Here is a 57,671-nt window from a genome sequence, read left to right as displayed (position 1 = left end):
GTAGTTGATATTGCAATTGACCAAGGTGGTATTTTCGAAACGACAGATCGCATTACAACTCATGATTTCCCAACATATGAGAAACACGGAGTAGTACACTATGCTGTAGCAAATATGCCTGGTGCTGTACCTCGTACTTCAACTATGGCGTTAACAAATGTTACTGTTCCTTATGCAGTGCAAATTGCTAATAAAGGCTACCAAAAAGCTTGCTTAGATAACTCTGCTTTATTCAAAGGTATTAATACTCTTGATGGGTATGTAACTTACGAAGCAGTAGCTGAAGCACATGGTTTAGAATATAAAGAAGCAACTACTTTATTACAAGGTACGTCTGTTTCTACAAACTAATAAATCGTTAAATCCCTTTATCAATTTTGGTAAAGGGATTTTTTAATGAGCAAAAGAGGTAAAGAAAACCCCATTTTCAATAAAATGAAGATGGGGTTTTCTGATTGTATTTATTCTGTACAAGAATTAAATTCTTCCTTCAAAATGCTATATTGATACATATCACGATGAGCACCTTTAAAATACTCATGCTTACGCAATATACCATCTAAATGAAAGCCTAATTTTGTAAGGAAGTTTTGTGAAGCAATATTAAAGTCATATACTTCACCATATACTTTTACGAGTTTTAGTTCATTAAAAGAATAATGTAGTAGGTAATTTAAAGCGAATGATCCAAGTCCTTTTTTATGCATTGATTGATCTCCAATTACAATTCCAAAAGCAGCGTGATTATTCTCTTGATCTAGATTCCCTAACTCAATTCTTCCAACGCAAATCCCATTGTATTCAATCGTAAACAAATGAAGATTTGGTTTAAGTCCGTTAAAGTACTTTTCATAACCTTGTACTACTTCCTCTAAAGAACGAGGTTTTTCGATACCTACAAGCTTACCAAGCTCATCATCGCATTCCCACTTATGCATAATAGGAACGTCAGAAGGAAGGACTTGCCGAATTTTTATTAATTGGTTTTGATTCATATTATAGAATGATTAATTCTTTAGGGAACTTCGTTAACGTAATTGCACCTGTTTCTGTAATAACGATATCATCCTCAATACGTACTCCACCAACATTTGGAACATAAATTCCTGGTTCAATTGTATAAGACATGCCAGGTTTAATAATATCAGTATTTGAGTCATTTACTGATGGATAATCGTGGATACCAATTCCTAAACCATGTCCAATTCGGTGCACGAAATATTCACCATAACCAGCGTCAGAGATGATTTGGCGAGCAGCACGGTCAACATTACCTAATACTTCGCCTGGTTTACTTGCTTCAATTGCAGCAAGTTGACCTTTTAATACAGTCTCATAAATTTCACGTTGTTGCTCATTTGGTTGACCAAACATTACTGTACGAGTAATATCAGAGCAATATCCATCAACGATAAAGCCTAAGTCCATTAGTACGAAATCACCTTTTTTAATAGGGTTAGTACCAGGATTTCCGTGAGGTAGCGCTGAGTTTGCACCAGTTAAAATTAACGTACTAAATGAAGTTTTAGAAATACCATTTTTCTTCATTTCGTATTCCATTTCAGCAATTAGATCCATTTCTGTTTTGCCTTCAGCAATACGATCAACAATAATTTGGCAAGCCATGTCAGCTGCTTCAGCTGCAACTTGCATACGACGAATTTCTTCACTATCTTTAATTAATCGTAAGTCATGTAATTTTTCTTCAGCCGCAAGGAATTGTACACCAGGGAAAAGTTGTACTAATCTTTCATAGCGACCAACAAGAAGATGTTCTTTTTCGATTGCCATACGATTTACTGTAATGTTACGGTTTGCTAATGATTCTTGAATCATAGCCCAAGGATCTTGGCTGTCATTAAAGCCGATTACATCATATTTCCAACCAGCATTTTGTACATGTCCAACTTCCATTTGTGGACAAACAAGGATAGGCTCATGATTTGGAAATACTAGACAAGCTAAAAGACGCTCATGTGGATTACAATGGAAATTTGTTAAATAAAATACGTTCTCAGTAGATGTAATAAATCCTAGTTGAATATCTTGCTCTTTTAACCAAGTTGATAGATTTTGTATACGGTGTTCCATTTGTAACATCCTTTCTTAAAAAAACAAAAATTACTGCAATAAACAAAAAAAGTCTTTACAGTTCTTATCAGTAGTATTTTACCATTTTTTATCGAATTTCGTAAAATAGTTAACTTTTTTCTTATTTTTGTAATGGAAAATAATCTGTTAAAATGTGGTAGAGACTAATTTTTTATAAAGGAGCGACTTAATTTGAAAATTACATATTTTGGGCACAGTGTTATTTTAGTAGAGCATGGTCAAGATTCAATTATTATTGACCCATTTATTAACGGAAATCCACATACTAATGTGAAAGTAAACGAGCTTAAAGTGAATTATATCTATGTAACACATGGTCACGGTGATCATTTAGGTGATACGGTTGAACTCGCTAAACAAAATGATGCGACTGTTATTGCTCCAGTTGAATTAGCAACTTGGATCTCTTGGCAAGGAGTGAAAGTTGTTCCTATGCATATTGGTGGAGAAAAAGAATTTTCTTTTGGAAAATTAAAATTAGTTGAAGCAATTCATGGTTCAAGCATAGTTGATGAAGAAAATAAACAAATCATTAATGTTGGTCCGCCATCTGGCGTTTTACTAAAAATTGCTGGAAAAACGATTTATCATGCAGGAGATACTGCGCTTTATAGAGGTATGAAAACTTTAGGTGAATATGAAAAGATTGATCTAGCATATCTACCAATAGGAAATCATTTTACAATGGGAATCGACGATGCAGTAATTGCTGCAGAGTGGATTAACGCAGAGCAAGTAATTCCAATGCATTATAATACGTTCCCACCAATCCAAGTAGATCCAAATGAATTCCTAGAAAAATTACCGAAGAAAAATGGTTTCATTCACGAGGCAAATACAACAATTTCAATAGTGTAATACAAATTATATAGAAATTTATAGTACAGTTTTTAAAGCACGTTGAAACGTGCTTTTTTTCATGGTATGAATTGTTATATAATAGTTAATAAAAATATTAATACAACCATTGAAAGCTTGGTGAGGTAATTGACTACAAAGCACGATCAAATACTAGAACATATTGAACAACTACCAGTCGGTCATAAAATATCGGTAAGGCAAATTGCGAAAGATTTAAGTGTAAGCGAAGGTACTGCGTATAGAGCAATTAAAGATGCGGAAAACAAAGGATTTGTTAGTACGATTGAACGCGTAGGTACGATTCGAATTGAAACGAAACGAAAAGAAAATATTGAAAAATTAACTTTTGCCGAAGTTGTTAATATTGTTGATGGACAAGTTTTAGGTGGTAAAGAAGGCTTACATAAAACACTGAATAAGTTTGTTATTGGTGCTATGCAACTTGATGCAATGATGCGATATATTAGTGCAAATAATTTATTGATCGTCGGAAACCGAGTGAAAGCGCATGAACTAGCACTAAAAGAAGGGTCAGCGGTTTTAGTGACAGGTGGATTTGATACGGATGAAAGTGTTAAGCGTCTGGCAGATGAAATGAAAATGCCAATCATTTCTTCAAGTTATGACACTTTTACTGTCGCGACATTAATAAATAGAGCAATTTATGATCAATTAATTAAAAAGGATATAGTATTAGTAGAGGATATTTTGATTCCAACTGAAAAAACAGCTACATTATCTCCAACAGATGAAGTAGAAAAATGGTATGAGCATAATAGAGATACTGGGCATGGAAGATATCCTGTAGTCGATGATCGAGGTAAATTAATTGGAATCGTAACCTCAAAAGATATCATTAACGAACAACGTACCCAAAGAATTGATAAAGTAATGACTAGACAACCGATTAGTGTTAACGAAAAGATGTCAGTAGCAGCAGCTGCTAGAATGATGGTTTGGGAAGGAATCGAGCTTCTGCCAGTTGTCAATTCATCGAATAACTTAATCGGTATTATAAGTCGTCAAGATGTACTTGAAGCACTTCAACAATTACAACGTCAGCCTCAAGTTGGCGAAACAATTGATGATATTGTTACTAGTCAATTCCATAATAATAAAGAACAAAAAAATGACGACTTCACTATAAGATGTAATGTAACTCCGCAAATGACAAATGTAATCGGAACACTGTCACATGGCGTATTTACGACGATTGTAACCGAGGCGGGCAAACGTGCTGTTCGCGATATGAAAAAAGGGGACTTAATCGTTGAAAATATTACAATTTACTTCGTTCAGCCAGTTCAAATTGATGACGTAATTGAAATAAAACCAAAAGTTCTAGAACTAGGTCGTAAATTTGGAAAGGTAGACGTTGAAGTATTTCAACAAGGAATATTAGTAGGCAAAGCATTAATGATGATGCAATTATTAGATCGATAATATCGAGGCTGTTTTAAATAGATTTGAAAAACACTAGGAAGTAAGGTTTCCTAGTGTTTTTTTTGGGGAAATCCTCCTTTTATGAACGAAACCACAATACGCACGATAAAACTGAGCATATGAACATAGCAACGCACACACAATACGCATGAAAGTCGGAGTATATGAACAAAACCAGGGAAAATACGCACAAAAGTCTGAGCTTTATGCACAAAACCCGTCCCTTTATGAACAAAGTTCACGACTCTATAAACAAAGTACACATTTTGTTCGTATTTCTAAACTAGAAAAAGGCAGGGAACTAACTGGCCCCTGCCTAATCATCTTTTATTTTAAGTTTGAAAGTAGTTTGTTAACTCTATTAACAAATTCATTGTTTTCGTTTCTAGTATCAAAATCCTTCGCTAGGTCATAGACAATTTTTTCTAGCTTTTCTAAATCATAAATAAAATCTTGCTCATTTAATTTTAATTTTTTCGCTATATATAATGCTGCAAGCCAAAATTCAAATTTATATGCTAGATTTGAAAGATTGTCACATAAATCTACATGTTTATAGAACATTTCGATCGCTCTGTCAGGATCACAATGAGTTAAAAAGATAATTTGCTCACTTAATTCAGGGATGTACTTTGAACGATTATAGGTTACAAAATAAGCTTTTTGTTGAATGAGTAGTGCTTCTTCTTTTTTGTTTACTTCTAATAATGGCAGAAGTAATTTTGAGTAGGATTTATGAATTGCTTCGTCACAATCAACTGTGCTATTCATTATTTGATTTTGGATCGTTAACGCTTCTTGAAGATTTTTAGTTTTTAGAAAATAAATCATATCACCATACAATTCACATTTTTCACAATTACTTAAATCATCTCTTGGAGATTTTTTAAATAGTTGATAGTTTTGCTCTGCAAGATCAATTTTATTTAAATATAAGTTCATTACATATAAAGCCTGAAAATAAGGTCTTAAAGAATAGTTTGCAATCATTAAACGATTCTTAAAGTCCTCGAAATACTGTTGAATATCTTCTAAAGAGAATCTGAGAGAATGTGGTAAAATTTCTAATAGCCATTTGTAATACCATAAGATTTGTTCTTGCTCTATGCGTTCTTCATTTTGATCATATAAATCTAAGCACCACAAAAAGGTATCAATAAACAAATCTATTTCACCGATAGAGAAAGCGGTTTCTGCTAATTCCATATTGACATAATATAGATAGCCCCATTCCTCTTGGTTTTCTAATTCTTCCGCAAAAGAAAGTAGCTTTTGAAGCTTGGTACTAGAATGTGATAATTCTACAAGTTCATCAAATTTCGATGAAAATAGTTCTTCTGTCATCATGTTGTTTTCGCACCTTCTAGATTTCTTTTATTATCTTAAATTCTTTGTATTTCTTGTGATCCCCCGTGTAATTGTTTACACTCTTGGTCGTTTGATTGCACTTAATTTTAAGCAGTTTGTTTATTTTCAATTGCTTTATAGTGCTTATTTTGTAAATATCCACGATATAGATTTGCCGCACCAAATATGATGAACACAATTCCAATGCAAATTGTTAATAACTCAAGCTTGTTAACCATTTGATTTACACCATAAAGTAATAGGAATAAACCAAAAGTAATTCTTGCACGCGAGCCAGCAATTTTTTTTGTAAGTAGTTCGCTTGTAAAGAAAAATTTGGTAACGTAAAATAAGAAGAATAGAAAAGATATAATTAAGACTGTTGCGATGCTATCCACTTAGCTTCCACCTTTCAATAACTAATACATAATTCTATTTTACAGTCATAGAAACTATATTTCAAAAGTTTTCATATAAAGGAGAGTTTAACATTGAAAGAACAAATATTAAAAGATATACATTCATTTGATACGATCATTATCCATCGTCATGTTCGTCCAGACCCAGATGCAATTGGTTCACAGTGCGGTTTAGCAGAGATGATTAAAGCAAGTTATCCTGCAAAAAAAGTATATGTAGTAGGAGAATTACCACAATCGCTAGAGTATTTACATAAAATGGATGTAATTGCAGACGAAGTATATGATGATGCTCTTGTTATTGTGTGCGACACAGCGAATACTGAGCGAGTAGATGATGCTAGGTATACTAATGGAAAGAAACTTATTAAAATTGATCATCATCCGAATGTGGATTCATATGGTGATATTATGCATGTTGATACAACTGCTAGCTCAACAAGTGAGTTGATATTTGAACTTGCTGAGAGTAGTAATGAGCAATTAGTCATTACAGACCAAGTTGCAAGATTAATTTATGCAGGAATCATTGGAGATACAGGCAGATTTCTATTTCCAAGTACGACCGAAAGAACTTTTCATGCCGCTAGCAATTTAATTAAGAAGGATTTCTCAATAAACGAAATTTATGACAATATGTACGAAACATCAATTGAGATGGCTCATTTAAATGGATATGTTCTTCAAAATTTCAAACTTACAGAAGAAGGTGTCGGTCATATAAATATGACGAAGGCTCTAATGGAAGAATATAATGTAACCTCTGAGCAAGCTTCATTAGCAGTAAGTTCGCTTGGCCATATAAAGGGCGTAAAAGCTTGGGTAATATTTTTAGAGGAAGATGATTTAATTCGAGTACGTCTTCGTTCTAAAGGTCCAGTTATAAATGGAGTAGCTGCTATGTTTAATGGTGGTGGGCACCCGCTTGCATCTGGAGCAAAAGTCTTCTCGTGGGAAGAAACAGAAAAAGTTGTTGAAGAACTTAAAAAGGTTTGTAAAGAAGAGAAGTAAGATTAAAAAATAAAATGAGAGGCTTATCGTAATGAATAGCCTCTCATTTATTTTGTACTTTTTATTTTTAATGTAATTTCTAACACAGTATCAAAGTATATCGTATCGATTTCAAGTTTAAATCGCCGATCGTCTTTAATATAAACTTTGTTTTCGATTGCTCGCCTTAATAATTCTCGATTTTGAGAAACACTTTTTATGTCTTGTGTGAGTAAATGACTTAGGTCATTTTTTACATCACTAATAATCTGATTTTGTGTGAATAAATTTAAATTGTATTGTTTGGAATTTAATATTGTAACTTTGATTTCTTGTACTGTTAAATTTCGTTTGTTTTCTTTGTTCAACCGTTCCGTATTTTCAATTAATATATTTTTATCTCTTAAATATTCATTATTGAGCATTTTCAATTCAGATATTTGTTTAACCTGCTCTTCTTCTGTAACACCATACATATAGATAAAGACAAGCCAACTAATAATAAATCCGAAAAATATGCCTACAAAAAATTTTGCCCAAGCATGTGAGAGTCGTTCTGGAGGAGCTTTCATTAAACATGTTCTCCCGTAAACCATTGGATAAGGATTGTACCGGTATGAGTGCCTCCCATAGCAGCGATAATCATGAAAATTTGTTTAATAAATTCAATTGTTTCACCTTCAAATAAACCTTTTTCAAAACTATAAAAAGTGTCAAATGTTCCACCAATCGCCCCAACAATTGCCCAAATTCGTAGTTTCATTGATAAGTCATACATGCTACTAAGCGGTGGCTGACCGATCACATAGTATCCAATTGAACCAATTATGGATCCACCGATTATTATTCCTAGTGAAATAAAGTACATTGAAATTAACGCCGGTATAAAAGGCAACTTAAGCTCCACTTGTCCTCACTCCTTCAATAATATATATGGACAAAGTGTGATGTGTATGATGAGTATTAAAGTAAGTTTATTAAGAAAAGATTTGTTTTAATTTTTACGAACGAAAATAGAATGTAAGTTCGCATTTTGTGATAGAATAGATTATATTAAACTGTTGGTTTCGAATAAATCGTTGCTAAATAAGTATAAGTAAGAATCTAACTAAAGATGGTAAGGAGGATGTAGATGAGTTTTGTTCATTTGCAAGTTCAAAGTTCTTATAGCTTATTACAAAGCGCATGTAAAATAGATGAATTAATAAACGCTGCTGTAAAAGAAGGACATCCTGCGCTTGCAATTGCAGATGAAAATGTCATGTACGGTGTAATTCCTTTTTATCATGCGTGTCAAAAAGCAGGAATTAAACCTATTGTTGGGGTGAAGCTTTCGATTTTAATGGATGAACAGCAGTCTTATCCGTTGATTTTACTAGCTAAAGATTTGACTGGTTATCAAAATCTTTTAAAACTGACAAGTATTATCGGAACAAAATCACCACAAGGAATTCCTAAAAAATGGTTATCAGCATATAGTAGCGGAGTAATCGCAATTACCCCAGGTTTAGAAGGCGAAATTGAAAACTTACTTTTAAATGGTGATATTGAAAGAGCTACCTTGCATCTAAAAGAGTATCAAACAATTTTCAATCACTTTTACGTAAGTATTCAGGATCACGGATTACCTGAAAATCGAGCTCTGTACCCATTAATAAAGCAACTCCAAAAAGAGACAAATATAAAGCTAGTGATTACAAATGATGTTCGATATATTGAAAAAGATGATGCACTTATTCAAGATGCATTATTTTCTGTTAAAAACGGTACTAAGTTATCGGATGAATCAAGGCCAAGACTATATTCGAGTGAATATTATTATAAAACTAAAACTGAATTGTTAAGTTTGTTTGCGGATGAAGAGGAATCCTTTCAAAACACTTTACATATTGCAGATTTATGCGATTTAACAATTCCATTTCATCAACCTCTATTGCCTAAATATCCAGTCCCTGAGGAATATTCAACAGTTGAATATTTAAAAATTGTTTGTGAAAAAGGGCTAATTGAGCGTTACGGGGAAATGAATGATGAACTTAAGCATAGATTAGAATTTGAATTAAACACGATTAATAAGATGGGATTCAATGATTATTTCCTCATTGTGTGGGATTTTATTAAATATGCACATGAACAAGGAATTGCGGTTGGACCAGGACGTGGTTCTGCAGCTGGATCATTAGTAGCATACGTTTTAAAGATCACTAATGTCGATCCAATTCATTATAATTTACTTTTCGAACGATTTTTAAATGAAGAAAGAATTACGATGCCCGATATTGATATTGACTTCCCAGATCATCGACGTGATGAAATGATTGATTATGTAGCATCAAAATATGGTGAGGTTCATGTTGCACAAATTATTACGTTTGGAACTTTAGGTGCAAAAGCGGCAATTAGAGATATTGCAAGGGTAATGGGACTGGCGCCATCAGAGATTGACCGGTATTCTAAACTAATTCCTTCAACGTTAGGGATTTCATTAATAGATGTTTACGAACAATCAAAAGCATTTAATAGCCACGTAGAACATTCCGGTATTCATAAACGAATTTTCGAAGTAGCATGTCGTGTTGAAGGTCTTCCACGACATACAAGTATTCATGCAGCAGGTGTCATTATTTCTGAGCTTCCGTTAACAAATGTTGTCCCGCTACAAGAGGGGAATCACGGGGTGTTTTTAACTCAATATCCTGCTGAAATACTTGAAGAGCTAGGATTAGTAAAGATGGACTTCCTTGGACTTCGAAACTTAAGTTTATTAGAAGAGGTCTGTCGGTTAATTTACGAAACAAAGGGCGAATTAATTAAATTGGAAGAGATTCCGTTAGAGGATCAAAAAACATTTGAAATCCTAAGTAAAGGAGATACTTCAGGTGTTTTTCAGTTAGAATCATCAGGGATGAGAAGAGTATTACAGCAATTACAGCCAAATCAGTTTGAAGATATAGTTGCTGTTAACGCACTTTATCGTCCAGGTCCAATGGAACAAATTCCAAAATTTATACAATATAAGCATGGATTGGAGAAGGTGACATACCCTCATACAGTTTTAGAAAAAATATTAGAACCAACTTATGGAGTAATCGTTTATCAAGAGCAAATCATGCAAATTGCTTCTACTCTTTCAGGATTTACTTTAAGTGAAGCTGATTTACTTCGCAGAGCAGTTAGTAAAAAGAAGAAGGAAGTTTTAGATGAAGAAAGAATTCATTTTGTAGAAGGTGCAATTTCTAAAGGTTATGATGAGCAAGTTGCAAATGAAGTATACGATTTAATTGTTCAATTTGCTAATTATGGTTTTAACAGAAGTCACGCTGTAGCTTATAGTATGATTGCCTATCAATTAGCCTATTTAAAGGCGAATTTTCCACTTCAATTTTATGCTGCACTTTTATCAAGCTTTATAGGAAGTGAAGAAAAAGTTTCGAATTATATTGGAGAAGCGAAATTAAAAGGGATTCCTATTTACCCGCCTTCCATTAATAAAAGTCAGTATGCATTTGTCGTTGAAGGGAATGGGATTCGATTTAGTTTGTTGGCAATTAAAAATATTGGTATGGCTACTGTAAGAGAAATTCTACAGAAACGCCCGTATAAAGATTTTTTTGATGTATGTATTAAAATATCTCCAAAAGCATTAAACCGAAAGAGTATTGAAAATTTGATTTTTGCAGGATGCTTTGATGAGTTTAATCTTGATCGCGCAACTTTATTAGCTAATATCGATATTATTTTTGATTATGTGGATATCGTAAGACCTGAAAATGAAGATCAATTTGACTTATTTCTGGATGAAGATTTTGTTCCGAAACCTGAAATTATTAGAGTAGATCCAATGAAAATTTCAATCAAGCTTGAATTGGAAAAACAAGCATTAGGTACGTATTTAACAGGTCATCCAATTAGCCAATATGAGAAATTGCATATTGAAAGTGGGACTTCCACCATTTCGTCAATTTTGATGAAAAAAGATACGGAGCATTTATTGTTTGTCTATATTAAGGATTTACGGATTACAAAAACAAAAAAACAACAGCATATGGCTTTTTTACAAGTAGAAGATTTAAGTACTTCAATCGATGCAGTCGTGTTTCCAACTACCTTTGAAAAGTACCGCCACAAATTAAAAGAAAAAGAAGTAGTAGTCGTAAAAGCAAAAATCGATGAACGGGATGAAAGAAAGCAATTAATCATAAATGAAGTACTTACAATTGAAGAAATGGAAGAAAGAAATGAGCAGAAAGAGTATACTTTATTTATTAAAATAACGGGACATACTAATAAAAATATTTCTTACACAATACAACAAACAATCGCTAAATATAAAGGACATACGAAGGTAGTTCTTTATTACGATGAAGAAAAAAAGGCAGTTCAATTATCTGAGCAATATTATGTAAATCCTTCAGTAGGATGTCTTTCAGCGCTAAAAAATATTGTTGGAGACGGTAATGTTGTATTAAAGAAATAGACATTCTTCTTCAAAATCATTTATTATAAACATATGTATTTTCAAAAAAAAATTACATTGCTTTTTAAAGAGAAATAACTGAGAAGTATACAGTTGAAAAGTCAACTCGTCGACATTAGGGAGAGTGAATAGTTTGTCATTATTAAGTGAAGAAGCATTACATATGCATAGAGTACACCAAGGTAAATTAGAAACGGTTTCTAAGGTACCAGTTACGAATGCTAAAGAACTAAGTTTAGCGTACTCACCAGGTGTTGCCGAGCCATGTAAAGAAATTTACGAAGAAAAAAGCAGAGTGTATGAATACACGATGAAAGGTAATATGGTTGGTGTCGTTTCTGATGGTTCTGCCGTTCTTGGATTAGGCAATATCGGTCCAGAGGCTGCATTACCTGTTATGGAAGGGAAAGCTGCGCTATTTAAAAGCTTTGCTGGTGTTGATGCATTTCCAATCTGTTTAAATACGCAAGATGTAGAGCAAATCATTCAAACAGTTAAATTATTAGAGCCTACATTTGGTGGAATAAATTTAGAAGATATTGCAGCTCCAAACTGCTTTATTATAGAGGAACGCTTAAAGCGTGAAACAAATATTCCAATCTTCCATGATGATCAACATGGAACAGCAATCGTTACACTTGCAGGTTTAGTTAACGCTCTAAAAATAGTTAATAAAAATATGGCGGATATTAAAGTTGTTCTTAATGGAGCAGGTGCTGCAGGTATTGCTATCTTAAAATTATTGTACCGATTTGGTGTACGCCAAATTATCATGTGTGATACTAAAGGAGCGATTTACGAAGGTCGTCCAAGTGGTATGAATAGTGTTAAAAATGAAGTTGCAAAATATACTAATAAAGATAAAATTCAAGGTAGTCTTAAAGAGGCAATTGAAGGAGCGGACGTATTTATTGGTGTTTCTGTAAAAGGTGCGGTAACACAAGAGATGGTTCGTTCAATGAATGAAAACCCAATTATTTTTGCAATGGCTAACCCAGATCCAGAAATTATGCCTGAAGATGCAAAAGAAGCTGGAGCTTTAGTCATTGGTACTGGTCGAAGTGATTATCCTAACCAAGTAAATAATGTCCTTGCATTCCCAGGGATTTTCCGTGGAGCGTTGGATGTTCGTGCTACACATATTAATGAAGAAATGAAAATTGCTGCAGTACATGCAATTGCAAGCTTAGTAAGTGAATCTGAACTATCACCTGATTTTATTATCCCAGCTCCATTTGATGCACGCGTAGCGCCAAAAGTAGCTGCTAGTGTTGCAAAAGCTGCAATGGAAACAGGGGTTGCTCGTATGAATGTTGACCCAAAGGAAATTGAAGAAAAAACAAAAAAACTTGCTTTAATTAAATAACATTTATTACCAGATAACAATAATAAAGGGGATAGTATTACAGTACTAAAATTAAGTAATGTAGTACTATCCTTTTTTATCTGATATAATATTTAGTTGTGGTAAAAAAAGCGCAAAGTTTGTTGAAATTAAAGGGTTTTTAAAAAAATTGTATAATATATTTTTTGAAGACATTTTATAATTTTTAAGTTGAATAAATAATAGGAATGACGAAATTAAGCTGAATATTATCGACAAATGTTAACAAAAAGTGTATAACATTTATAGTATCCTATTAGTATTTAGTACTAAAAAAGTTAGGAGGAATTAGGTTGCAAATCAAAGACTTATTTTCCAAAAAGAAAAAATATGCATCTATACCTTCAGAAGTAATGAGACAAGATTTACCTGATGGTGTTATGACAAAATGTCCTAAATGTAAAAAAATAAGCATTACAAAAGAATTAATAAAAAACCTAAAAGTTTGTAATAGTTGTGGTTATCACCATCAAATGACAGCATATGAGCGAATTGAAAGCTTAATTGATGCTGACACATTTGAAGAATTTGATAAAAATATGATTTCTGCGAATCCTTTAAACTTTCCGGATTATATCGAAAAGCTTGAAGGGGATCGTAAAAAAACAGAGCTTAATGAGGCTATTGTTACAGGAAAAGGAAACATCGACGGAATTCCTGTTGTTATAGCAGTTATGGATGCAAGATTCCGTATGGGTAGCATGGGATCTGTTGTAGGAGAGAAAATAACTCGTGCGGTTGAACGCGCTTCTGCTGATGGATGTACGTTTATTATCTTTACTGCATCTGGTGGAGCTCGAATGCAAGAGGGTATCTTAAGCTTAATGCAAATGGCAAAAACAAGTGCGGCACTTAAAAAGCATAGCGAGTTAGGCTATTTAGCAATTTCAATAATGACAAATCCGACAACTGGTGGAGTATCTGCTAGCTTTGCATCATTAGGCGATTTTAACTTTGCTGAGCCTGGTGCGTTAATTGGGTTTGCTGGTAGACGCATTATCGAGCAAACAATTCGTGAAGAATTACCTGAGGATTTCCAAACAGCTGAATTCCTGTTAAATCATGGTCAGCTTGATGCAGTAATTTCACGTTTAGAATTACGATCAAAATTATTTACAATCCTTAATTTACATCAAGGGGGTGTCTTGCAATAGTGGTTATGTTAGAATTCGAAAAACCGATTCATGAACTTAAGACGAAAATAGACGAATTAAAAGTTTATACAAGTCAACATGATGTTGATTTTTCTGAGGAAATCAAACGTTTAGAAGAACGTTTAAAAACTTTAGAAAACGAAATTTATGGTAACATGGGTGTTTGGGATCGTGTACAAGTTGCTAGACATCCAGAACGACCAACTACATTAGATTATATAGATAGACTATTTAATGATTTCTTTGAGTGCCATGGGGATCGATTATTTGGTGATGATGCAGCAATCGTATCTGGTATTGCGTCATATCGCGGATTACCAGTTACTGTTATTGGACATCAACGTGGTAAAGATACAAAAGAGAATATTAAACGTAATTTTGGTATGCCCCATCCTGAAGGATACCGAAAAGCACTTCGTTTAATGAAGCAAGCAGAGAAATTTAATAGACCGATTATTGCATTTATTGATACAAAAGGTGCTTATCCAGGGAAAGCAGCCGAAGAGCGAGGGCAAAGCGAAGCAATTGCTCGAAATATTTTTGAAATGGCAGGTTTAAAAGTACCTACTATTTGTATTGTAATTGGTGAAGGCGGTAGTGGAGGTGCTCTAGCACTAGGTATCGGTAATAAATTACTGATGTTAGAAAACTCGACTTACTCTGTTATTTCACCTGAGGGTGCAGCAGCACTTCTATGGAAGGATGCTTCGCAAGCACGTAGAGCTGCAGAAACAATGAAAATTACAGCTCCAGACTTATTAGAATTAGGGGTAGTGGACCAAATTATTCCTGAGGTAAAAGGCGGAGCGCAAAATGATGTTGAACAACAGGCAAAATATATCGATAAGTATTTATATGAGACATTAAAGTCTTTACTAACTATGGATAAAGAAGAATTAGTTCAACAACGATATGAAAAACACGCAAAGTTAGGACAAATTTCTTTTTAACAATATTATTTAGTTTAACTTCTAGAGTGTGTGAAACAATATGTTAGCATGCTCTTTTTTGTATTTTTTTTAGAAATTAGTAAAAAATAGCAATATGTATAAAGGCTATCGTCATACTTTTTACAAGTGTTACATTCATTAAAAAAAGTTTATGAAAAAGTTCACATTATTTCTATTGTTTAAAAATGTATTACATGGTAACTTATTTAAATGAATAAAAGCATAAGGTAAAATCATTGAGGTGAATACATAATGAAAAGAATTGGCGTATTAACTAGTGGAGGAGACTCTCCAGGAATGAACGCTGCAGTTCGTGCAGTTGTAAGGAAAGCGATTTTCCATGGCTTAGAAGTGTATGGTGTATATCAAGGTTATTCTGGTCTTATTAATGGAAATATTGAAAAGCTTGAATTAGGTTCTGTAGGTGATATTATTCACCGTGGAGGGACTAAATTACTAAGTGCACGTTGTCCAGAGTTTAAAACAGTAGAGGGACAAATGAAAGGAATCGAACAGCTGAAAAAGTTTGGAATTGAAGGTTTAGTTGTTATCGGTGGCGATGGTTCATATCAAGGTGCAAAAAAACTGACTGAACATGGTTATCCTTGTGTTGGTGTTCCAGGTACGATTGATAATGATATTCCAGGCACTGATTTTACAATTGGTTTCGATACAGCTTTAAATACTGTTATTGATGCGATTGATAAAATTCGTGATACAGCAACATCACATGAACGTACATATGTAATTGAAGTAATGGGACGTAATGCAGGGGATATTGCTTTATGGGCAGGTTTAGCTGATGGAGCAGAAACGATTTTAATACCTGAATGTGATTATGATATGGATGATATTATCAGTAAATTAAACCGCGGTAGTGAGCGTGGTAAAAAACATAGTATCATTGTAGTTGCAGAAGGCGTTGGAAGTGCAATTGAGATTGGTAAAGTAATACAAGATCGAACTAACTTTGATACGCGTGTAACAGTTTTAGGACATGTTCAACGTGGTGGTTCACCAAGCGCTGCCGATCGAGTTCTAGCAAGTCGTTTAGGAGCAAAGGCCGTAGAACTTCTTATGGAAGGCAAAGGTGGCCGTTGTGTCGGTATCCAAAATAATAAGTTAGTTGATCATGATATTATCGAAGCATTATCTAAAAAGCATGAGCTTGATCAAGATATGTATCAATTATCTCAAGAGCTTTCAATTTAATTAGATTTGATTGAGCAATCGATTTCATAAAATAGTTTTGAGAGTTTTATATAAATTTGGAGGGTAAAAAATGCGTAAAACAAAAATAGTTTGTACGATTGGTCCTGCTAGTGAATCGGTAGAAAAATTAGTAGAGTTAATTAATGCCGGGATGAACGTAGCACGTTTAAATTTCTCACATGGTTCTCATGAAGAGCATGCAGCAAGAATTACAAGTATTCGCGAAGCTTCAGAGAAAACTGGAAGAACTGTAGCGATTCTTTTAGATACAAAAGGTCCTGAAATTCGTACTTTAGATTTTGAGGGTGGCCAAGCTGAATTAAAAACTGGAAATGAAGTAATCATTACGACTGACCCAGTAGTAGGTACAGCAGAAAAATTTGCAGTATCTTATGAAGGATTAATTGACGACGTACGTATTGGATCAAGAATTTTAATCGATGATGGCTTAATAGGATTAGAAGTAGTCGGTATTGAAGGAAAAGATATTCGTACAAAAATTTTAAATAGCGGTTTAGTAAAAAATAAAAAAGGTGTAAACGTACCAAATGTACGTGTTAACCTACCAGGTATTACGGAAAAAGATATTAGTGATATTGAATTCGGTATTGAGCAAAAAGTTGATTTTATTGCAGCATCATTTGTACGAAAAGCTTCTGATGTACTTGAAATTCGTGAGCTTTTAGGAAAACATAACGCTGATTATATTCAAATTATCCCAAAAATTGAAAACCAAGAAGGTATTGATAATATCGATGAAATTCTTGATGTATCTGATGGCTTAATGGTTGCACGTGGTGATATGGGCGTAGAGATTCCACCAGAAGAAGTACCGATCGTTCAAAAGCTATTAATTAAAAAATGTAATAATTTAGGCAAACCAGTTATTACTGCTACTCAAATGTTAGATTCAATGCAACGTAATCCACGTCCTACACGTGCGGAAGCAAGTGACGTAGCGAATGCAATTCTTGATGGAACTGATGCAATTATGTTATCAGGTGAAACTGCTGCAGGTACGTACCCAGTTGAGTCAGTTTCAATGATGAACTCTATTGCACTTCGAATTGAAAAAAGCTTGCAATACGAAGAATTATTTAAAAAGCGTCAAAGAGAAAATAAAGGAACAATCACAGATGCAATTGGCCAATCTGTTGCTGCAACGGCATTAAACTTAAAAGTTGCTGCAATTATTGCTCCAACAGAGAGCGGACATACTGCGAAAATGATTTCGAAATATCGTCCAAAGGCTCCAATCTTAGCAATTACTTCTGATATTCGTATTTGCCGTCGCTTAACTTTAGTTTGGGGTGTTCAAACTGAATATAGAGAAAGAGCAAATTCTACTGACGAAATGTTACAACATGCAATGGAAGCAGCTCAAGACGCTAAATTCGTTTCGAACGGTGACACTGTCATCATTACTGCTGGATTACCAGTTGGTGAAACAGGAATGACAAATATGATGAAAATTCATGTAGTGGGAGCTGTAATTGCTCAAGGTCAAGGAATTGGGCGTAAAACTGCTGCAGGAAAAGTTGTTATCGCAAAATCAGGTGAAGAAGCTGTTTCTAAAGTTACACCAGGAAGTATCCTTGTAACAAATAGCACAGATAAAGACATGATGCCAGCAATTGAAAGAGCGGCAGCGATCATTACTGAAGAAGGCGGATTAACTAGTCATGCTGCAGTAGTTGGTGTAAGCTTAGGAATTCCAGTAATTGTTGGTGTTGATAATGCAACAAACATCTTAGTAAACGGTCAAGCTGTTACAGTAGATGCTTCAAGAGGAATTGTTAGTACAGGACATAAGAGCATATTTTAATATATAATAAAGAGAAGGACGAAGTTACCTTCTCTTTATTTTTTGATTTTGTTTAAAAAAGCGTGTAGTTTTAACATAATTTAGTTAAACGGTTTATTTATATTCTTAGTAAGAGGTGAACTATCATGAAGAAATTGGTTGGATGGCTATTGTTAATCCCAATTATAGATTTATTCTTTTTAACAATACTTGGGAGATTTATTGGTTCCTTAACAGTATTCCTATGGTTGATCGGTACATTTTTAATTGGTATTTATATCATGCGAAGCGTTTGGGTTACAGTGAAACAACAAGCCGAGGAACAGCTTCGGGCAGGCAAAATGCCAGATTTACTCATGATAGAAGGATTATCCTTTTTTCTCATCGGTCTCTTATTTTTCATTCCGGGACCAATTACGGATTTATTGGCATTAATATTGTTAATTAAACCAATTAGAATTATATTGGTTCAACGACTTCTTTATTTTGTAATGAAGAAGTTTAAAGGTAATGTTGTTTGGACGGGATTTATAAAAAAATAGTTACTTTAATTAAATACAAAATGAATTAAAAAACCGAGAAATTGCTTTCTCGGTTTTTTTTGCAAAAAATTTCAGAGTGAATTTTGTTTATTCTTTTAAATGTGAACCTTTTACATATTTCCAAAGCTCATGGAAGACTTTTGCACGATATAACGTTGATAGTACTACTAGTGTAACAGGTCCGGCAATTAAACCTAGAAAACCAAAAAATTTAAAACCAACGAATAACGAGATTAAAGTAGGAAGTGGATCTAGGCCTATATTTGAAGATAGAACTTTTGGCTCAGCAAGTTGACGTTGAACGATTACAACACCATATAAAATTGCGAGACCAATCGTTAATTTATAGTCGCTAGAAAGGAAAGTATATAAAATCCATGGTACAAAAATTAAGCCTGTTCCTAAGTATGGTAGTAAGTCAATGAAGCCAATTAAAATAGCTATAGTGATTGCGAAAGGGATTCTAAGGATTAATAAACCGATTAAGACTAGCACTGTTGTCATAGATATAAGAGTGATATGTGCTTTGATGAAACCAAACAAAGCTTTTCGTAGGTCAATAAAGATTGTTTTGCTGTAGTGTTGGATGCGATTTGGAGTATATTTTGCGAATAAATTTTTAATTTTGTACCAATCTTTACTAATAAAGAATGTAGCTAAGAAAGAAACGAAAATTACTGTAGCTGTGTTTGGGAGTAGTGCGATTACTAATTTAATCCCGGAAATAATCCCATTTAATCCATCTTTCCCTAGGTTAATTGCAGAATCACCAATCGATTGAATATTAGTTCGAATTGTCTGTTGCTGTCCAGCACCGAGCTGGCTATATTTGCTCATAATTAAGTCGTATAAAGGAATAACTTTATCTGAGACAATATTTTCAGCAAAATATATTAATCGTTCAAAGCTATCTGGAACAACTTGAATTAAATACGTTGACCCTGAAATAATTTCAGTAATTAATAGTGTAAACAATCCTGCAACTACTGCTAAAAGTAAAATAATTGATAAAAATGCAGCTATTCCTCTTGGAATACGTGCTTTTTCGTTTAATAAATTAACTAGTGGATTTAAAATATATGCGACGATGATTGCGATAATAAAAGGATATGTAAGTTTAGATATGAATAAAGCAACGTAAAGGCCTAAAATAATGCATGCGATCACAAATAAAAAACGAATGATTTGAAAAACTAAAGTTCTACTCAAATTTTTACCTCCTTCCAATGTAAAATAGTCCTCTAGTTTATTTTATCAAGAATTATTTTTTTATAATAGTAAATTTTGGTAGTATTTATTAATAAAATATTCATTAAGGGGATACTAACAAATGAGTGAATCAACAATTTTTCTTTTGGTTTTATTATTAATTGGTGTGATTGCTAAAAATAACTCTTTAATTATTTCAATTATAGTATTGTTAGTACTAAAATATACTCCTTTAGGGGCACGAGTATTTCCTTATATGCAATCAAAAGGTATTAATTTAGGAGTAACGATTATTACGATTGCTGTTTTAGTGCCGATTGCAACTGGTGAAATCGGTTTTAAACAATTGATCGAAGCATTAAAAACTCCTGTTGCATGGATTGCCTTGCTTTCTGGTATCGCTGTCGCATTACTTGCAAAAGGAGGAGTTCATTTACTAGCAACTAGTCCACAAATAACAGCTGCGCTAGTGCTAGGTACTGTATTGTCTGTAGCCGTGTTTAAAGGGGTTGCAGTAGGCCCGTTAATAGGCGCTGGAATCGCATATCTATTCATTTGGATTGTAGAATTAGTTAAGTAATTGCATAATAATTATATTTTAGTAAATTGTTTTCATTCACAAAAGTCAGATTATTGTTTATAATAAATGATAGTAGGGTTCCTTTCTATGTATACTCGGTATTATAAAAGAGTTATACCAGTATATATATGTTAATAAATACTAGGGGAAATTTTTGCGTAAAGGAGAGAGGGCAATATGACAGTTAAAAGTGGTTTAGAGGGTGTTGTAGCAGCTACGACTTCTATAAGTTCTATTATTGATGATACATTAACGTATGTAGGTATTGGGATTGATGAATTAGCAGAATATGCGAGTTTTGAAGAAGTAGTATATTTATTATGGCAACGCAAATTACCAAATAAGGATCAACTTAAAGAACTATCTTCACAATTAGCAGAAAATGCTGAATTACCAGAAGAAGTTATTACTTACTTAAAATCAACTAATTTAAAAGATGTACATCCTATGACGGTCCTTCGCACAGTTATTTCAATGCTTGCAATGTATGATAAAAATGCGGAATCAATGGACTCTGATTCAAATTATTTAAAAGCAATCCAGCTTCAAGCTAAAATTTCAACTTTTGTGGCAGCGTTTTCTCGAATTCGTCAGGGGCTTGAGCCAGTTGCTCCTAATAAAGATTTATCATTCTCAGCTAACTTCTTATACATGCTGACAGGTGATAAACCGAATGCAATTGCAGAAGAAGCAATTAATAAGGCTTTAGTACTACATGCTGACCATGAATTAAATGCTTCAACTTTTACTGCACGCGTTTGCGTAGCTACATTATCTGATATTTACTCAGGAATTACAGCTGCAATCGGTGCTTTAAAAGGTCCGTTACATGGTGGCGCAAATGAAAGCGTTATGAAAATGTTAGCTGAAATCGGTGAGGTTGAAAATGTTGAAACATTCATTCAAGAGAAGATGGATGCTAAAGCTAAAATTATGGGATTCGGACATCGCGTATACCGTGGTGGGGACCCACGTGCGAAACATTTAAAAGAAATGTCTCGTCAATTAGGTGCAATTACTGGAGAATTAAAATGGTACACAATGTCTGAAAAAATTGAAGAGATTGTTACAACTCAAAAAAATATTCCGCCAAATGTTGATTTCTACTCTGCATCTGTATATCACAGCTTAGGAATTGAACATGATTTATTTACACCAATCTTTGCTATTAGCCGTATGTCTGGTTGGACTGCGCACATTTTAGAGCAATACGAAAATAATCGTATTATTCGTCCACGCGCAGATTATACAGGACCAGAGAAAAACTCTTACATTCCAATTGAAGAGCGTGCATAAGTAAGAGATTGAATACTTAAAATAGTATTTAATATCCGAATAATAGTGGTATAGTAAAGAGAGGAAGAGCCATCTTCCTCTCAAAAGCATGTATTTAAATGTATTTAATTATTTATACAAGGGGGAGCATGTAATGCAAGCTGAAAAAATTACTTTATTAGACGGCAAATTAAACGTGCCAAACAATCCAATCATTCCTTTTATTGAAGGCGACGGAACAGGTCCAGATATTTGGGCAGCATCTTCACGTGTATTAGATGCAGCTGTAGAAAAAGCATATAATGGTACTCGTAAAATTGAATGGAAAGAAGTTCTTGCTGGAGAAAAAGCATTCAACGCAACTGGTGAGTGGTTACCTCAAGAAACTTTAAATGTAATTGAAGAATACATGATCGCAATCAAAGGACCTTTAACAACACCAGTTGGTGGCGGAATTCGTTCTTTAAACGTAGCATTACGTCAAGAATTAGATCTATTCGTATGCTTACGTCCAGTACGTTACTTTGAAGGTGTACCTTCACCAGTTAAACGTCCAGAAGATACAGATATGGTAATCTTCCGTGAAAACACTGAAGATATCTATGCTGGTATCGAGTATGAAAAAGGTTCTGAAGCAGTACAAAAAGTATTAGAATTCTTACAAAAAGAAATGGGTGTTAATAAAATCCGCTTCCCAGAAACATCTGGTATCGGTATTAAACCAATTTCTGAAGAAGGTACAAAACGTCTTGTGCGCGCTGCTATTAATTATGCAATCCAAGAAAACCGTAAATCATTAACTTTAGTTCATAAAGGTAACATCATGAAATTCACTGAAGGTGCATTTAAGAACTGGGGATATGAAGTTGCTGAACAAGAGTTCGGTGATAAAGTATTTACTTGGTCAGAATACGATCGCATTGTAGAAACAAGCGGTAAAGATGCTGCTGATAAAGCAATGGATGATGCTGAAAAAGCTGGCAAAATCTTAGTAAAAGACAGCATTGCTGATATCTTCTTACAACAAATCTTAACTAGACCACGTGAGTTTGATGTAGTAGCTACAATGAACTTAAATGGTGACTATATTTCTGATGCACTTGCTGCTCAAGTTGGTGGAATTGGTATCGCTCCTGGAGCAAATATCAACTACGAAACTGGACATGCTATTTTTGAAGCTACTCATGGTACAGCACCTAAATATGCTGGATTAGATAAAGTTAACCCATCTTCAGTTGTTCTTTCTGGAGTATTAATGCTTGAGCATATGGGCTGGAATGAAGCAGCTTCTATGATTTTAACTTCAATGGAAAAAACAATTGCTTCAAAAGTTGTTACTTATGACTTTGCTCGTCTAATGGACGGGGCTACTGAAGTAAAATGTTCTGAATTTGCAAGCGAATTAATTTCTAATATGGAATCAGTTCTTGTATAATTAAATTGTGTTTGTAAACAAAAGGGAGGTATTTGTATGTCAATTCGTAGACGTAAAATTTCCGTAGTAGGTGCTGGATTTACTGGTGCTACAACAGCTTTCTTGCTTGCACAAAAGGAATTAGGGGATGTTGTTATAGTTGATATTCCGCAACTAGAGAACCCTACAAAAGGTAAAGCCTTAGATATGCTTGAAGCAAGTCCTGTCCAAGGATTTGATGCGAACATTATTGGTACTAGTGATTATGCTGACACTGCTGATTCAGATGTAGTAGTCATCACAGCAGGAATTGCCCGTAAACCGGGTATGAGTCGTGATGATCTAGTATCAACTAACTCAAACATCATGAAAGCAGTTACTCGTGAAATCGTAAAATACTCTCCTAACTGTACAATCGTAGTTTTAACGAACCCGGTTGACGCAATGACTTATACAGTATACAAAGAAGCAGGATTTCCAAAACACCGTGTCATCGGACAATCTGGAGTACTTGATACAGCTCGTTTTAGAACGTTTGTTGCTCAAGAACTAAACTTATCTGTTAAAGATATAACTGGATTTGTTTTAGGTGGTCACGGAGATGATATGGTACCATTAGTGCGTTATTCATATGCAGGTGGTATCCCATTAGAAAAACTAATTCCAAAAGATCGTTTAGATGCTATTGTTGAGCGTACTCGTAAGGGTGGCGGAGAAATCGTTAATCTACTAGGTAACGGCAGTGCGTATTATGCACCAGCTGCTTCTTTAGTAGAAATGGTTGAAGCTATTCTTAAAGATCAACGTCGTGTGTTACCTACAATCGCGTACTTAGAAGGCGAATACGGTTACAGCGGAATATACTTAGGAGTACCTACAATTATTGGCGGTAACGGTATTGAACAAATTATTGAATTAGATTTAACTGCTGATGAAAAAACAGCATTAGATCGTTCAGTTGTAGCTGTTAAAAACGTTATGAATGTATTAGCTTAAATAAAAAAGTTTGAAGAAGGGGCCGCCTAGATGTCAATTACTGACACCTAGGCGGCCCCTATTTTAATTAGAGAAATTTTGGGCTAAGTCCTTCTTGGAGCAAAGTAGGGGTATTTTAGTGGTGTTTTGCAATTAGTGCTGATTTTGTGATCCCCATTTTCGGAAATTTAGTTTAATTCTTCACTTTTTTTAGTCGGTCGAGCAAGAAATAGAGTAAATTTGGTTTTTGTTCAATTAATTTTGATCATTTTCAGGAAGAATACCCTAACCGGTATAGGTAATATCTTATCTGAAAAAGGATATTAGCTAATTTAATTGCAGTTTTGCTGATTTTAATTACAGATTCTCCATTCTTAATTGCACTTTGACATTTAATTGCAGTTTCCGGATTTTTATTAGCAAGTTTCACGATCTTATTTGCATCGACTTATAGTTCGACTACTCTTCTTTTTAATTTAGCCTATAAATGTAAAATGAGGATGCCCATAAAAGTTAACTCTTAGGACATCCTCATTTAAAATCTCCTAAGTCGGTTCAATGTTAAAATGACTACTCTTTTGCTAGTTTAATATTCGCCTTTAATAACAAAATATGAGCCACGAATAGTTCCTGCTAGCTTAGACTTCTGTCTAGCGAACTTAAATTTCTCTACTAATTCCAATGGTACTTCCATACCATCAGATAGCTTAAAGCCAACTGCTCGCTTCTTAGGATCATCAACCGTATACATAACATTTATCGAAAGACCATCTTCATAAAATACGTAAGTAAATTTAATATTTTCTACTTGAAAACTCGACGTTTCTAATGGTTTGGCTGCAAATTCAATATCTCGCTCTTCTTTCAAAATACGATTTGCATAATCAAGAGCATCTTGACTTTCGCTTGCTGGTACTACTGTAAATACATGTTTATATTTGTTCATAAAGTAGCGTGCTTCATTTGCACGTAAACCTGCAAGAGCTTCAGCAACAGGTGAAGACTCTAAACCGACTGTAGACACATTTTTAAAATCAACGATATAAGACATTCCCAACTCTCCTTTTCTCTTCCTTGGCTAAATTTCAGTTAATATCTAAATAATTCGGTATGGTATTTCAAGATATAAGTATGTACAAGTTAACTCTTCAGCAAACCCTAGATTCTTTAATACATGGGATGAAGGGATTGGATTGAATTATGACCTTTTAGACTTTCTCAATAATTTATCTTTTTCCGACAGAAGACTCCTTCCTCCAGGAACGTGAAGGACAAAGTCCAGTGAGTAGGTGGAAGATGAGTGTCGGTTGGCTTTAGCCTAAATATTTTGTAAAATATAGAATATAACAAGAAAAAAACGAGGTGAGAACAATGATGATAAACAAAGCCTATAAGTTTCGGATCTATCCTAATAAGGAACAAGAAACTTTAATTGCGAAGACTATTGGCTGTTGTCGATTTGTTTTTAACCGTTTCTTAGAAAAATGGAACGATGCATACAAGGAAACTGGTCAAGGATTAACTTACAATACTTGTTCTGCCGAGCTGACTCAACTAAAAAAAGAACTAGTCTGGCTGAAAGAAGTGGACAGCATATCCTTGCAGTCCTCTCTCAAAAATCTTGCTGACGCGTTTAGTCGTTTTTTCAACAAGCAAAATCATGCTCCATGTTTCAAGTCCAAAAAGAACAATGTACAATCCTATACAACCAAGCATACAAATGAAAATATTGCCATTGTGGGTAACAAGATAAAATTGCCCAAACTTGATCTTGTTCGCTTTGCCAAAAGTCGTGAAGTGGATGGACGGATTCTTAATGCTACCGTTAGACGAAACCCAAGTGGTAAATACTTTGTATCCATTCTTGCTGAAGTAGAAGTACAACCCCTAGAGAAAACTGAATCATCTATTGGTATAGACTTAGGCATCACTGATTTTGCCATTTTTTCTGATGGTCGCAAGATTGATAATAATAAATTTACTTCCAAAATGGGAAAGAAACTAAAACGTGAACAACGAAAACTTTCAAGACGTACGTTAATGGCTAAAAAAAATGGGTTTAACCTTCTTGATGCAAAAAACTATCAGAAACAAAAACGAAAAATTGCTAGATTACACGAAAGAGTAATGAATCAACGTGACGATTTTCTTAACAAGTTGAGTACAGAAATTATCAAAAACCACGATATTATCTGTATCGAAAACCTGAATACGAAAGGAATGTTACGTAATCATAAATTAGCCAGATCAATCTCTGATGTATCATGGTCTGCTTTTGTAACGAAATTAGAATACAAAGCTACATGGTACGGTAAAACAATCATAAAAGTAAGTAAATGGTTTCCATCCAGTCAAATTTGTTCCGATTGTGGGCACCAAAGTGGCAAGAAACCTCTTGAGATCAGAAGTTGGACATGTCCTATTTGTCATGAACATCACGATAGAGACATAAATGCCAGTAAAAACATTCTAGCTGAAGGCTTACGAACATTAGCTCTGGCATAAACAATCTTAGAACCGTAGGAATCTACGGGGGTAGCTTGGTAAATAAGAGAAACCTCTGCTGGAAAAAATACACTAGCAAGTATGCTCTGTTCCCAAGAATCTCCCACTTCAAACAACCTGTAGGGGTGTTAAGTGGTGAGTAGTTCAATGATTAGAATAAAAACTGCGATTAATATAATCAAGATAAATCATGGAAAAATGATATTATTCAAAGTTGCCTCTTCCTTTCGTAAGCTCTTATTATATTTTCGATATGATTGTTTCAATTTCCTTTGGTTTATTTTGAATAAGCAAAATGGAGGGGGAGAAATTAAATGTGGAGCAAAGAATTTTATCTACTATATAGGGAGAAAATACAAATAGATTAAATTGACAATTTTTATTATTTTTTTTGATAAAAAATTTGCCGATTAAGAAGGAATTTTGCTGTTGTTTATCGAATTTTTAAAATATTAAGATAAACAGGGGGTTTAATATGTTAACTAAAAAAGCAAAGATCGGACGAAAACTTGAAGACATTTCAATTGGAGAAAAATTAATTGTAACAGAACATATTGAAGAAAAACATATTTACTTATACCTGGCATTAACAGGCGATACAAATCCTTTATATACTCAATATAACTATGCTTCACAAACAAAATATAATAAACCAATCGTACCAAGCTTTATTATTAGCGGATTAGTTTCTGCAGCAGTTACAAAGCACTTACCTGGACCGGGAAGTCACGTTGTAAAAAAAGAACTTCAATTTGATCAACATATATACCACAATGAAACAATCTCAATTCATTTTGAAGTAGTTGATATTAATATAGAAAAAAATGAAGTGGAAATTAATGTAAGCGTTTTAAACAAGACGCAAACTGAAATTGCAACTGGAAAACTTACCGTTATTCCACCTACAGTAAATCAATCAAATGCACTACTATATGAAAACTTTTAAAAAGAATGTCAAAAGACATTCTTTTTTTATGAAGGTAGCTTTATTACCACTACAGCCTTATGAGTTAAAAAAATTCAAAATTCCACTCATTTATTAACTCATGGCCCCCTTATGAGTTAAAAAAATTCAAAATCCCACTCATTTATTAACTCATGACCCTCTTATGAGTTAAAAAAATTCAAAATTCCATTCAATTATTAACTCATGACCCCCTTATGAGTTAAAAAAGCTCAAAATCCCACTCACTTATTAACTCATGACCCCTTTATGAGTTAAAAAAGCTCATATTCCTACTCATTTATTAACTCATGAATCCTCTATGATTATGCTAACATCGTCTCCATGCTCATTAGCTTACTTATTAGTATCTAATTTTAATATCCGCAGTTTTTACTACTAAGCATTAAACAGCCCGACCTGCTTTTAAAGTTTTACGTCTGAATAAATTTCTAGTATGATTAAAAATAGATAAATAAAAATAAAATAAGATACAAAATGGATGAGGGTTTAACATTAACCTGGAGGAATATAAAAAAATGAACAATAAAATTCTTGTAGTAGACGATGAAGAGCATATCTTAACCTTAATCAAATTCAACTTAGAACAAGCAGGATTTCAAGTCGTTACGGCAACTGATGGTGATGCAGGTTTACAAAAAGCGATTGAAGAGAAGCCAGAATTAATTGTTCTAGATTTAATGCTACCAAAAAAAGATGGCATGGAAGTATGTAAAGAATTACGATTACAAAGAAATACGACTCCTATTTTAATGGTAACCGCAAAAGATGATGAATTCGATAAAGTTTTAGGACTTGAGCTTGGTGCAGATGATTATATGACTAAACCATTTAGCCCAAGAGAAGTTGTAGCACGCGTAAAAGCTATTTTAAGAAGAAGTAAAATTACTGAAACACCAGTACAGTCTAATGATGATACTGATACGCTTATAATTGGGGATTTAAAAATTTTACCTGAGTACTATGAAGCATATTTCCAAGGTGAAAAACTGGAGTTAACGCCTAAAGAATTCGAGTTATTATTATATTTAACAAAAAATAAAGGTAGAGTATTAACTCGAGATCAATTATTAAGCGCAGTTTGGAATTATGATTTTGCAGGTGATACTAGAATTGTCGACGTTCATATTAGTCATTTAAGAGAAAAAATAGAACTAGACTCTAAAAAACCAGTTTATATTAAAACGATTCGTGGATTAGGTTATAAATTAGAGGAACCTAGACTGAATGAGTAAACTAAATCGAAAATTGCTCTATGGATTTTCCGCAATTATTATTGTGATCCTTGCGATATTAGGAATCATATTAGGGCAGATATTTAAATCGTTTTATTTAACAAACTTTGATCAAAGGATTGCGCGCGAAACAAACTTAATTGCTTCGATAATGGAGTCAAATACACCTTTAACTAGTAATATTTCTGATCAAATGTTAAAGAAAATATCAAAGGACTTAAATATAGATGTTTTGTTATTTGATGACAAGCACAATCTCATTGCTAAATCTAGCAATGCAGACTTAACTATTGCATCAAAAAGTTTAAATTCTTATTTAGATCAACTTGATCAAGTAAAGAAAGCCGCTAAATTTAGCGAAAAAGAATCTGGCGCTAAGTTTTATGGAAAGAGAATTACAGATCAAAATGGGAATAAGGAATTTTTAATAGTTGATTATTCAACTAAGTCAATCAAAGAAGTATATAGTAGTATTTGGGTGCTGCTATTTTCTTTATTAGGTTTTGTGTTATTTGCAATTATTATCTTATTAATACGATATTCACATCAATTTTCAAAACCGATTGAGGATATCACCCAAGTTGCCATTGAATTATCTAAAGGTAATTATAAAGCTAGAACATTGACTGAAAGCAATGAATCAACAACTGTTCTAAGTCAGGCAATGAATGTCCTAGCAAAGAATCTTCAGGAAATGACAATGCAACAAGAAATGCAGCAAGATCGATTAAACACACTAATCCATAATATTGGTAGTGGTGTCGTTTTAATTAATAGTAGAGGCCATGTTAATTTAATTAATAAAACGTATCGAGAGACATTTAAAGTGGACTCGAGAAGTATTTTAGGTGAACTTTATTATGATGCATTTAAACATAAAGAAGTAATTGAAATCGTAGAAGAAATCTTCTTAAAAGAAATAAAAGTTAGGAAGCAAATTATTCTGCCGTTATCAATTGAAAGAAAACATTTTGAAATTTATGGTGCGCCAATTATTGGGATTAATCATGAATGGAAAGGTATTGTTCTTGTTTTTCATGATATAAGTGAATTAAAGAAACTAGAGCAAGTTCGTAAAGATTTCTTTGCAAATGTTTCTCATGAACTGAAAACACCGATTACGTCTATTAAAGGTTTTACTGAAACTCTTCTAGATGGTGCAATGGAAAGTGAGGAGTTATGTAAAAACTTCTTATCGATTATATTAACGGAAAGTGACCGTATGCAAACACTGATCCAAGATTTATTAGACTTATCTAAAATAGAGCAGCAAAATTTTAAATTAGACCTTGCAGAAGTCTCGGTAAAACAAGTCATTGAAGATGTCCACCAAATGATGAATCAAAAGGCATTAGAGAAAAATATAGAATTCAAATTATATTTGAATAGTCCATTAGTGGTGAATGCTGATGCGTTAAGGTTAAAACAAGTATTTATCAATTTAGTGGATAATGCGATTCATTATACACCAACTGGTGGCAAAGTATTTGTTACTGCTGTTGAGGCGGATGATCATATTGTAATAAAAGTAAATGACACAGGGGTAGGAATAGGGAAAGAAGATATTTCTCGTATTTTCGAACGTTTTTACCGAGTAGATAAAGCAAGAAGCAGAAACTCAGGTGGAACTGGTTTAGGGCTAGCTATTGTGAAGCATCTCGTTGAAGCTCATAAAGGTAAAGTAGAAGTAGAAAGTAAACTAGGTCATGGGACATCATTTATTGTAACGTTAAATAAAAATACTTCAATTTGATAATTTACACATATTTTACAGTAGATTTAATAATCGTTAATAAAAAATTGTTATAGTAATGATGAAAACCCCTTCATCCAAGGTGTTGTCTTCAAACCGGAAGTATTGATACTTCCGGGATTTTTTATTTGAAAAGAAAAATCAAAATAAGTGTAATTGCAAATACCCTCAATATTCTTCTAATGGCTAGTCAGTCAGCGGATTTTCTTTGGTAGTTCAGTTTTATATTTTTATCAACCTGTCCATACTAGAGGATACCTTTTTTTATTGCATATTCAGAAAGTATAAATTGGATCGTACTCGATGTGGTAGCCAATTTTAAGAATAAAGTATCAGTACAACTAAGCCTCTACCTTCGCAAAAAAAGGCTTGTCAGTCGACAAAGTTTCTTTATTAGATTATGTTACTTTTATAATTTTTGGGGAAATTATGGGTAGTAGAATCATACATCGGAGGTTGATTATTGATGTACGAATATGAATTTGTAAAAGTAAACACTAAGTCTTCAAATCGTCATTATTATGATGTAGTTGGAAATTATGCTAAAAGTGGTTGGCGTCTTCATCAAGTTGTCGATAGCCAACAAGCGATTGAAGGAGCTAGTGTTGAATTGATTTTTGAAAGAGAAATACTCGATTTCGAATAAATACAGAGGTAGTCTTTTGATTCATTCTAAAAGTCATATATTATTCAACTTTCATCTGAGTGAATAAATACTTTTAAATGGTAAATCAAAGACGACCTCTTTTTCTTTTATGAGTAGTTCATGTTAAAATAGTAGGGCAGGGCTTTGGGAAGGAAATAAATTCCAAGCTCAATTTAAAATAAGTTATTTGTTTTCGTTTTTAGATTAAAGATTTCATGAAAAAGAATTTACATAAAAAGTTGAATTTTTATTAAGAGCTGGATAAGGGAATTGAGGCAAGGTTGGTATTAATAACATATCAAAAGCTGGGATGATTACCCTGAAGTTAAGAAAGGGGATTTATTTTTGAAGAATAAGTTGGTTTTGATTGATGGGAATAGTATTGCCTATAGGGCTTTTTTTGCATTGCCTTTATTGAGTAATGATAAGGGTGTTCATACGAATGCGATTTATGGTTTTACAATGATGCTGTTGAAAATTCTTGAGGACGAAAAACCGAGTCATATGCTTGTTGCATTTGATGCTGGGAAAACTACATTTAGACATAGCACATTTAAAGAGTATAAAGGTGGAAGACAGAAGACTCCACCAGAGTTAAGTGAACAGTTTCCACTTGTTCGTCAACTATTAGATACTTATGGAATTGCGCGTTATGAATTAGATAATTACGAAGCGGATGATATTATTGGAACACTTGCAGGACAAGCGTCAAAAGATGAATATGAAGTAAAAGTCATCTCTGGAGATCGAGATTTATTACAGTTAGTTGATGACCGTATTACAGTAAGTATGACTAAAAAGGGAATTACTGAGGTAGAGGAATATAATCCGGCAGCTATACTTGAAAAGTATGAGATTTCACCTGAGCAAATTATTGATATGAAAGGTTTAATGGGTGATAAATCAGATAATATACCTGGTGTTCCGGGGATTGGTGAAAAGACTGCAATTAAGCTCTTAAAACAGTTTCAAACTGTAGAGGGCCTTTATGATCATTTAGATGAAGTAAGTGGGGCTAAGCTTCTTCAAAATTTAAGTGAAAATAAAGAACAAGCTCTAATGAGCAAACAATTAGCAACAATCGATACAAACTCGCCAATCGAACTGACTGTAAATGATACTATGCTTCCTGAAGCAGATGTGAATAAGGTAGCAGAATTTTTTAAATCTCTCGGTTTTACTTCTTTATTAGCTAAATTGGATCTAACGGAATCAGTCGAAGAACTAGAAGAGATAAAGTTTGATGAACTTGATTCAATCGAAGAGAAACACTTAGCAAATCATTCAAGCTTAATCGTGGAAATGATTGGTGAAAATTATCACTCGGAAGAAATTCAAGGCTTTGGACTTTCAAATGAAAAGGGCCATTTCTTCATTCCAACATCTGTTGGATTAGAATCAGATTTGTTTAAAAAGTGGCTTGAGGATGAGCGTGTTAAAAAGAATGTATATGACGCGAAAGGTGCATATGTTGCACTGAAGTGGAGAGGAATTGATTTAAAAGGAGTTAATTTCGATCCGTTACTTGCTTCATATATATATGATCCAGCACAGTCTAATAAAGAATTTGCTGATCTCGTAAATGGTAAAATTGATTTTTCAATTCAAACTGCAGAGTCAATTTACGGTAAAGGGGCAAAACAAGCGCAGCCATCTCAAGAAGTTTTAGCAGAGTATATCGTTCGCAAATCGATTGCTATTAGTAAGTTAGAAGAAACACTTGAAGAGTCATTACGACAAAATAGTCAATATGAACTATTAACTGAGTTAGAATTACCATTAACGTTTATTTTAGGTGATATGGAATTTGAAGGAGTAACAGTTAGAGAAGAGACTCTTCGTACGATGGGTTCAGAGCTAGCTAATACATTAAAAGTACTTGAAGAAAATATTTATGAGCTAGCTGGTGAGAAATTCAATATTAATTCGCCTAAACAATTAGGTGTTATCTTATTTGAGAAATTAAATTTGCCGTCTGGTAAAAAAACAAAAACAGGTTATTCGACTTCTGCTGATGTCCTTGAAAAATTAGAATCAGAGCATGAAATTATTCGATTAATTCTTCATTATCGACAAGTTGGAAAATTGAATTCCACATACGTCGAGGGATTATTAAAAGTAATCAATCAGACAGATTCAAAGGTTCATACTCGCTTTAATCAAGTATTGGCACAAACAGGTCGTTTAAGCTCAATTGATCCTAACCTTCAAAACATCCCGATTCGATTAGAAGAAGGTAGAAAAATTAGGAAAGCTTTTGTAGCTTCAAAAAAAGATTGGGTTATTTTTGCAGCCGATTATTCACAAATTGAGTTAAGAGTATTGGCTCATATAGCGCAAGATGATAATTTAATGGAAGCATTTAAAAACGATTTTGATGTTCATACAAAAACTGCAATGGATGTTTTCCATGTTAATGCAGATGAAGTGACAAGTAATATGAGAAGACAAGCAAAAGCTGTTAACTTCGGGATTGTGTACGGAATTAGTGATTATGGTTTATCACAAAGCTTAGGTATTACAAGAAAAGAAGCAGCTATATTTATTGAAAAATACTTTGCTAGTTTTCCAAAAGTAAAAGATTATATGTCAGATATCGTTCAAAAAGCTAAGTTAGATGGATTTGTAAGTACAATCTTAAATAGACGTCGTTACATTCCTGAAATTACAAGCTCTAATTTTAATATTCGTGGATTTGCTGAAAGAACAGCGATGAATACGCCTATTCAAGGGAGTGCTGCGGATATTATTAAAAAGGCAATGATTTTACTAGATGAACGACTTAAAGCAGAAAAGCTTCAAGCAAAATTAATTTTACAAGTACACGATGAATTAATTTTAGAAGCACCTCAAGAAGAATTAGCAACTTTAGAAAAATTAGTTCCAGAAGTAATGGAGCATGCAGTCGAATTATTAGTACCGCTAAAGGTTGACTATAATTCTGGAGAATCTTGGTTTGAAGCTAAATAATATCGAGCGTGTTTACGATCTAGACTAGAAAATGCAGGGATAGAAAAGTAAGTGCAATTCTTGTAACGATAATGAATTCAATGCCAATAGTACTTATACAGTTAAATTAATAGATAGGATGAAAATTGTATGCCTGAGTTACCGGAAGTCGAAACGGTTAGACGAACTTTATTGGACTTAGTAGTAGGAAGAACAATCTCGACAGTAATCGTTTCATGGGGAAAGATCATTAAGAAACCTAGTGAAGTTGAAGAGTTTCAGATTTTACTCAAAGGTCAAACTGTAGAAAATATTAATCGTCGAGGTAAATTTCTTCTATTTCAATTAAGTGATTTCACACTTGTTTCTCATTTAAGAATGGAAGGGAAATTTCGAGTTTTCCCGACCGAAGAACCTGTAGCACCTCATACTCATGTGCGTTTTCTATTTGATGATGGCACAGAACTTCGATATCAAGATGTTCGCAAATTCGGGACGATGCATTTGTTTAATAAAGGTGAGGAAAGTGAAGGGCCTCCACTTGCTAAGTTAGGGCCAGAGCCATTTTCGGATGAGTTTACTCCGGAGTACTTGAAAGAAAAACTTAAAAATACAAATCGAAAAATTAAAGTCGTGTTATTAGACCAGGAATTGGTGGTTGGTTTAGGCAATATTTATGTTGATGAGGTTTTATTTAGGGCTATGATTCATCCGGAAACACCTGCATCATCTTTAAAGCCAAAACAAATAAAATTACTTGCCGAAACTATAACAGAAACATTAAAAGAAGCTGTAGATTTAGGTGGAAGTACGATTCGTTCTTATGTAAACTCGCAAGGGAAAATAGGAACCTTTCAAGATATTATTAAAGTGTATGGCCGAAAAGGATTGGAATGTCATAATTGTGGACAACCAATCGAGAAGATAACAGTGGGTGGCAGGGGTACTTCTTTTTGTCCGGTTTGTCAGCCTAAAAAAAATTAACATAAGGTTCCTTTCTTTCATACTATAACAAGAGTACGAAAGAGAGGAGCCTATTTTTATGGTAAATATGCTATCATTAATACTACTAGCATGCGCGCTAAGCTTAGATAGCTGCAGTGTTGGATTTACTTATGGACTTCGAAAAGTAAAAATTCCTTTAAAATCAATTATTACAATTGCATCTTGTTCAGGGATTATACTAATGACATCAATGGGCATTGGGCATGCAATTACAGACTTATTCTCACCAGTAATCGCTAAAAGAATCGGAGGAATTGTACTTGTAGGTATAGGTTTGTGGGTACTTTTTCAATTTTACCGATCGAATAAAAACGCTAAATCAGCAGCGGAAGAAAAAAATGAGATTGAAGATAAAGGGATTGACTGGGAATTTGAAATTTTAGGTGTGGTCGTAAAAATATTAAAGAAGCCTACAACTGCAGATATAGATCGTTCTGGAAGTATTAATGGATTGGAAGCTTTGTTACTTGGTTTTGCACTTTCACTTGATGCATTTGGTGCTGGGATCGGTGCATCATTACTTGGATTTTCTCCATTATTGACAGCATTTGTAACATCAACTGCTAGTGCATTATTTTTAATATTTGGTATGAAATTAGGAAATGTGTTATCGAAAACATTATGGCTTCAAAAATTAACTTTTTTACCAGGCATTTTTTTAATATTAATTGGATTATTGAAGATGTAATAAATAGACTGAAAGAGTGTTTCCGAATGGATTTTTTCCATTTGGGCCTCTTTATTTAGTGAGGAGAATCATAAGATGGGTAAAATTTTTGGACTAACTGGCAGTATTGCAAGTGGCAAAAGTACTGTTTCTAATTTTTTAAAAGAATTAAATGTTCCCATTGTAGATGCAGATGTAATTGCTAAAGAAGTAGTAGAAATTGGACAACCTGCATATGAAATGATTAAAGAAGCTTTCGGAAGTGAGATTCTATTGGAGTCTGGAGAAATTAACAGGCCACTTCTTGGAAGTATTATTTTTAATAATAAAGAAAAGCGCTTACAACTTAATGGGATTGTACATCCCGAAGTCAGACGAGAAATGAAAGAACAAGCAGACAAGTACATAAATCAAGGTGAGCCACTTGTTATTTTAGATATACCACTTTTATATGAAGGTAACTCAATTGAATTGGTGGAGAAGGTAATCGTGGTAACAGTGTCTGAAGAAAACCAACTAAAACGGTTGATGGATCGTAATGGATTATCGAAAGAGGATGCACGATTACGTATAGCATCTCAAATACCTGTAAAGGAAAAAGCGGCAAGAGCTGACTATGTAATTGATAATAATGGTGACCTTGAGGATACAAAAAGACAAGTAAAAGACCTATTAAATAAAATTATTTAAGAAAATAATGTAAATAGTTTAACCAAAATCCGACTTATGTGTTATACTAATTGCAGGGAGATAATAAACAGTATAACTTAATTGGGGGTTTACTTATGGTAAATGTAGCAATAAATGGATTTGGTCGAATCGGACGCATGGTTTTCCGTCAAGCAATTAAAAATGGTGATTATAATATAGTAGCAATTAATGCAAGCTATCCTTCTGAAACTTTAGCGCACTTAATTAAGTATGACACAGTTCACGGTAAATTTGATGGTGAAGTTATTGCAAACGCAGATCATTTAATCGTTGATGGAAAGCGTGTGGAACTAATTAGCGAAAGAAATCCTGAGTTACTTCCATGGAACGAGCTAAATGTTGATATAGTTATTGAAGCAACAGGTAAATTTAATGATGCTGAAAAAGCAAAAATGCACATTACTGCTGGAGCACAAAAAGTAATTTTAACTGCACCTGGTAAAAATGAAGATATTACAGTAGTAATTGGAGTAAATGATGATCAATTAGATTTAGAAAAACATCACATCATTTCAAATGCATCATGTACTACAAACTGTTTAGCGCCAGTTGTAAAAGTACTTGATGAGCAATTCGGTATTGTAAACGGCTTAATGACAACAGTTCATTCATTTACAAATGATCAAAAAAATATCGATAATCCGCATAAGGATTTACGTCGTGCACGTGCTTGTAGCCAGTCAATAATTCCAACAACTACAGGTGCAGCTAAAGCATTATCAAAAGTACTTCCACACTTAAATGGAAAATTACATGGTATGGCTTTACGTGTTCCTACTCCAAACGTTTCTCTTGTTGACTTAGTTGTTGATTTAAAGAGAGAAGTAACAGTTGAGGATATCAATGAAGTATTTGAAACAGCATCAAAAGGTTCAATGAGCGGAATTGTTGAATACTGCAATGAGCCATTAGTATCAATTGATTTTAATACAAATACACATTCTGCGATTATTGATGCTCTTTCTACTATGGTAATCGATGGTACAAAAGTAAAAGTATTAGCTTGGTACGATAATGAGTGGGGCTATTCAAGACGAGTAGTTGACTTAGTGTCAATCGTTGCATCAAAAATAAAAAAGCTTGAAACGGTTTAAAAATTAAAAGATAGTATTGAACATATAAAATTATGTAAACGAATACAAAAGGCTAACTAGTTAATCTGGTTAGTCTTTTTGAAGTTGTATGATATTTAAAAGTGTCATACTAATGTTCTGTTTTACAGAATATATTTGTGACTTGATATGTAAGTAAGAACGTTTGCGGGGTATTTAGGCTTCCTGCATTTCTTTGGGGAATCGAGTGCCTTTCGTTCCAATCAACAAGTCTTATTTTAAACACTTTTTATCCATATTTTGACTAAAGATTAGTACGACATAATATATTTAAAAAAGGAGTCTATAAATAAGATTGAAGTTTTAAGAATGCACCAATCTTTTACACTTAAACCCTTTATGGTTTCCTTTTTGTTGCTTTGAAATAATAGTAGCGCCAATGGATCTTCTATATTTTCCTGACCCAATTTCTTCACAATTAATCCAGTAAATAACAAAAAAATAAAATTTATCTTGCAATTCAAATTTAAAGAAAGTATACTAACTTTCGTGAACTTCTAAAAGTATAACTAATTACTTAAAGGGTTAGGACCTCTTTGGACTAACTTTCCCCCGTGGTAGTTGATCATACTTTCGCAATAGAAGTCATGACAAATTATTTAAGGGGGAAATGAATATGGATACTATGGGTCGTCACGTCATTTCAGAATTATGGGGATGCAATACAGAAAAATTAAATGATATGAAATTTATTGAGGAAACTTTTGTTGATGCTGCGTTACGCTCTGGTGCAGAAGTTCGTGAAGTTGCTTTTCACAAGTTCGCTCCTCATGGCGTTAGTGGTGTCGTAATCATTTCAGAATCACACTTAACTATTCACAGTTTTCCTGAGCATGGTTATGCAAGTATTGATGTTTACACTTGCGGTGATAGAATTGATCCAAATGTAGCTGCAAACTTTATCGCTGAAGCTTTAGAAGCTGATACTCGCGAAAACGTTGAGCTACCAAGAGGAATGGGTCCCATTCAAGTTAATAATGTAAAAGTTGTAAACGGTAACTAAAAAGAATTGAGAGAGGTGATTTTTCATCTCTCTTTTTTGTTTTCTTTTTAACTAATTTAATTAATATTGTATTTACATAGACGTTTATGGAATGAACTAGCTTTGCATAGTAAAAAATATTTGCAAGAACTAGGTCTTTGTGACATTTTAGAAATAAACTTTAGTTTATTTTGAATTTGTTATAGTATAGAGTTATAATAATACGTTTAAACAATTTAGTGTTTGGAGTTGAACTATAACGATGAGATGTCCAACGTGTAACTTTAATGGGACAAGAGTACTTGATAGTAGACCAGTTGATGAAGGTCGTTCAATTAGAAGAAGGCGTGAATGTGAAGAATGTCAGCATCGTTTTACAACTTTTGAGCGAGTTGAAGATAATCCTATTTTAGTTGTAAAAAAAGAGGGAGCTCGTGAAGAATTTAGTAAAGATAAGATGTTAAGGGGACTGATTAAAGCATGTGAGAAACGCCCTGTCTCTTTATCTCAGCTAGAGGACATTATTCATAGCATTGAAAAAGAACTGAAAAATAGTGGAACATCTGAAGTTCCAAGTGAAGTTCTAGGAGAAATGGTCATGGAGCATTTATCAAAGGTTGATGAAGTTGCGTACGTACGATTCGCGTCTGTTTATCGTCAATTTAAAGATATTAATGTATTCATTGATGAATTAAAAGATTTAATTAGCAAAGAGCGAGGTAAAGACGAATAATACTTCGCTCTTTTGATACAAGAAAGGAAGGTTTGAATGTCTATTGATAAGCAACATTGGATGGATGTTCTCCCTGCGGATCCTTATACTGTAACGGCAGCAGGCTATTTACATAATTTTCATAGACAAGTTTTGACGATGTTGTATCAGCCGATTATTGGCAGTCAAGCTTTAAGTTTATATATGACACTATGGGGTGAATGTGAGCAAACGGATCTTCATCCTAATACATTAACACATCATTCATTAATGCTTGGAATGAAAAATAATTTAAAATCAATTTATGAACAAAGATTAATCCTTGAAGGAATTGGCTTACTTAAAGTTTATGAAGGGTTTGAAAACAGTACGAAAAAGCTTCTTTATGAGCTTCAATCTCCGCTAGATCCTCATTCTTTTTTCGAAGATCCTATTCTAAATATCTTTCTGTTTAAAACAATTGGGAAAACACAATATCAACGAACAAAAAACTTTTTTAGTAGACAAGCATTTTCGAAAGATGGCTTTCGTGAGATATCTAGGTCGTTTGATTCAGTATTTCAAACCATTACGGTAGAACAATTAAATGAAATTCAGCAAAGTAACGATCTTTCCACATCAAATGATACGAAAATATTACAAGACAGTCAGTCTGTTAAAATTTCTGTGAAAATGGAAGAGTTTGATTATGATTTATTTTTAGACGGTCTTTCAGATTCGTTTGTTCCAAAACGATCATTTACTTCAGACGTAAAAGAAACCATTTTAAAACTTGCATTTTTATATGGAATAAATCCGATTCAGATGAAAACAATTGTAATGCGTTCACTAAATGAAGAAAATAAAATTAATATAGAGACACTTCGATTAGAAGCAAGAGATTGGTACCAATTCCAGCATCACGAAGCTTTACCTACGATTGTTGAAAAGGTTCAGCCAATTCAACATAGACAAATGGGGAATGAACAGCCAACAACTCAAGAAGAAAAATTAATTCATTGCTTTGAAACAATATCTCCTCGTCAATATTTAAAGGAGATATCTGGTGGAGCTGAACCAAGTGAAGCTGATTTGAAGATAATTGAAGAAATTATGATTGAACAAAAACTTCTACCTGGCGTAGCGAATGTGTTAATCGATTATGTAATGATTCGTTTAGATAAAAAACTTTCTAGAAATTACGTTATTAAGATTGCCAGTCACTGGGCACGAAAAGGTGTAACAACAGTTAAACAAGCTATGGATCTTGCTCGCAAAGAGTTTGAAGAAACTAAACAAAGTGCAACTGCTGCTAAAACGCGAACAAATAATAGACGCAATAAAGCAATTCGAACTGAAATTGTACCTGATTGGCTTCAACCGAATACAACTGAAGTACCAAAAGATTCAGTAGCAATGAATAGCACAAATGATTCTTCGATAGATGAAGAACGAAAACGACTAGAAAAAGAACTAGAAATGTTTAAAAATAAAAAGAAACGGTAAATGGGGGGACATAAGTGGAACCAATTCAAAACGCATTTAGTGCATTAATGAAGAATAAACAATTCCAAGACACATTTCAAAAAATGCAACAAGAAGTCCGTAGTCACCCAAAAATTGTTTCGTTTTTAAATGAGCATAGAAATGAAATTACGGATAAAATGATTGATAGTAGCTTAATCAAACTTTATGAATACATTGGCCAAAGTGTAAATTGTGAAGATTGCCCATCATTTAGCGAATGCAAAAATATGGTGCATGGATATCATCCTCATTTGATTATTCAAGGGAAGCGAATCGATGTTCAATACGATCGTTGCCCAAATGGCATTAAAAATGACAAACGCAAAAAACATGAGTCATTGATTAAATGTATGTATTTACCAAAAGATGTACTGCAAGCGTCTATGTCCAATTTGTCATTAGAAGACCCTGGCCGTTTTGAAGCAATTTCAGCAGCAAGGCAGTTTATCATGAACTATGAAAAGGGAAAAATGACGCAAGGTTTATATTTACATGGTCCATTTGGTGTTGGGAAAACTTTTATCCTTGGGGCTATTGCAAATGAATTAGCAGAGGAAGAAATTGGTTCGATGCTCGTTTATTTACCTGAATTTTTACGTGAACTAAAAAGTTCTATTAGCGATGGCACATTAGAAGAAAAAATTGAAGTTGTAAAAAAAGTAGAAGTTCTTATGTTAGATGATATTGGCGCGGAACAAATGTCTAGTTGGGCAAGAGACGAAATATTAGGAACGATTCTTCAATATCGTATGTTAGAAAAACTGCCTACATTCTTTACATCTAACGCCGATTTAACTCAATTAGAACATCATTTGACTTACTCTCAACGTGGAGAGGAAGAAAGAGTGAAAGCTGCTCGTATTGTAGATCGAGTAAAATTTTTAGCAAAACCAGTTAAGATTTCAGGTACTAATTTAAGACATTCATAAAAAAAACAAAAAATGGCGTAAAATCACAAATAACAATGTGATTTTGCGTCATTTTTTAATTATTACTTTAATATATATAGGACTAGGTGGTGCTAGAAAGGGGGGAACAGGGTGATTGAAATTTTTTTCAATGAACCCATTGATGCAGCTTATGTCTACGAACGATTACAAAAACGCTTAAAAAAGCAATCGAGACCATACTTTTTAAGAAGACACAAAATCAATACAATTTTAATCACATTTCCTCAAAACACTGAAGATTTAATAAAAAGTATTTTAGTTCCGACACTAGTACAATTTATTTTACTTCAAAAAGAAGATAAATGGATTCAGTCCATTTTACATACATCTTTTTTCTATGAGGAAGACGAACAAAGTCAAATCATACCAATCGCACAATCTTTATTAAGAGGAACTAGACGGAGCATTCCAAATCAGAAAAAAATTCGTAGGAGTAAGCATTTAGTATCACATGCCATTTCTACCTATTTAAAAGATGGAGTAAACTTCAGTTTTGATTCATTTATTACATTTCGCCTGAAAGAATATTATAAACAGTTAGCTTATGTTTGTGAGATTGCGATCGACGAATACAAATTAGAAAATGAGTATCAAAATCTTATTGAAAGCTTAAGACAGCAGGTTCTTAAAACAGACGCGCTCATTCCGCATGTTCATATCGTGTATGATGGGAAGTTTTGTGTATATGATCATCTTTTTTTACCACTCTCTAAAGAGGTGTTAAAAGGATATGGTAAGCAAGCTGGAAATAGGGATTATATAGATAATGAATTAATATTGCCTTTAACTGCAATAGCTCCTAAAAGAATCCATTTATACACTTCATCAGTTGATATCTCATTAATTATTACATTACAAAATATATTTCAAGAACGAGTCCTAATACATACATTACAAGAGTTTTCGCAGGAAAAATTGAAATGAAAATATACATTTAAAAAAAGCATTGTCATAAATAAGTTTCTTTGATATAATAAATTTCGTTGCGAACAAAGCATACGAAGATTGACAACATCATGTCGCTATGTTATAGTAACGAAAGAAAAGAATACTTATTTGTTGAAGAAGAGGCACCCGCTTCTCACCTGGATGACGCTACAAGTTGTTATCAGGTAACAGAATCATTAATTACTTTGATACTGTCAGTGTGGGTGTATTTATATACCCACACTTTTTTGTTGGGTCGTAATTGCTTCAACGATACAAATTAAGCTCATTCTTACAATACCTTGGAGGTGTTTTACTATTAGCAAAGACATGATGGTAAACGATGGAATTCGTGCTCGTGAAGTTCGATTAATTGGTCCTAACGGAGATCAACTTGGAATCAAGTCAAAACAAGAGGCTCTTGAGTTAGCTTCGAATGTTAATCTTGATCTAGTGATGGTAGCACCAACGGCTAAACCACCTGTATGTCGCATAATGGACTACGGTAAATTCCGTTTCGAGCAACAAAAGAAAGACAAAGAGAGTCGTAAAAACCAAAAAATTATTAGCATGAAAGAAGTTCGTTTAAGTCCTACAATTGATGAACATGACTTTAACACAAAACTTCGTAATGCAATTAAGTTCTTAGAAAAAGGCGATAAAGTTAAAGCGTCTATTCGTTTCAAAGGACGCGCTATTACGCATAAGGAAATTGGACAACGAGTACTTGATCGTTTCTCAACTGCTTGTGCAGAAGTTGCAACTGTTGAGTCACACCCTAAAATGGACGGTCGTAGTATGTTCTTAGTCTTAGCACCTAAAAACGAAAAGTAATTTATTTGAGGAGGAAACACGATATGCCTAAAATGAAAACTCACCGTGGTTCAGCAAAACGTTTTAAAAAGACTGGATCAGGTAAATTAAAACGTGGTCGTGCTTACACAAGCCACTTATTCGCTAACAAATCTACAAAAGCAAAACGTAAATTACGTAAAGCTTCATTAGTAAGTAAAGGCGATTTCAAACGTATCCGCTTTATGCTTACAAACATGAAATAAGAACGATAAACGTATTAGATAGATATCTAGGAGGGAAACAATATGCCAAGAGTTAAAGGCGGTACAGTTACACGCGCTCGTCGTAAAAAGGTTATTAAATTAGCAAAAGGTTATTACGGTTCTAAACATACATTATTCAAAGTTGCAAACCAACAAGTTATGAAATCATTAATGTATGCTTACCGTGACCGTCGTCAAAAGAAACGTGATTTCCGTAAATTATGGATCACTCGTATCAACGCGGCTGCTCGTATGAACGGACTTTCTTACAGCCGTTTAATGCACGGATTAAAATTAGCTGGTATCGAAGTTAACCGTAAAATGTTAGCTGACCTAGCTGTAGCTGACGAAAAAGCATTTGCTGAATTAGCAAACGCTGCTAAAGCTAACTTAAAATAATTATTTAAAAAATCCTTAACAATTGTTAAGGATTTTTTTTATTTGATTTATTTTTAAACTAAGCTAAATTCTTTTTTCATGTTATTAACATTTGATTCATGACAATATTTTGTGAAGCCAGAAGGAAATAAAAATTCTGTTTCAAATGAATTTATTTCTGCTTCTTTATTTTCCTGTACAGCATTTTGAAGTCTTTTTAAGTAATTTCTACCCAGTTCAATCCTTCTGTTTATTTCTTCTTTATTTGATGAAACTTGACCATGACCTGGAATTAATAATGTAAGCTCGAACTTACTAATTAGTTCCTCTGCTTTATCTAATGTATTGTAGTAACTCTTCACGCTATCAAATACAATCGGTAACTCAAAGTCAGATAAATAATCTCCTGTAATCCACACTCCTAAATTTTCAATATAAAGAAACAAACCATCTTTAGTGTGCCCCGGAGCAGTGTAAAATCTTAACGTAGTCTGTCCGATTTTTATTTCCTGACCTTCTTCACTAATAATCAAATCAACTCTTGGAAATTCAATAGGTTCCACATAATTAATATAATTATCATTATAGAATTGACGAATTTTTGCTACTTTAATTTCTTTCTCAGGATGGTTATGTAAGTTTTCACTTCCAATTGTTTGAGCGGTTGGAAATGCATTATAGCCAATAATATGGTCAAAATCTCCATGAGTAAAATATAAATAAATTGGACGGTCCTTCTTAATTGAATCAACAAACTCTTTTATCTCATTTATTTCATGAGGTAACCAAGTTGGATCAACTATAATGATACAATCATCGGTTGCTACGACAGTTGAGTTTGTTTGAAATAATGCACTTTGAAATACTGTAACATTGTCATTTTGAAATAATATCATTGAAATACTCCTTCATAAATTATTAGAAAATTAAGCTGATACATAATATTGTAACAAATAAACGAAAAAACCTTAATGAATTAAGCTAAGTTAATTCTTTAAGGTTTTATTTACACATTAAGAAAGTATAAATTGGAAGGGGTGAAGATCAGTCGACGTAGATGCCGATTTTAGGTATAAGTATAAGTGCAACTACCCCTCTGTCTTCGCCTAAAGGCTCGCCAATCGGCGAGTTTTCTTTATCTATTTTGGAAAGAAATTCGGCTTAATCGTAGTATCTTCATATCGTTTATGAAATACATGAGTTGTAGCAGGTGACATCGGTGGGATTAACCACTTCCAATTCCCGGTTAGTTCTCGGCCACATGCTTCTTCTTGTTTTTCAAACTGAAGAAATTGCTGTGCCGCAGAGTGGTGATCAACAATGCTTACACCATTTTTTTTATAGGAATGTAAAACTGCAATATTTAATTCAACAAGTGCCCGATCTTTCCAAAGTGTGCTATTTCTTTTTGTATCTAAACCGATAATAGTAGCTACTTTCGGTAACATGTTATAACGAAACTCATCAGCAAAATTTCTCGCACCTATTTCAGTTCCCATATACCATCCATTAAACGGAGCAGCACTATAAGATATTCCACCTATTTCTAAATTCATCTCCGAAATCATCGGAACTGCATACCATTTAGCGTTCAAAGAAGAAAAGTCGTATTCGGGATGTTCAATCGGTACTTCAAGAATGAGTTCATTTGGAATCTTGAAATACTTTGGTTCGTTATTGTCTAAAGAATAAACAATGGGCAATATATCGAAGTTAGTATGATTCCCCATCCAACCTAGTCTTTCACATTCTTTTGTAAAATTGATTGATTTTGGGTCACCAATTATTCCATTTTCAGTTTCATAGCCAGCATATCGTATTAATTGGTGATTATGGATCGTTAGAGAATTGTTTGTTCCTAGATTCGCTTTAAATACTGTAATTGTAGGCAAAATCTTACCTGAATTTGTAGCATATTTTATATGATGTAAGATTTCCTGTTCAATACTATCATCATCATTGATATGGCGGGCATCTAAAACATGGAGTTTATCCCAAAACAATCTACCAATGCAACGGTTACTATTGCGCCACGCCATTTTTGCACCATGTTCTAACTCTTCATAAGTATGAGTGTAAAACCCAGTCTCTTGAATTTCAATTTCAATACTTTTTAATCGTGCTTCTATTTGATCAGATTGATTGAGTTCCTTATAACATTGCGAAATAAATTGTGATGCTTCTTTATATAAAGCTGATGTTGTTATCATAGTAATCTCCAGTAGGGTAAATTAAAAATTGATTAATAGTTTATTTATTATACCCCACAAATAATTAGGAGAAAATTAATATGAAATATATATGTTTAAAGTAGGAATTGAAGAAAAGTCTAAAGATTTTGTCAAAAAGAATACCAAACTGTATAATGTAATGGTACATAATCTTAATTAAAAAAAGGATGGATGAGTTTGTCTACTTTAGATGCAAAGTTACAAATGTTAAAAGAACTAACAGATGCAAACGGTGTAGCTGGATTTGAACATGAACCACGTGAAGTAATGAGAAAATATATTACGCCACTGGCTGATGAGGTAGTAACAGATAACTTAGGTAGTTTAATAGCAATTAAAACTGGTGACTCAAACGGACCAAGAATTGAAGTTGCTGGACATCTTGATGAAGTTGGCTTTATGGTAACTCAAATTGACGATAAAGGATTTTTACGTTTCCAAACAATTGGTGGCTGGTGGTCTCAAGTTATGCTTGCACAACGTGTTACCATTACTACAAAAGAAGGAAATATTACAGGAATTATCGGTTCAAAGCCACCTCATATTATGAGTGCAGAAGCAAGACGAAAAGTTGTAGATATTAAAGATATGTTCATAGATATCGGTGCTTCAAGTAAAGAAGAAGCATTAGAGTTCGGCGTGCGTCCTGGCGATCAAGTAGTGCCATATTTTGAATTCCAAACGATGAAGAACGAAAAATTATTACTAGCAAAAGCTTGGGATAACCGTATCGGCTGTGCTATTGCAATTGACGTATTAGAGCAATTACAAGGCCAAGCACATCCTAATGTCGTATTTGGTGTTGGTACTGTACAAGAAGAAGTAGGACTACGTGGTGCAAAAACATCTACATACAAAATACAACCTGACATTGGTTTTGCACTAGATGTTGGTGTTGCTGGTGATATGCCTGGTGTATCTGACAGAGAAGCACAAGGAAAATTAGGCAAAGGACCACAAATTGTTTTATACGATGCTTCAATGGTATCTCACAAAGATTTAAGAGAGTTCGTTGTAAGTGTTGCAGATGAAGTAGGAATACCATATCAATATGAAGCAATGCCTGGTGGTGGAACAGATGCAGGTTCAATGCACATTACAATGAATGGTGTACCTGCAATTGCAATCACAATCCCAACTAGATATATTCATTCTCATTCAGGTATCCTTCATCGCGATGATTATGAAAACACAGTTAAATTAATCGTAGAAGTAATTAAACGCTTAGACCGTCAAACAGTTGACCGATTAACATATAACTAATAAAAAGAGGGCGTTCCATAAGTCAGATTAACTGACAAGTGGGGCGTTCTTTTTTTGTTACGAATACTTTTTAAACTGTGAACTATACCAATTGTTCGTTAAATTAAAGCATCACAAACAGTTAATTAAAATAGCCGGAAAATAATACTGAAAATGGGGGGATCGATGAGCTGTAACAATCCATTCTATAGAAAATTAGCAGATTTCTATTCGTTTTTATTCGATAAAAGAAAATTTTAAGCAGTTTTGCATAGTATCCACCTGAAAATTTCATACTTTCATGGCTTATTAAGCTTTAATACCTATACTGGTAGGAGTATTTTCTTAGTTTATTTGCGATTCATCGGATTTTATTTGCAGTTTTGCTAATTTTAATTGCGATAATCGAAATTTAATTGCAGTTTTGCCTATTTTATTTGCGATTCTCGAAATTTAATTGCAGACCGCAGATTAATTGAGGTGATCTACATCTTTTTAAATTTAATTGTAGACCGCAGATTAATTGTGGTGATCTACATCTTAATTGCGATTCCCGAAATTTAATTGCAATACGCATCTTAATTACGATTTTTCGGATTATAATTGTAGTTCTGTCAATTTTATTTGAGGATATCAAAATTAATTAGCAGTCAACTTTTAACTAATATGACTTACTCTTAATAGCCACTCTCAAACACCTAATCCACATACTCTCATCTCCCATCCTGCCAACTTTTCATGCCTTTCTCACACCTCACACAGCCCAACCTACGTTATCGAACTGAAACAAACTGTATTGTTCCTATAACTAGTTTGAAATAATTTTGTCATATTCTATTGTTATGATTATTGCATGCTTTTCAAATAAGGTTACTCGGAAATGAATTGTAATACTGTTTTCAGCTAATTATAGTGGTAAGTCAATTTGTAAATTGAGTTACTGAAGGAGCCAAGACTTTTAAAGTACTTGGCTAATTTTATTATTGGAGAGTCTTTATTTAGACAATGAAAAGCGAAATAAAATTAGTTTTGAGGTGAGTTAATGAAAGCAAAAGTTAAAGTAAAAAACGTAACAAAGGTTTTCGGTAAGTCTCCAAAGAACGCCATTAAGTTACTAGAAAAAGGATATTCAAAAAAGCAAATATTAGAGCAAACAAACTCTACTATTGGTGTGAATAACGCGAGCTTTGAAATTTATCCAGGTGAAATCTTCGTTGTAATGGGATTATCGGGAAGTGGTAAATCAACGTTGATTAGAATGCTCAATCGATTAATTGAGCCTACGGCCGGACAAATATTGATTGATGATGATGACATCGTAAAGATGAATCCACAGCAATTAAGGAATGTTCGTCGTAAAAAAATCAGTATGGTATTCCAAAATTTCGCTTTGTTTCCGCACAAGACGATTCTAGAAAATACTGAATATGGACTTGAAGTACAAAATATTTCGCAGCTTGAAAGAACAGAAAAAGCTCTGAAATCACTAGAAATCGTTGGTCTAAAAGGTTATGAGCATCAATACCCTTCACAGTTAAGTGGTGGTATGCAACAACGTGTTGGCCTTGCAAGGGCACTAACGAGTGATACAGACATTTTATTAATGGATGAAGCCTTCAGTGCGCTCGATCCGTTAATTCGTAAAGATATGCAGGATGAATTATTAGAGCTACAAGAGACAATGAAAAAAACGATTATTTTTATAACGCATGACCTTGATGAGGCATTACGAATTGGGGACAGAATTGCTTTAATGAAAGATGGTAACATAATGCAAATTGGTACACCAGAAGAGATTATGGTCAATCCAGCCAATGAATATGTAGAGCGATTTGTAGAAGATGTCGATCTTTCAAAAGTACTAACTGCAGCACATGTTCAAAAGCGTGCTGAAAGAATTACGCCGGACCGTGGACCACGAGTAGCCCTGCAAATAATGAGAGATCAAGGGTATTCTAGTATTTTTGTTATTGATCGTCGACAAAAGCTACTTGGTGCAATTACTGCTGATGATGCTTCAAATGCTCTTATTAAAAATAAATCGGTAGAGGAAGTTATGCAAAAGGACATTGTGTCTGTTAAAGAAGATACTTTATTAACAGATGTAATTGGTGCGCTTGCAACTTCTACTCTTCCATTAGCTGTTGTAGATGAAAATAATCGATTAAAGGGTGTTATTATTCGCGGGGCAGTTATCGGAGCTTTAGCGGGTAAAACAGACGATTTAAATATAAAAGGAGGTTAAATATATGGGTATTCCAAAAATTCCATTAGCTGAGTGGATTGATAAAATTGTAGACGTGATTATAAAAACTTTCCATCCACTATTTAATTCAATTACGCACATCACAGAAGCCCTTTTAAATAACCTTGTTAAAGTTTTAGAACTTGGCCCATCAATTATTTTAATTTTAATCATTTCATTAATTGCTTTTTATACGAGTAGGTGGACAGTCGGACTGTTTACATTACTTGGATTGTTATTAATTGATAATCTTGGCCTATGGGATGCTACAATTCAATCGTTAGCGTTAATTTTATCAGCTATCGTTATTACAGTTGTAATCGGTATTCCACTCGGAATCTGGACGTCACAAAACATTCGAGTGAAACAAATAATCACTCCAATACTCGACTTTATGCAAACAATGCCAGCATTCGTCTATTTAATTCCTGCAATTCTCTTTTTCGGAATTGGTGTCGTACCTGGTATTTTAGCATCTGTTATATTCGCAATACCGCCAACAATTCGTTTAACGAATTTAGGTATTCGAGAGGTTCCAAACGATTTAATAGAAGCATCAAATGCTTTTGGTTCTACTACATGGCAAAGACTTTTTAAAGTGCAACTACCGTTAGCAGCACCTACAATTTTAGCTGGTATTAATCAAAGTATAATGCTTGCTTTATCAATGGTTGTTATTTCATCACTAGTAGGTGCACCAGGTTTAGGTGCAGAGGTTTATCGTGCTGTAACCCAAATCAAAGTAGGTGAAGGATTCGAAGCAGGTATTTCGATTGTTATCGTTGCAATTATTCTGGATCGAATTTCTCAAAATCTTCGTCAACCTGCTTATGGGAAAAGGTTTGCCAAAAAATATGTGTATGGTTTTATTGCAATAATCTTTTGTATATCCGCTATTTCAGTAGCATTAACAGGCGGTAATGATCAAAAAAAATCTTCTAATAAAATAGGGGCACAAGTTAATTTTGAAATTACGGGAATTGACCCTGGTGCTGGATTAATGAAAGCTACGGCAAAAGCAATGAAGGATTATGGTTTAAAGGATTGGACTTTAAAAGAAGGTTCATCTGCAGCGATGACCGCTGAATTGAAAAAAGCTTATGAAAATAAAGAACCTATTATTGTAACTGGTTGGACACCTCACTGGATGTTTTCAAAATATAAATTAAAGTATTTAGAAGATCCAAAAGGCTCATTTGGTAAGGATGAAGAAATTCACACAGTGGTTAGAAAAGGATTAAAAGAAGACGCTCCTGGAGCGTACAAGATTCTAGATAACTTTTCATGGAAACCGAATGATATGGAAGAAGTTATGAAGGATGTTCAAGATGGTGCAAAACCTGAAGATGCAGCGGCGCATTGGATCAAAAAGCATCAAAATCAAGTAAATGATTGGACGAAAGATACGTCAAAAGGAAATGGTGAAAAAATTAGTCTCGTTTATGTTTCATGGGAATCTGAAGTTGCCAGTACAAATGTGATTGGAAAAGTACTTGAAAACCAAGGCTATGACGTTACATTAAAACAAGTTGAGGCAGGACCGATGTTTGCTGGTGTTTCAGATGGAAGTGCAGATGCAATGGTTGCAGCTTGGCTTCCGACAACTCATAAAGATTATATGAATGAGTACAAAAAACAATTGGTTGACTTAGGACCGAATTTAAAAGGGACAAAATTAGGCTTAGTCGTACCAGAATATATGAAGATTAATTCAATAGATGATTTGAAAGGTAAAACGAAGTAAAATCATACTAAAAAAATGAAGAGGACTAACTTTGGTTAGTCCTTTTCTATGTTTTTACAGATTAAATTATTGACTTACTCCATTTTCTAATACTGCGAGAAGATCATGCTTTTGGTCTTCAGAAGCGTGACTCCAAAAAACTTCGAGAAGTACCCCTAAACCTGGTAATACTTTTTCCTCACCACTTTGAATAGCATCTACAATTGTTGCTTCTAATTGATCACTTTTATTACCTGAAATATTGTGAAGAACTGCACCGCGAATATTAAAATTCATTTTGAATTCTCCTTTCATATTAAGCTTTATGTAGTATTTGTAAACGGAAACGATTTTATGTATGATAAACGATATGAGACACGATGAAAGGTAAAGGAAATTTTATGAAACAAATTGATTCCATTCAAAATAATTCTGTAAAGGCTTGGAAAAAACTACACACAAAAAAAGGAAGAGATAAGGCTAAACAATATATCGTTGAAGGTTTTCATTTAGTGGAGGAAGCAATAAAGCAGGATGCACCGATTCTTCATTTGTTAATCAGTGAAGAAATTGATCTGCCTTCTAATTTTTCAACAGGGTCAATGGATATTACGTATATATCTAAAGATGTTTGTAAGGAATTAAGTGAAACAGAAACGACGCAAGGCATCTTTGCAATTATTGAATTTTCATTTGTGAGAATTGATTTTGAGAAAGTGTCAAAATTATTATTAATTGATGAGGTTCAAGATCCAGGTAATGTTGGAACGATGATTCGAACTGCGGATGCTGCTGGATTCGATGGTGTTATTTTAGGTTCAGGTACAAGTGATCTATACAATGCTAAAACGATTCGATCAACCCAAGGATCAATATTCCATTTACCGATCTTACGAGGAGATTTAACCGAAGTAGTTTCAAATTTGAAAGAAAAGGGAATAACTGTTTATGGAACTTCTCTTCAAAATGCAAAACCATTTAACGAAGTAAAAACTTCAAATCGTTTTGCCATTATTGTAGGAAATGAAGGGAAGGGTGTAAATTCAACCTTACTTTCATTAACGGATGAAAATCTGTATATACCAATTTATGGTAAAGCTGAATCGTTAAACGTTGGTATTGCAGCAGGAATTCTAATGTATAGCTTGTGAGGCTGAAAAGACAGTAAGTTAAAAAGGGCGATTCCACTAATTATTGAATTTTCATAGTTCTTACTCAAATGAGTAGTTGCATAAATGGAAAAAAATCAATATAATTAATTAAGAAAAATTTAATACATAAAAGCTTTGACAGAGAAGAGTAAATTTGAATCTCTATTTTAGGGAAAAAGTGTCGTAGACTGTGAGCACTTTTATAGTAGACCAAATTGAATTCACCTCTTGAGCTAGCGCCGGGACCATTTTTAATGTAAAGGCGACTCGGTCTATCTAAGTAGATCGTTAAATGAATGAAGTGAGCAGTTAGTTTGTGTTTGAATAATAACTGTTAATTAGGGTGGTACCGCGATCAATCCTCGTCCCTTTTTTGGGAGCGAGGTTTTTTTATGTTTAAAAATATAAAATTTGAATTTGAATAGGAGGATTATTCATGCAAGAGCGTTTAGTTTCTTTACAAGCAGATGCGATTAAGCAAATAGAAGAAGCAAAAGATTTAAAAGCATTAAATGAAGTGAGAATTGCCTATCTTGGAAAAAAAGGTCCGATTACTGAGGCAATGAAAGCAATGAAGGATTTATCTCCTGAAGAGCGCCCAAAAATGGGAGCTGTAGCTAATGAAGTACGTGCAGCAATTCAAGAGAAACTTGAAGCAAAACAAGTTGTCTTAGAACAAAATGCAATCAATGAAAAGTTAGAAAGCGAATCAATTGATGTAACACTTCCTGGAAGACCAGTTCATGCAGGTGGCGCACATCCATTGAGAGCGGTTATTCAAGAAATTGAAGATTTATTTATTGGAATGGGATACGAAATTGCAGAGGGTCCAGAAGTTGAAAAGGACTATTATAATTTCGAAGCATTAAATTTACCTAAAGGTCACCCAGCGCGTGATATGCAGGATTCTTTCTATATTTCAGAAGAAACATTAATGAGAACTCATACTTCACCTGTTCAAGCAAGAACAATGGAAGCAAATACCGAAAAAGGACCAATCAAAATTATTTGTCCAGGTAAAGTTTACCGCCGTGATGACGACGATGCTACACATTCTCATCAATTTATGCAAATTGAAGGTCTTGTAATTGGCGAAAATATTTCGATGAGTGACTTAAAAGGTACTTTACAACTTTTTGCGAAAAAAATGTTTGGTGAAGATCGTGAAATTCGCTTACGTCCAAGTTTCTTCCCATTCACTGAGCCTTCAGTAGAGATGGATATTTCTTGTATGAAATGTGGCGGAAAAGGTTGTAACATGTGTAAGCAAACTGGATGGATTGAAATTTTAGGTGCAGGAATGGTACATCCAAACGTACTTGAGATGGCTGGATATAATCCAAAAGAAGTTCAAGGATTTGCATTCGGAATGGGTCCAGAACGTATTGCATTATTGAAATATGGTATTGATGATATTCGTCATTTCTATACGAACGATATAAGATTCTTAAAGCAATTCCAACAAATGTAAGGTAGGAGGGGAAAAACATGTTTGTATCGACTAAATGGTTACAAGAATACGTTGATTTAAGTGGTGTTACACCAGACGAACTTGCTAAGTTAATTACAAAAGCAGGTATTGAAGTTGAAGGAGTTAATATTCTTTCTGAAGGAATTAAAAATGTTGTTGTAGGTTATGTAATGGAACGTGAACAACATCCAGAGGCTGATAAATTATCAAAATGTACTGTTGATGTTGGAGAAGAGCAACCAGTCCAAATTATTTGTGGTGCACCGAATGTTGCAAAAGGTCAAAAAGTAATCGTTGCAAAAGTAGGCGCAGTTTTACCTGGTAATTTTAAAATTAAAAAAGCAAAATTACGTGGTGAAGTTTCAGAAGGTATGATTTGTTCTCTTCAAGAGTTAGGAATTGAAGGGAAGGTAGTTGCAAAAGAATTCTCAAACGGAATCTTTGTTTTACCAAACGATGCTGAAGTAGGTGCTGATGCATTAGAAGTACTTTACCGTGATGATGCAGTATTAGAACTTGGATTAACACCAAATCGTGCAGATTGCTTAAATATGATTGGTGTAGCATACGAAGTAGCAGCGATTTTAGACCGTGATGTGAAACTTCCATCAATTAGTGCGGACTCAGCAGCAAATGCTAATTATGTTTCCGTTACAATTGAAGCAAAAGAAGATGCTCCTTACTACAGTGCTAAATTAGTTAAAGGTGTAAAAATTGGACCTTCTCCTTTATGGATGCAAGCTCGATTAATGAGCGCTGGTATTCGTCCTATTAACAATGTAGTTGATATTACGAACTATATTTTAATTGAATATGGTCAACCTTTACACGCATTTGATTTTAATAAATTAAATAGCAGTCAAATTATTGTTCGTCACGCGAAGGAAAACGAAAAAATCGTTACACTTGATGGTGAAGAACGTACATTACAACCACATAATTTAGTTATTGCAACAGATAAAGAAGCAGTTGCAGTTGCAGGTGTAATGGGTGGTCAAAGTACAGAGGTTGATGAGAATACTGTTGATGTTTTAATCGAATCAGCTGTTTTCAGAGGCCAAAGTGTTCGTCAAACTTCAAAAGATCTAGGCTTACGAAGCGATTCAAGTGCTCGTTTTGAAAAAGGAATTGATGTTTCACGTACATTCCCTGCTTCTGAACGTGCTGCTCAGTTAATGGCTGAACTTGCTGGTGGAACATTAGAAAAAGGCACTGTCATTGCTGACAACTTAGTTGATGACGCTAAATCAGTATCAGTATCTGTAAGTAAAATTAATGGTGTACTTGGTACATCAATTGATGCAGAAACTGTTAAAGATATTTTCCGTCGCTTAAGATTAGAAGCTGCACAGAATGGTGAAGTATTTACTGTTACTGTTCCTAGCCGTCGTGGTGATCTTTCAATAGAAGAAGATTTAGTTGAAGAGGTAGGTAGATTATATGGCTATGACCATATTCCTGCTACATTACCAACAGGTGTTGCTAGTCGTGGACAATTAACACCATATCAAGCGAAACGTAGAAAAATTCGTAAGTATTTACAACATGCAGGTCTTTACGAAGCAGTTACGTACTCTTTAACAAGTAATAATAAAGTAAAACGCTTTGCGCTAGAAACTGTAGACGCAGAACCTGTACGTTTAGCATTACCTATGAGTGAAGAGCGTAGTGAGTTACGTTTCAGCCTAGTACCTCATTTATTAGACGCTGTAGCATATAATGTTGCACGTAAAGAAGAAAATGTTCAACTATTTGAAGCAGGCTCTGTTTTCTTAACAAAGGAAAAGAACGAACTTCCACATGAACAAGAATATTTAGCAGGTGCTTTAACTGGTTTATGGTTACAACATGCATGGCAAGGCGAGAAAAAAGCAGTAGATTTCTACGTTGTAAAAGGTATTTTAGATGGATTATTTAGTGAACTAGGTTTATCAAATAAAATAGCTTATACTGCTACTAAAAAAGAAGAATTACACCCAGGCCGTACTGCTAGTATTTTATTAAACGGTGAAGAAATTGGTTTTATCGGTCAAGTTCATCCTGTTACTCAAAAAGAATGGGATATTAAAGAAACTTATGTTTTCCAATTATCTCTTGAAAAGCTATTAAACACTGAATTTGATGATATTTTATACAATGCAATTCCTCGATTCCCATCAATGAGCCGAGATATGGCATTAGTAGTTGATTCGAAAGTATTTGCAGGTGATATTCTTTCTACAATTCGTTCAACTGGTGGAAGACTTCTAAAAGATGCTACAATCTTTGATTTATACGAAGGTGATAAGATGGAAGCTGGTAAAAAATCAGTTGCCTTCTCATTAACGTATTTCGATCCAGAACGTACTTTAACGGATGAAGAAGTAACAAAATCTCACTCTAAAGTATTAAAAGCAGTAGAAGAAACACATAATGCTCAACTACGTGGGTAAATAATTGAAATAGATAAAAACCAAGTTCTTTTTTAGAACTTGGTTTTTTTAGTGCTGCAGGTATACCTGGATTTGCCTATATTTTTGATACAATCGCTCAAAATTTAGATGCAGGTGAAGAAGTAAGATTACCGTTTCAAATAATATAAATAAAAAACCCTTCAAAGTAGACTTGTATAGCTTTTTACTGTCTACTATTGAAGGGTATTTATTCAGATATTTAAGTTAATATCAATCATCATACTCTAAAATTTATCTTAGGTAAGTTTATTGAATCTTTACTAAATATCTAGTCTAACGATTGTTAGTGCAGTACTGTTTACCATTGCACCATCAACGCTGTTTGCTAAATGGTCTGGAGTGGCACCAATATTTCTAAGTTGGAATTGATCTCCAGCTGTGAAATGTACCATTACCTCGCCATTGATTTGTAAATTTGTCGTGTTACTATTAGGGAGATCTACACCAGTTCCAAATTCGCTGCCTGGAAGGATTGTAAACGTTGGAGATATTCCAGTGAATATTGCATAAGCTCCTTCAACTGGTTGTGTGCCTGTACCACCCATATTTCTAAAAATAACACTGTAGTTAATTAAATAATCTCCAGTGCTCATTACTGTAATTGTAGTTCCTCCAATAAGGGCGAAATCTCCAGAATTCACTCCGACAGTATTGAAGGATACTGGTGTATTTGTTGGTATATTACCTTGAGAATTAGTATTCCAAAAATTTGCATACATTGGAGTACATTCACAAACGCCAGTCGGTCCTGTTGCGCCAGTAACACCAGTAGCACCCGTAGCACCGGTAGCACCCGTAGCACCACGTTCACCCGTAGCACCAGTAGCACCGGTAGCGCCAGTAGCACCGGTAGCGCCAGTAGCCCCCGTAGCACCGGTAGCGCCAGTAGCACCCGTAGCACCAGTAGCACCACGTTCACCAGTAGCGCCAGTAGCCCCCGTAGCCCC

Annotated in this window: 51 protein-coding genes and 2 other annotated features (1 of these 53 running past the window's edge); of the genes, 39 read left to right on the top strand and 12 right to left on the bottom strand. The window is 33.9% G+C overall.

The annotated features are described in order from the left end of the window. Positions 1–351: the final stretch of an alanine dehydrogenase gene (gene ald, locus CN692_RS11190; protein WP_098119241.1), read on the top strand. Its footprint begins 783 nt before the window's first position; 351 of the gene's 1,134 nt are visible here — the last part of the coding sequence; its start codon lies off the left edge, out of view; it ends in the stop codon at positions 349–351. 110 nt (positions 352–461) lie between these two features. On the opposite strand, the gene CN692_RS11185 is transcribed toward ald, so the two are convergent. Both CN692_RS11185 and CN692_RS11180 read right to left on the bottom strand, forming a co-directional pair. Then, positions 462–995 (bottom strand): GNAT family N-acetyltransferase, encoded by a 534-nt coding sequence (locus tag CN692_RS11185; RefSeq protein ID WP_098119240.1) that lies wholly within the window; start codon positions 993–995, stop codon positions 462–464. Position 996: 1 nt separating this feature from the next. Next, the gene (locus CN692_RS11180; RefSeq protein ID WP_098119239.1) at positions 997–2,091 is read right to left on the bottom strand and encodes a M24 family metallopeptidase; all 1,095 of its coding nucleotides are present in this window, start codon (positions 2,089–2,091) and stop codon (positions 997–999) included. A 192-nt stretch (positions 2,092–2,283) separates the two neighbouring features. Between CN692_RS11180 and CN692_RS11175 the strand changes: the two genes are divergently transcribed. Continuing rightward, a complete protein-coding gene (locus tag CN692_RS11175; protein ID WP_098119238.1) occupies positions 2,284–2,970 on the top strand; it encodes a metal-dependent hydrolase in 687 nt (228 codons plus the stop codon). A gap of 129 nt (positions 2,971–3,099) precedes the next feature. Beyond that, entirely contained in the window at positions 3,100–4,416 is a 1,317-nt protein-coding gene (locus tag CN692_RS11170) for a DRTGG domain-containing protein (protein ID WP_098119237.1), read from the top strand. A gap of 327 nt (positions 4,417–4,743) precedes the next feature. Here the strand turns inward: CN692_RS11170 and CN692_RS11165 are convergent, their stop codons facing one another. Further along, positions 4,744–5,763: a hypothetical protein gene (locus CN692_RS11165; RefSeq protein ID WP_098119236.1), complete on the bottom strand. Its 1,020-nt coding sequence runs from the start codon at positions 5,761–5,763 to the stop codon at positions 4,744–4,746. Positions 5,764–5,870: 107 nt separating this feature from the next. Next, the gene (locus CN692_RS11160) at positions 5,871–6,161 is read right to left on the bottom strand and encodes a YtpI family protein (protein ID WP_098119235.1); all 291 of its coding nucleotides are present in this window, start codon (positions 6,159–6,161) and stop codon (positions 5,871–5,873) included. A 93-nt stretch (positions 6,162–6,254) separates the two neighbouring features. On the opposite strand from CN692_RS11160, the gene CN692_RS11155 reads away from it, so the two are divergent. Further along, complete coding sequence (locus tag CN692_RS11155) at positions 6,255–7,193, top strand: DHH family phosphoesterase (RefSeq protein WP_098119234.1); 939 nt, start codon at positions 6,255–6,257, stop codon at positions 7,191–7,193. Between the two features lie 47 nt (positions 7,194–7,240). Here CN692_RS11155 and ytrI read toward each other — a convergent pair whose 3' ends face one another. Both ytrI and CN692_RS11145 read right to left on the bottom strand, forming a co-directional pair. Further along, a complete protein-coding gene (ytrI, locus tag CN692_RS11150) occupies positions 7,241–7,744 on the bottom strand; it encodes a sporulation membrane protein YtrI (protein ID WP_098119233.1) in 504 nt (167 codons plus the stop codon). Then, positions 7,744–8,079: a YtrH family sporulation protein gene (locus CN692_RS11145; protein WP_306659816.1), complete on the bottom strand. Its 336-nt coding sequence runs from the start codon at positions 8,077–8,079 to the stop codon at positions 7,744–7,746. Before CN692_RS11145 ends, ytrI begins: the two co-directional genes overlap by 1 nt. Before the next feature lie 225 nt (positions 8,080–8,304). On the opposite strand from CN692_RS11145, the gene dnaE reads away from it, so the two are divergent. From dnaE to CN692_RS11110, 7 genes are all read left to right on the top strand, one after another. Next, positions 8,305–11,649: a DNA polymerase III subunit alpha gene (gene dnaE / locus CN692_RS11140; RefSeq protein ID WP_098119232.1), complete on the top strand. Its 3,345-nt coding sequence runs from the start codon at positions 8,305–8,307 to the stop codon at positions 11,647–11,649. A gap of 163 nt (positions 11,650–11,812) precedes the next feature. Further along, the gene (locus CN692_RS11135) at positions 11,813–13,015 is read left to right on the top strand and encodes an NAD(P)-dependent malic enzyme (protein ID WP_179865489.1); all 1,203 of its coding nucleotides are present in this window, start codon (positions 11,813–11,815) and stop codon (positions 13,013–13,015) included. 371 nt (positions 13,016–13,386) lie between these two features. Further along, positions 13,387–14,187: an acetyl-CoA carboxylase, carboxyltransferase subunit beta gene (gene accD, locus CN692_RS11130; RefSeq protein ID WP_098119277.1), complete on the top strand. Its 801-nt coding sequence runs from the start codon at positions 13,387–13,389 to the stop codon at positions 14,185–14,187. Further along, positions 14,187–15,137 (top strand): acetyl-CoA carboxylase carboxyl transferase subunit alpha, encoded by a 951-nt coding sequence (gene accA / locus CN692_RS11125; RefSeq protein WP_216854007.1) that lies wholly within the window; start codon positions 14,187–14,189, stop codon positions 15,135–15,137. The genes accD and accA overlap by 1 nt, the downstream gene beginning before the upstream one ends. Before the next feature lie 252 nt (positions 15,138–15,389). Then, the gene (pfkA, locus tag CN692_RS11120; RefSeq protein WP_098119229.1) at positions 15,390–16,349 is read left to right on the top strand and encodes a 6-phosphofructokinase; all 960 of its coding nucleotides are present in this window, start codon (positions 15,390–15,392) and stop codon (positions 16,347–16,349) included. A gap of 70 nt (positions 16,350–16,419) precedes the next feature. Further along, positions 16,420–18,174: a pyruvate kinase gene (gene pyk, locus CN692_RS11115; RefSeq protein WP_098119228.1), complete on the top strand. Its 1,755-nt coding sequence runs from the start codon at positions 16,420–16,422 to the stop codon at positions 18,172–18,174. A gap of 125 nt (positions 18,175–18,299) precedes the next feature. Further along, positions 18,300–18,695, top strand: coding sequence for an FxsA family protein (locus CN692_RS11110; RefSeq protein ID WP_098119227.1), 396 nt, complete (start codon positions 18,300–18,302; stop codon positions 18,693–18,695). A gap of 87 nt (positions 18,696–18,782) precedes the next feature. Here CN692_RS11110 and ytvI read toward each other — a convergent pair whose 3' ends face one another. After that, the gene (gene ytvI, locus CN692_RS11105; RefSeq protein WP_098119226.1) at positions 18,783–19,904 is read right to left on the bottom strand and encodes a sporulation integral membrane protein YtvI; all 1,122 of its coding nucleotides are present in this window, start codon (positions 19,902–19,904) and stop codon (positions 18,783–18,785) included. A 121-nt stretch (positions 19,905–20,025) separates the two neighbouring features. Between ytvI and CN692_RS11100 the strand changes: the two genes are divergently transcribed. The 4 genes from CN692_RS11100 (at position 20,026) to mdh (ending at position 24,169) form a co-directional block, all read left to right on the top strand. Further along, positions 20,026–20,484 carry a DUF441 domain-containing protein gene (locus tag CN692_RS11100; protein ID WP_098119225.1) on the top strand — a complete coding sequence of 153 codons (459 nt, stop codon included), beginning with the start codon at positions 20,026–20,028 and terminating at the stop codon, positions 20,482–20,484. Positions 20,485–20,661: 177 nt separating this feature from the next. Further along, positions 20,662–21,780, top strand: a complete 1,119-nt coding sequence (gene citZ, locus CN692_RS11095) for a citrate synthase (RefSeq protein WP_098119224.1) — start codon at positions 20,662–20,664, stop codon at positions 21,778–21,780. A 133-nt stretch (positions 21,781–21,913) separates the two neighbouring features. Beyond that, positions 21,914–23,194 carry an NADP-dependent isocitrate dehydrogenase gene (gene icd / locus CN692_RS11090; RefSeq protein WP_098119223.1) on the top strand — a complete coding sequence of 427 codons (1,281 nt, stop codon included), beginning with the start codon at positions 21,914–21,916 and terminating at the stop codon, positions 23,192–23,194. A 36-nt stretch (positions 23,195–23,230) separates the two neighbouring features. Beyond that, positions 23,231–24,169: a malate dehydrogenase gene (gene mdh, locus CN692_RS11085; protein ID WP_056472247.1), complete on the top strand. Its 939-nt coding sequence runs from the start codon at positions 23,231–23,233 to the stop codon at positions 24,167–24,169. A 565-nt stretch (positions 24,170–24,734) separates the two neighbouring features. Here the strand turns inward: mdh and CN692_RS11080 are convergent. Then, positions 24,735–25,199 (bottom strand): phage tail protein, encoded by a 465-nt coding sequence (locus CN692_RS11080; RefSeq protein WP_098119222.1) that lies wholly within the window; start codon positions 25,197–25,199, stop codon positions 24,735–24,737. A gap of 320 nt (positions 25,200–25,519) precedes the next feature. Here CN692_RS11080 and tnpB point away from each other — a divergent pair, with 320 nt between their 5' ends. The 18 genes from tnpB to rplT all read left to right on the top strand — a co-directional run bounded on the left by tnpB (position 25,520) and on the right by rplT (position 44,229). Beyond that, positions 25,520–26,653, top strand: coding sequence for an IS200/IS605 family element RNA-guided endonuclease TnpB (gene tnpB, locus CN692_RS11075; RefSeq protein ID WP_098119221.1), 1,134 nt, complete (start codon positions 25,520–25,522; stop codon positions 26,651–26,653). Between the two features lie 475 nt (positions 26,654–27,128). Next, positions 27,129–27,599 carry a MaoC/PaaZ C-terminal domain-containing protein gene (locus CN692_RS11065; protein ID WP_098119219.1) on the top strand — a complete coding sequence of 157 codons (471 nt, stop codon included), beginning with the start codon at positions 27,129–27,131 and terminating at the stop codon, positions 27,597–27,599. Positions 27,600–28,135: 536 nt separating this feature from the next. Continuing rightward, positions 28,136–28,852, top strand: a complete 717-nt coding sequence (locus tag CN692_RS11060) for a response regulator transcription factor (RefSeq protein ID WP_098119218.1) — start codon at positions 28,136–28,138, stop codon at positions 28,850–28,852. Further along, entirely contained in the window at positions 28,845–30,605 is a 1,761-nt protein-coding gene (gene pnpS / locus CN692_RS11055; protein ID WP_098119217.1) for a two-component system histidine kinase PnpS, read from the top strand. Before CN692_RS11060 ends, pnpS begins: the two co-directional genes overlap by 8 nt. A gap of 466 nt (positions 30,606–31,071) precedes the next feature. After that, positions 31,072–31,251, top strand: a complete 180-nt coding sequence (locus tag CN692_RS11050) for a DUF4177 domain-containing protein (protein WP_098119216.1) — start codon at positions 31,072–31,074, stop codon at positions 31,249–31,251. A 345-nt stretch (positions 31,252–31,596) separates the two neighbouring features. Then, a complete protein-coding gene (gene polA / locus CN692_RS11045) occupies positions 31,597–34,221 on the top strand; it encodes a DNA polymerase I (protein WP_098119215.1) in 2,625 nt (874 codons plus the stop codon). A 129-nt stretch (positions 34,222–34,350) separates the two neighbouring features. Continuing rightward, complete coding sequence (mutM, locus tag CN692_RS11040; RefSeq protein WP_098119214.1) at positions 34,351–35,184, top strand: DNA-formamidopyrimidine glycosylase; 834 nt, start codon at positions 34,351–34,353, stop codon at positions 35,182–35,184. Positions 35,185–35,242: 58 nt separating this feature from the next. Beyond that, positions 35,243–35,893: a sporulation membrane protein YtaF gene (gene ytaF, locus CN692_RS11035; RefSeq protein WP_098119213.1), complete on the top strand. Its 651-nt coding sequence runs from the start codon at positions 35,243–35,245 to the stop codon at positions 35,891–35,893. A 75-nt stretch (positions 35,894–35,968) separates the two neighbouring features. Further along, positions 35,969–36,562: a dephospho-CoA kinase gene (coaE, locus tag CN692_RS11030; protein WP_098119212.1), complete on the top strand. Its 594-nt coding sequence runs from the start codon at positions 35,969–35,971 to the stop codon at positions 36,560–36,562. Positions 36,563–36,657: 95 nt separating this feature from the next. After that, entirely contained in the window at positions 36,658–37,677 is a 1,020-nt protein-coding gene (locus tag CN692_RS11025; RefSeq protein ID WP_098119211.1) for a glyceraldehyde-3-phosphate dehydrogenase, read from the top strand. 634 nt (positions 37,678–38,311) lie between these two features. Then, complete coding sequence (gene speD / locus CN692_RS11020; protein WP_088068549.1) at positions 38,312–38,698, top strand: adenosylmethionine decarboxylase; 387 nt, start codon at positions 38,312–38,314, stop codon at positions 38,696–38,698. Between the two features lie 241 nt (positions 38,699–38,939). After that, entirely contained in the window at positions 38,940–39,410 is a 471-nt protein-coding gene (gene nrdR / locus CN692_RS11015) for a transcriptional regulator NrdR (RefSeq protein ID WP_098119210.1), read from the top strand. Positions 39,411–39,446: 36 nt separating this feature from the next. Beyond that, the gene (locus CN692_RS11010) at positions 39,447–40,874 is read left to right on the top strand and encodes a replication initiation and membrane attachment family protein (protein WP_098119209.1); all 1,428 of its coding nucleotides are present in this window, start codon (positions 39,447–39,449) and stop codon (positions 40,872–40,874) included. Between the two features lie 14 nt (positions 40,875–40,888). Continuing rightward, on the top strand, positions 40,889–41,824 hold the full coding sequence (gene dnaI, locus CN692_RS11005) for a primosomal protein DnaI (RefSeq protein WP_098119208.1): 936 nt from the start codon (positions 40,889–40,891) through the stop codon (positions 41,822–41,824). A 111-nt stretch (positions 41,825–41,935) separates the two neighbouring features. Then, positions 41,936–42,769 carry a sporulation protein YtxC gene (gene ytxC, locus CN692_RS11000; protein ID WP_098119207.1) on the top strand — a complete coding sequence of 278 codons (834 nt, stop codon included), beginning with the start codon at positions 41,936–41,938 and terminating at the stop codon, positions 42,767–42,769. A gap of 132 nt (positions 42,770–42,901) precedes the next feature. Next, positions 42,902–43,028 (top strand) — a sequence feature (ribosomal protein L20 leader region). Between the two features lie 74 nt (positions 43,029–43,102). Further along, the gene (infC, locus tag CN692_RS10995; protein ID WP_142317429.1) at positions 43,103–43,606 is read left to right on the top strand and encodes a translation initiation factor IF-3; all 504 of its coding nucleotides are present in this window, start codon (positions 43,103–43,105) and stop codon (positions 43,604–43,606) included. A gap of 23 nt (positions 43,607–43,629) precedes the next feature. After that, positions 43,630–43,830: a 50S ribosomal protein L35 gene (gene rpmI, locus CN692_RS10990; protein WP_025568429.1), complete on the top strand. Its 201-nt coding sequence runs from the start codon at positions 43,630–43,632 to the stop codon at positions 43,828–43,830. 42 nt (positions 43,831–43,872) lie between these two features. Beyond that, positions 43,873–44,229 (top strand): 50S ribosomal protein L20, encoded by a 357-nt coding sequence (gene rplT / locus CN692_RS10985; RefSeq protein ID WP_025568430.1) that lies wholly within the window; start codon positions 43,873–43,875, stop codon positions 44,227–44,229. Between the two features lie 53 nt (positions 44,230–44,282). Here rplT and CN692_RS10980 read toward each other — a convergent pair whose 3' ends face one another. Both CN692_RS10980 and CN692_RS10975 read right to left on the bottom strand, forming a co-directional pair. Next, positions 44,283–45,104 (bottom strand): MBL fold metallo-hydrolase, encoded by an 822-nt coding sequence (locus CN692_RS10980; RefSeq protein ID WP_098119205.1) that lies wholly within the window; start codon positions 45,102–45,104, stop codon positions 44,283–44,285. Between the two features lie 243 nt (positions 45,105–45,347). After that, complete coding sequence (locus CN692_RS10975) at positions 45,348–46,418, bottom strand: nitric oxide synthase oxygenase (protein WP_098119204.1); 1,071 nt, start codon at positions 46,416–46,418, stop codon at positions 45,348–45,350. A 192-nt stretch (positions 46,419–46,610) separates the two neighbouring features. Between CN692_RS10975 and CN692_RS10970 the strand changes: the two genes are divergently transcribed. The 3 genes from CN692_RS10970 to CN692_RS27020 all read left to right on the top strand — a co-directional run bounded on the left by CN692_RS10970 (position 46,611) and on the right by CN692_RS27020 (position 51,670). Beyond that, positions 46,611–47,702: a M42 family metallopeptidase gene (locus tag CN692_RS10970; RefSeq protein WP_098119203.1), complete on the top strand. Its 1,092-nt coding sequence runs from the start codon at positions 46,611–46,613 to the stop codon at positions 47,700–47,702. 1,021 nt (positions 47,703–48,723) lie between these two features. After that, positions 48,724–49,926, top strand: a complete 1,203-nt coding sequence (proV, locus tag CN692_RS10965; RefSeq protein ID WP_098119202.1) for a glycine betaine/L-proline ABC transporter ATP-binding protein ProV — start codon at positions 48,724–48,726, stop codon at positions 49,924–49,926. A 4-nt stretch (positions 49,927–49,930) separates the two neighbouring features. After that, on the top strand, positions 49,931–51,670 hold the full coding sequence (locus tag CN692_RS27020) for a glycine betaine ABC transporter substrate-binding protein (protein WP_098119201.1): 1,740 nt from the start codon (positions 49,931–49,933) through the stop codon (positions 51,668–51,670). A 66-nt stretch (positions 51,671–51,736) separates the two neighbouring features. Here CN692_RS27020 and sspI read toward each other — a convergent pair whose 3' ends face one another. Further along, on the bottom strand, positions 51,737–51,946 hold the full coding sequence (gene sspI / locus CN692_RS10955) for a small acid-soluble spore protein SspI (RefSeq protein ID WP_098119200.1): 210 nt from the start codon (positions 51,944–51,946) through the stop codon (positions 51,737–51,739). A gap of 104 nt (positions 51,947–52,050) precedes the next feature. Between sspI and CN692_RS10950 the strand changes: the two genes are divergently transcribed. The 3 genes from CN692_RS10950 (at position 52,051) to pheT (ending at position 56,703) form a co-directional block, all read left to right on the top strand. Further along, a complete protein-coding gene (locus CN692_RS10950) occupies positions 52,051–52,800 on the top strand; it encodes a TrmH family RNA methyltransferase (RefSeq protein WP_098119276.1) in 750 nt (249 codons plus the stop codon). Positions 52,801–52,926: 126 nt separating this feature from the next. Further along, positions 52,927–53,173 (top strand) — a binding site (T-box leader). A gap of 63 nt (positions 53,174–53,236) precedes the next feature. Then, positions 53,237–54,271, top strand: a complete 1,035-nt coding sequence (gene pheS / locus CN692_RS10945) for a phenylalanine--tRNA ligase subunit alpha (protein WP_098119199.1) — start codon at positions 53,237–53,239, stop codon at positions 54,269–54,271. A 17-nt stretch (positions 54,272–54,288) separates the two neighbouring features. Then, complete coding sequence (pheT, locus tag CN692_RS10940) at positions 54,289–56,703, top strand: phenylalanine--tRNA ligase subunit beta (protein WP_098119198.1); 2,415 nt, start codon at positions 54,289–54,291, stop codon at positions 56,701–56,703. Between the two features lie 281 nt (positions 56,704–56,984). Here pheT and CN692_RS26140 read toward each other — a convergent pair. Beyond that, positions 56,985–57,671: hypothetical protein (locus CN692_RS26140; protein ID WP_179874418.1), on the bottom strand; the 687-nt coding region annotated here is incomplete at its 5' end.

The sequence above is a fragment of the Bacillus sp. AFS002410 genome (assembly GCF_002556365.1).
Taxonomy (GTDB): domain Bacteria; phylum Bacillota; class Bacilli; order Bacillales; family Bacillaceae_G; genus Gottfriedia.
The sequence above is the reverse complement of the archived record's forward strand: the minus strand, read 5'-3'. Positions and strand labels throughout refer to the sequence as shown.

Excerpts from the sequence above, each read along its gene's own strand:
- speD (WP_088068549.1), top strand. The coding sequence starts at position 38,312 with ATGGATACTATGGGTCGTCACGTCATTTCAGAATTATGGGGATGCAAT.
- nrdR (WP_098119210.1), top strand. The coding sequence starts at position 38,940 with ATGAGATGTCCAACGTGTAACTTTAATGGGACAAGAGTACTTGATAGT.
- infC (WP_142317429.1), top strand. The coding sequence starts at position 43,103 with ATGATGGTAAACGATGGAATTCGTGCTCGTGAAGTTCGATTAATTGGT.
- CN692_RS11185 (WP_098119240.1), bottom strand. The coding sequence starts at position 995 with ATGAATCAAAACCAATTAATAAAAATTCGGCAAGTCCTTCCTTCTGAC.
- CN692_RS11080 (WP_098119222.1), bottom strand. The coding sequence starts at position 25,199 with ATGTCTTATATCGTTGATTTTAAAAATGTGTCTACAGTCGGTTTAGAG.
- dnaE (WP_098119232.1), top strand. The coding sequence starts at position 8,305 with ATGAGTTTTGTTCATTTGCAAGTTCAAAGTTCTTATAGCTTATTACAA.
- pheS (WP_098119199.1), top strand. The coding sequence starts at position 53,237 with ATGCAAGAGCGTTTAGTTTCTTTACAAGCAGATGCGATTAAGCAAATA.
- rplT (WP_025568430.1), top strand. The coding sequence starts at position 43,873 with ATGCCAAGAGTTAAAGGCGGTACAGTTACACGCGCTCGTCGTAAAAAG.
- CN692_RS11165 (WP_098119236.1), bottom strand. The coding sequence starts at position 5,763 with ATGATGACAGAAGAACTATTTTCATCGAAATTTGATGAACTTGTAGAA.
- CN692_RS11110 (WP_098119227.1), top strand. The coding sequence starts at position 18,300 with ATGAAGAAATTGGTTGGATGGCTATTGTTAATCCCAATTATAGATTTA.
- pfkA (WP_098119229.1), top strand. The coding sequence starts at position 15,390 with ATGAAAAGAATTGGCGTATTAACTAGTGGAGGAGACTCTCCAGGAATG.
- sspI (WP_098119200.1), bottom strand. The coding sequence starts at position 51,946 with ATGAATTTTAATATTCGCGGTGCAGTTCTTCACAATATTTCAGGTAAT.
- CN692_RS10980 (WP_098119205.1), bottom strand. The coding sequence starts at position 45,104 with ATGATATTATTTCAAAATGACAATGTTACAGTATTTCAAAGTGCATTA.
- pyk (WP_098119228.1), top strand. The coding sequence starts at position 16,420 with ATGCGTAAAACAAAAATAGTTTGTACGATTGGTCCTGCTAGTGAATCG.
- pheT (WP_098119198.1), top strand. The coding sequence starts at position 54,289 with ATGTTTGTATCGACTAAATGGTTACAAGAATACGTTGATTTAAGTGGT.
- mdh (WP_056472247.1), top strand. The coding sequence starts at position 23,231 with ATGTCAATTCGTAGACGTAAAATTTCCGTAGTAGGTGCTGGATTTACT.
- CN692_RS11135 (WP_179865489.1), top strand. The coding sequence starts at position 11,813 with ATGCATAGAGTACACCAAGGTAAATTAGAAACGGTTTCTAAGGTACCA.
- CN692_RS11060 (WP_098119218.1), top strand. The coding sequence starts at position 28,136 with ATGAACAATAAAATTCTTGTAGTAGACGATGAAGAGCATATCTTAACC.
- citZ (WP_098119224.1), top strand. The coding sequence starts at position 20,662 with ATGACAGTTAAAAGTGGTTTAGAGGGTGTTGTAGCAGCTACGACTTCT.
- CN692_RS11025 (WP_098119211.1), top strand. The coding sequence starts at position 36,658 with ATGGTAAATGTAGCAATAAATGGATTTGGTCGAATCGGACGCATGGTT.
- CN692_RS27020 (WP_098119201.1), top strand. The coding sequence starts at position 49,931 with ATGGGTATTCCAAAAATTCCATTAGCTGAGTGGATTGATAAAATTGTA.
- CN692_RS11100 (WP_098119225.1), top strand. The coding sequence starts at position 20,026 with ATGAGTGAATCAACAATTTTTCTTTTGGTTTTATTATTAATTGGTGTG.
- CN692_RS11010 (WP_098119209.1), top strand. The coding sequence starts at position 39,447 with ATGTCTATTGATAAGCAACATTGGATGGATGTTCTCCCTGCGGATCCT.
- mutM (WP_098119214.1), top strand. The coding sequence starts at position 34,351 with ATGCCTGAGTTACCGGAAGTCGAAACGGTTAGACGAACTTTATTGGAC.
- CN692_RS10950 (WP_098119276.1), top strand. The coding sequence starts at position 52,051 with ATGAAACAAATTGATTCCATTCAAAATAATTCTGTAAAGGCTTGGAAA.
- ytrI (WP_098119233.1), bottom strand. The coding sequence starts at position 7,744 with ATGAAAGCTCCTCCAGAACGACTCTCACATGCTTGGGCAAAATTTTTT.
- ytaF (WP_098119213.1), top strand. The coding sequence starts at position 35,243 with ATGGTAAATATGCTATCATTAATACTACTAGCATGCGCGCTAAGCTTA.
- CN692_RS10975 (WP_098119204.1), bottom strand. The coding sequence starts at position 46,418 with ATGATAACAACATCAGCTTTATATAAAGAAGCATCACAATTTATTTCG.
- icd (WP_098119223.1), top strand. The coding sequence starts at position 21,914 with ATGCAAGCTGAAAAAATTACTTTATTAGACGGCAAATTAAACGTGCCA.
- CN692_RS11050 (WP_098119216.1), top strand. The coding sequence starts at position 31,072 with ATGTACGAATATGAATTTGTAAAAGTAAACACTAAGTCTTCAAATCGT.
- proV (WP_098119202.1), top strand. The coding sequence starts at position 48,724 with ATGAAAGCAAAAGTTAAAGTAAAAAACGTAACAAAGGTTTTCGGTAAG.
- rpmI (WP_025568429.1), top strand. The coding sequence starts at position 43,630 with ATGCCTAAAATGAAAACTCACCGTGGTTCAGCAAAACGTTTTAAAAAG.
- accD (WP_098119277.1), top strand. The coding sequence starts at position 13,387 with ATGAGACAAGATTTACCTGATGGTGTTATGACAAAATGTCCTAAATGT.
- CN692_RS10970 (WP_098119203.1), top strand. The coding sequence starts at position 46,611 with ATGAGTTTGTCTACTTTAGATGCAAAGTTACAAATGTTAAAAGAACTA.
- coaE (WP_098119212.1), top strand. The coding sequence starts at position 35,969 with ATGGGTAAAATTTTTGGACTAACTGGCAGTATTGCAAGTGGCAAAAGT.
- pnpS (WP_098119217.1), top strand. The coding sequence starts at position 28,845 with ATGAGTAAACTAAATCGAAAATTGCTCTATGGATTTTCCGCAATTATT.
- CN692_RS11065 (WP_098119219.1), top strand. The coding sequence starts at position 27,129 with ATGTTAACTAAAAAAGCAAAGATCGGACGAAAACTTGAAGACATTTCA.
- CN692_RS11180 (WP_098119239.1), bottom strand. The coding sequence starts at position 2,091 with ATGGAACACCGTATACAAAATCTATCAACTTGGTTAAAAGAGCAAGAT.
- tnpB (WP_098119221.1), top strand. The coding sequence starts at position 25,520 with ATGATGATAAACAAAGCCTATAAGTTTCGGATCTATCCTAATAAGGAA.